Here is a 54,756-nt window from a genome sequence, read left to right as displayed (position 1 = left end):
AACAACGATCCGTTTTCAAGCTTGAAGGTGTTTTTATTTGTCTCAGCCTAGGGGGTCAGTCCCTATGCATTTGCGCTTTTTTCTTCTTTCTTATTTCAATGCATCAGAGACTTCTTTCACTTTCTCCAATTCAGACTCCAGTCCGCCACCGGATAGGTACCAGTAATCCGGCTTTAAGTAGGTGATGTGGTTTTCCTTAGCAGCATTCGTACCATTTACTAATTCGTTGTCCAATACTTTCTCAGCTGAAGATGTACCGCCACCTACAACTGCTCCGCGATCGACTACAAACAGATAATCCGGGTTCTTTTCAGAAATATATTCAAAACCAATGCTCTGACCATGCGTAGAGGATTCGATTGTTTCATCAACAGCAGGCACACCATAAACATCATGGATTACACCAAAGCGAGAAGCTTTGCCGTAGGCACTTACACTGCCGTCATTCACGAGTGTGATCAATGCTTTTCCATCCATGCCCTCTGCTTTTGTCTTCAGATCAGCAATAGCATCATCAATTTCACCTAGCGCTGTTTCTGCTTCTTTTTCTTTACCTACGATTTGTGCAATCGTTTCTGTGTTCTTCTTGAATGAGTTCATATAATCTGTCGTATCAACACCGATATAAATAGTCGGTGCAAGTTCACTAAGCTGTTCATAATAGTCGCTTTGACGACCTGAGATGAAAATAACATCCGGCTGCATTTCAGCAATTTTCTCTAAATCCGGCTCTTTCAAACCACCGACGTTTTCATAATCGTCACTGCTGTATTTGGAAAGATAATCAGGAAGATTTTCTTGTGCAACACCTGCAACCTCGACACCTAGTTTGTCCAATGTGTCTAATGCGCCCATATCAAACGTAACGATCTTCTCTGGATTTTTGGATACTTCTGTTTTACCAAGCTCATGCTCAATTGTAAGCTTCTCTTCCTCTTTATCTGCACCGCTTGCACTATCGGAATTGCTTCCGCATGCTGCTAGCAGTAGAACGAATAATAGACCTGTCATCAGTAATGTTAATTTCTTCATTTTATCTTATCTCCTTTTTCTTTGTGATGTATGTTCTGCTGGCCAAGAAAGGCAGTTAGCTTCATAACGGCATCACCCCTTTAACCTGTATGGGTTTTAGAAATAGACACATATTCGATTACAGCTGATATTGTGAACATCGATATCCAAATCATAGATGGATTTGAGGACATCAGATTGAATGATATCTTCGGTAGGACCTTCTGCTACAATCTTGCCATCCTTCATTGCCACGATCCGGTCTGAATAAACAGAAGCGAAATTGATATCGTGGATGACAAGCAATATCGTCTTGCCAAAATCCTCTACCAGCTTCCGAAGCAGCTTCATCATTTGAACGGCATGCTTCATATCGAGATTATTCAGCGGTTCGTCAAGCAAGATATAATCTGTATCCTGTGCCAACACCATCGCGATGAATGCCCGCTGCTTCTGACCGCCGCTCAGTTCGTTCAAATATTTATTTTCCATTTCCTCCAGATTCACATACGTAATAGCTTCACTGACCTTCTGTTCATCTTCTGCAGTGAGACGCCCGCTCGAATACGGAAAACGCCCAAAGCTCACTAACTCACGAACTGTCAGTCTCATCTGGACGACATTGGACTGACGCAAGATAGCAATTGTCTTCGCCAAATCCTTACTCTTTTGTTTATGTACGTCTTTTCCGTCAAGGTAGACAATACCATCATCCTGTTTTAACAAGCGGCTCACCATGGAAAGCAAGGTACTCTTCCCTGCACCGTTTGGGCCGATGAAACTAGTGATCGCACCGCGTTTCACCTCGATGGAAACATCCTGAATGACTTTCTTGGATCCGAAATACTTGGAAAGCTTTTCTGCAACGATCATATCTTCTTACTCTCCCTTACTAATAAATAAATGAAGTAAATTCCACCGACAAAATTGATGATGACACTGATTGGCGTTGAGAAGGAGAAGATCCTTTCCACAACAAGCTGACCGCCTAGCAATGCGATGACACTGAGCAGACTTGCAGCTATCAGCAGGTACGTATGCCGGAATGTCTGCAGGAATTCCCGCGCCAGATTGGCTGTCAGCAATCCGAGGAACGTGATAGGTCCGACTAAGGCGGTTGACACGGCAACGAGTACTGCAATCACCAAGAACATCCGTTTGACGATTTTTTCATATGGCACTCCGAGATTCACTGCATGATCGCGACCGATGGACATGACATCAAAATAGTGACGATAACGGAATATGTAAATACAAAGCACAGTGATGATTACTGCTGAAATAAGCAGTAGATCCGTGTTAACATCTGTGAAGCTTGCAAACATGCTATCCTGAATCAAAAGAAATTCATTCGGGTCGATTATCATCTGCATGAAAGAAGACAAGCTGCTGAAAAATGTACCCAGCACCAAGCCTACGAGCAGCAACAGAAACAGATTACTTTGTCCTCTGCGGAACAGCAGCTGATAAAGCCCGAAAGCGAAACCGACCATCAGCAGAATAGTAAGGAAGAAATACGCATCACTTTGCATGATTACAAATGTTCCTGAACCGAATAGGAAGACGACGATGGTTTGAATGAACATATAGACACTATCCAGTCCCATAATGCTCGGCGTCAGGATTCTATTATGCGTAATAGTTTGGAACACAACAGTCGAAACACCAATCGAAACAGAACATAAGATCATAGCTAGGATTTTTTCCAGCCGAGTGCGCAGCAGGTACTCCATCGCTTGGAAGTTCATATGAATGAAAAGGTAAAGACTGGCCAAAGACAAGGCGACAACGAGCAGTAATATAATCTTCCGTTTAAGCATAGGCGTTTCTCCTTAACAGCATATAAAGGAAGATACCTGTGCCGATGACACCCACCATCAAACCGACAGATATTTCATAAGGATAAATGATCAAGCGTCCTGCTATATCACATACAAGCAGGAATACTGCACCAAGCACACCTGTATGCCAGATACTGTTCTTTAAATTGTCGCCGCGATACATGCTGACGATATTTGGTACAATTAAACCAAGAAACGGAATCATTCCGACAGTTAAAATAACAACTGCAGTAATGATTGCGACAACAATCAATCCTACATTCACGACATACTTGTAAGGAAGACCGAGATTCGTAGCAAAGTCTTCTCCCATGCCAGCGACTGTGAACATATTGGCAAACAGAAAAGCAATGATTAGGAGCGGTATACTTATGTAAAGAAGCTCATAGCGTCCTTCCATGATCAAAGAGAAGTCTCCCTGAAGCCAAGAGGACATATTTTGAACCAGGTCAAACTTGAGTGCAAAAAATGTTGCAATCGAACTGACTACATTTCCCAGCATAATTCCGACTAGCGGTATAAAAATTGTATCCTTCTGCTTCAGTCTCTGGAGAATGCCCATGAAGAGCAAGGTGCCGAATAAAGCAAAAGCAGCTGCGATGCACATCTTTAAGATCGGACTGCCATCTGTGAAGAACAGCAAGGATATTAGAATTCCCAACCTTGCCCAATCCATTGTCCCCGCAGTTGTCGGGGATACGAATTTGTTTTGGGTAAGCTGCTGCATAATAAGTCCGCATATGCTGAGACTTATGCCAGCCATGATAATGCTGAGCATCCGCGGCAGCCGGCTGATCATAACGATATTCCAGGCTTCCTCATCCATCTTCCACAGTGCAGAAAATGACACGTTTTCTACCCCGACAAACAGGGAACAAACAGCTAATAGAACGGTAATAATAATCAAGTAAATCAACTTCATAAGCGTCAAACCTCTTCAGCAGCATCAATGATACTGATATTCATTATCAATTAGATTCTGTTTTTAGTATAGTAAATGGAAAAAGGCTCGTCAATAGGAGATTTGAACTGACAAAGAATTATAACAATTACTAACTTACATAAGGAGTGTATACATGCTGCCGCTTTTAAAGAAAGAAGACATCAGAACTTCAAATCAACAGCTCCCGACCTGGGCTCTTGATGCTTACCAACCTTTTGCTGAAACAGTTGTCAAAAAGGACTTCCCCTGCTACTTTGGGATTGCTGCACAGAAGAAAGGTGACTTGCGTTATGGCTTTGTTCCTCACGACAACTGGGATGGTGCACTTCAGATTATCAATGATTTCACAAAACTGATGCATACTCAGGAAAAAGCTGTACGTCGAGGTTTATTCCTTTTTTTTGAACCGGAAAATACCGAACAAGATTTGGAATACTACAGAGATTACTTCTGGCGCTTCCTTCAGCGGCTGCATGAAGTGGACGACATTCCATGGCCAGCAGAACGCCCTAGGGATCCAGATCATTTCCTCTTTGATTATCATATCGGCGGGGAGGCTTACTTCCTATTCGGTAATGCGCCAGCATATAAGCAGCGAATTACACGTGATTTAGGTCCTTCCCTTGTCATTGGACTGCAGCCACGCAGTATCTTCGACGGGCTGGAAGGAGATAAACCCGCTGGGACAAAATCACGTGATTCCGTCCGTGACCGGGTAGAAAAATGGGATGAACTGCCGAAACATCCGGATATTGGACACTTCGGTGACCATGGGCACCGTGAATGGAAGCAATATTTCATTGGTGATGATGCTAAACCAATTCAGGGAGGATGTCCTTTCCATCACAAGGAAATAAAGCATACATAACTTCTCTTTCGAGGCAGATACTACATTATATCTGTTCTGAAAAGGAGGTCCATGAATGCCGAACCCGGATAATCGCGCAGATAATGCGGAGCGTATCGAGGATACAATCCAGCATACCCTGCAGAATGTTCATCAAACAGAGGATTTTGTCAAAGCGAACAGTGAGCATTTGACAGATGACGAAATGTCATTTCTGAAAGAAAAGAACGAGCGACGTGCTGCAAGTGTAGACAGCCTTCGTCATGAGTTAAAAGAAGAAGCAAATTATCAACAGCAGAAAGACAAATAAAAAGGTCCGCCATAATGGCGGACCTTTTCATTAATGCGTTTGGTTCAACGGAACTGTATCATAACTCTGCATCATAGCTGCCTGATCGGCAGGCTGCAGCTGCGGTACCTGATAATAGTGGTGTTTGTTTTGATACAGGAAGATTTCATAGCTCATCTCAATCAGGTTCGGTACTGTATCTGCAACAACTCGACGAAGAACCGGGTTCGTGATTTCACATGCACTCATTGCACACATGGAAGACATCCCTTTCACTTGTGCCAGCATATAAGCAGATAGACCTTGCTCATTTACTTCACTAACAGAAGTGTTAGGCTTTTTTGGCTGGGACGGTGTAATTCCATAAACAACATCATTACCTTGCTGCATATTGTATTGTTTCGTTGGTTGAGATGGATCCTGACCTGTTTTGAACGCCTCCACCATTGTGTTGTACGTCTGCTTCAGAAAATCGCACTGATTATGCGCAATTGTTTTCAGCTCCTGATCCTGCATATGCTGCTCAAAGATCTGATATTGGTCCATCACACTAATCATACCAGCTAGAATTTCATGTGTATCAAAAACTTCATGACCACCATGGTTCTGCTTGCCATGCAAAGTTGTCGGCTGATTCATCTGTGCAGTCTGCATCTGGTTTTCCAATGTGATAACCCCCTATATGAAATGTCGTGCCTTGTTAGTATGCTATCTGAAACAAGCACTTATGACCGGTTATTTATGCCTTTTGGCTACTCGAGCATCTGCTGCATCGGAACGAGCCTGCGCTTCTAAATCATCAACATCTGCTTCCTCTTGGGAGAATGAGATATCTTTCCCATCCCCATCTAGATCGGTATAACGCATATAATAATCTTCCAATGATTTATCCTTGTCGTTCACGGGCTTTTCCTCCTTAACGGTGCTTCAGATTTTCTTCCGCCATCCTTACGAGTTCACGGACCATATTACCGCCAATGCTGCCACCTGTTTTGCCATTCTCTCTGCTCGTTCTATTACCTAAATCACCAGCCTGCTCAGTCTGGTAAGGCTGGTTGGCATCCTGAATGATTTTATATTTCAGCTGATCAAGACCTTCCCGCGCCTCGGGCACGAGTATTTTATTACGCCTCGTCATCGGTAGTGCCCTAGTGTATGTGCGTCACCTGTCTCGCCTTCATAGTCGGCACGCACATGCTTCTTGTTTGTATCCTGTTCATCCCGCTTGGCTGTGAGCCCTTCCTCCATGCCTGGCTGATACGTATCGTCAATCCAGATACCGCCATCCACTCGATGCTTTTTCATGATGCTTCTCCTCCTTTCTGCATTAGTTTCTGTCTTTGGCGCCATAATATGAAAGGCACTTCTAGCCAAAAAAAAGACCCCTGTACAAGACAGGGATCAGTTAATGATCAAGAAGATTACGATCACAATCGCCAGAGCAATTCGGTAAAAGGCGAAAGGTACAAGTTTATATTTGGAAATAATTTTCAAGAACATCCGGATTGCAATCAGTGCAAAAATAAATGCGCTGATGAATCCGACAATAAAGAACGGAATCACATCAGGAGTGAAAGCATGCAAGTGATTACGCAACGAGACAAGGCTCGCACCTGCCATGATAGGCACTGCCATGATGAAAGTGAAATCTGATGCTACGCGGTGGTTCAAGCCAAGAATGACACCGCCAGAGATTGTTGCTCCGGAACGGGAAAAACCTGGCCATAAAGAGATACACTGGAATAACCCAATCAGAAAAGCCTTCTTATAGGTAAGACCATCCAATGAATCGATTGTTTTTGTCTTTTTTGATGATACTCTATCTGCAAAGATCATGAATATTGCCCCAACAACCAAAGCTACGATAACGTACCATACGGAAAACAGATACTCATCAATAATATCATCGAACAAAAGCCCAAGAACCCCTGCCGGCAGCAAGCCAACAATAACTATTCCAAGGTTGAACTTGTTTTGTTTTCCTGGCATCGATTCTGTTTTTCCCTGCAGTTTGCGAATACCAAGAATCTGCATGAACTTGTCCCAGAAAACGATGACAGAAGCCAAGATGCTGCCAAGCTGAATAACGATGATGAATGTGTTCGCTACTTCGTTGTTAAATAATTCGTGTATCTTCAGCCACATATCATCAACGATGATCAAGTGACCTGTAGATGAAACCGGGGCAAACTCTGTCAACCCTTCGACCAGCCCCATGATCAAGGCCGAAAAGAACTCAATGATACTCATGCCTCTACTCCTCTAGCTACTTTTTTTCTTTTTATTCCGTCTGATGAACCATATGACGAATAGCACGATAAGAATCGCCAGTACTACGATGACAACATCCTGATAATAACCAAGATATGTTTCCACTGTCGTCCAGGACTCACCGAGCCAATAACCTAGCAATACTAATACTGTATTCCAAATGAGTGTTCCTAATGTCGTGAAGATGAGGAACAGCGGAAAATTCATATTAGACATCCCGGCCGGTATGGAAATCAAGCTCCGAATAACAGGTACAAATCGGCAAAGGAATATTGTCCATACACCATACTTATCGAACCAAGCATCTGCTTTATGTATGTCTTCTTTCTTAATTCGTAAAATATGTCCCCAGCGATCCACGATTTTCTCCAGACGTTCAACATCTAAAAGAAGCCCGATACCGTAAAGGATAAGAGCCCCAAGGACTGCACCGATCGTTGCTGCAATAATAACACCGACTATAGTGACACTACCAGAAGTGGTTGTCAGGAAGCCGCCGAACAGCAGGATGATCTCTGATGGGATCGGCGGGAATACGTTTTCGCCTGCCATCAGCAATACGATCGCAAAATAACCGAATTGTTCCATAAACTGCGTTATCCAATTATCCATTTTACAACTCCAAACGTAAATTATTTACCAAATCATTATAGCATCCTGTACCCGAAAAGGTGGATTTTTTTACGTATTATTAACATTCTAACAGACAGCTCCTAAGAGGTTAATAGAAACAGAGACTTAGTTTCCACTAGGCTCAAGTCCTAGGTTCGCATTGTCGCACCTTTCACCCCATCTGTGATATAGTCTATAGGAAGAAAATGATTATTATATATAAGGGGGAATACGATGAAAATCGTGACAATCGAGCCTACCCCGAGTCCATACTCGATGAAAATCGTGGTGGATGACATGCTGCCGATGGGCAGCAGTTTCGATTACAAACGAGAGACATATTCTTCTGGCGACCCTGACTACGTCCAGGCGTTATTTCAAATTGAAGGTGTGAAAGGTATTTACCGTGTGGCAGACTTCCTTGCACTGGAACGAAGCCCAAAATCAGCTTGGGAGACCATACTGCCTGCTGTACGTGGAGCATTCGGAGAGAATAGCCAAGGTGCACCGGCAGAAGTAGGCATCCAAGAACCGCATTATGGCCAAGTGGATGTTCAGGTACAGACGATTTATGGTGTACCGATGCAAATCAAGCTTCTATTTGATGAACAAGAGAAGCGGATTGGACTTCCTGCTTTGTTTACGGAAGCAGCAATGGAAGCCGCCGGGGACGACAATATTGTATTTGCCCGTAAATGGGAAGAACAGTATCCCCGTTATGGTGATCCAGATCAGGTAGGACAGGATATTTATGAAGAATTGCTCGCAAGTTATAGCTCAGAACGGCTGCGGGAACTCGTAGCACGTGCCAGGAATCCTCAAGCCCCAGCGGCGAAGCGACAGCAGCCGACAATGGATGTGTGGAATGAAGATGATTGGCGCGTACGCTATCGCGCATTGGATGCGCTGGAGCCTGGCATTGCGCATCTTCCTTTCTTGGATAAAGCTCTGCAGGACCCGAAAGCCTCCATTCGCCGGCTAGCAACTGCTTATCTAGGCATGATAGAAGATAAAGCTGTCCTACCACTGCTATACCTCGCCTTGCGGGATAAGGTCGTAACAGTTAGACGGACCGCTGGTGACTGTCTATCGGACCTCGGCTTCAAAGAAGCAACACCAGCAATGGAAGCGACACTTGCCGACCCAAGTCGGATTGTCAGATGGCGGGCTGCGATGTTTTTATATGAAATTGGAGATAGCGAAAGCTTGCCGTTGCTTGAAAAAGCAGCAAGACAGGAAACAGAATTTGAAGTGAAGCTGCAGCTTAATATGGCAATTGAACGAATTGCTGGGGGCGAAGCAGCAAAAGGTTCCGTCTGGAAACAAATGACGGAAGCAACAAAACAAAAGGAGGAATAACAAAATGAATGCATACGAAGAATATATGCGCGGCATCGTCCAACCTATGCGGGATGAGCTGACACAGGCAGGGTTCCAGGAGCTAACTGATGCTGAAAAGGTTGAAAACTATGTGGAGCAGGCAAAAGGCAGCACACTGGTAGTTGTCAATTCTGTATGCGGCTGTGCAGCAGGCCTTGCACGTCCAGCAGTCAGAGAATCCTTACAGAACGCTAAAAAACCAGAAAATCTTGTAACTGTATTTGCAGGTCAGGATAAAGAAGCTACAGAAAAGATGCGGGAATACTTTACAGATCAACCGCCATCCTCCCCTTCTGTCGCATTGATGCAGGACGGAAAATTAGTCCATTTCATCCCTCGCGAACAAATTGAAGGCTATGATGTAGAAGAAATCGTGGAAAATCTTACAATTGCTTATAATAACCATCTGTAAAGAGCTGCTATTGCAGCTCTTTTTTGTTCGTCATTCAGTTAATCCTTCTTTGTTACATATCCTTCTCTTACAATTTGCTTGCAATCTTTACAATGTGTTAAGAATCAAAGAAAATGGAGCTTTCTGTCTGGTTATGTAGTACACTATCTTAAAAAAAGTGAAGGAAAAATTCATGAAGCAGACAAACGATTTCGATACACATCATCAGTCACTCCTGTCACACAGGATTAAGCTGAGTTCCATTACACTGCTTGCTTGTTATCCACTATTCCTAATTGCGGATATATCCCTATATAGATCTTTAGATAACCCAGATTATGTACTTCCACTTGCCCTTGTCCATCTGACTGGCATGCTGATGTCTGCTTGTTATCTTCTCTTTTTCAAATCAGTGTATTCCAGTTTTCTCAGTGTCTGTTACATAGGGCTGTATATCGCCCAAGGTGCGTTTTCTTCCTTCAATAGCTTTCAGCAGGAAGGTAATATGTATGCCTATCTCATTATCCTGCTTGCCTGTGCTTCCCTTTTACCGATTCGGCCGATTATTTATGTCCTTTTGGCAGGTATAGCGCATATCATGCTTCTGGGCGGTCTATTCTACTTACATTCCGGTACTGTCTCGCTTATTATGCTTATTAATTTCACAGGTGCATTGGTAGTAAGTGCAATAATCAATCTCAGTTTCTATCACTACTTGAGAAAAGACTATAATAGCCAAATGCAGCTAGAGGAGGAAAAACGCAACTTTAAAAGCCTGTTTTTTGCCAATCCGCAGCCAGTTGTGCTTATTGATTTAGTTACTGAAAATATTATTCTGTACAATAAACAAGCTGGACATTTTTTTGGAATCACCCCACAAACAGTCAGCGGCTTTTCCCTCACCTCCTTCTTTCCTGACAAGAAAGAGCAGGAAGTATTGTTAGGACAGCTAAAAAACGAAGTAAAGATTGAAAATTATATCACCCATAATCTGGTACATCATGCAAACTGGATGATGCTGAATTTTGAGTTGCTCAGTTATAACAAAAAAGATGCGCTTTTAATCAGTGTAACGGACATAACAAGCTTCAAGCGTATCGAAAAAGAACTACAGGAGCATGCCAGCCGGGATGTACTTACGGGTGTATTCAACCGTCGTGCCGGTATCCAATTTATTGAGGATCTTCTCCAGCAAGGCAAACATCCCTTCTGCCTCTGTTTTGTAGATGTGAACAATTTAAAACGTGTAAATGACGAGCACGGGCATAATGAAGGCGACCAGCTTATTCAGCTTATCGCCTCTACAATAACCTTGACCTTGACAGAAGATGAATATCTTTTCCGCCATGGTGGTGATGAATTCATTATCTTGCTTCCTCAGACAGACCGCAGCCAAGCAGAAGGATTCCTCGAGAAACTGCAGGAGAGTCTAACCCGTTTGAATGACTCAAAAATAAAAGCATATCCGATTGCAGCAAGTTTCGGCATCCATGACTATGCACCAGGCTCGATGCTGACAGTCACAGAAATGATAGAAATTGCAGATCAGGAAATGTACAAATCAAAACAAAAGCACAAAGAAGCTCAATTCCAATAATTGGGCTTCTTCGCATATTGAAAACCCTTTCATAATTTGATAGACTTAATTTATCGAAGGAGGAGGGGTGCCAATGTGGAAAACAAACTTGTTAATCAGCGGTAGCATAGTGGGGTGTGCTTTAGTCACATGGGTAGCTTCTTTATAATATTTTTTGTAAACGATATCATTTAAACGGAAGGATAAACTAGCTTTCTAGCTGGTTTATCCTTTTTTATTTATCCTTATAATAACTTTATAATTATTATAAATAAGTATTGATTTTTAATAAAAAGATGTTACTATGTTTATAGATTTACTAACACAATACTTTTTCTGAGGTGATTTTCTTGGCAGATAAAAAACTAACTACTAGCTGGGGTGCTCCAGTTGGAGATAACCAGAATTCACAAACTGCTGGCTCACGTGGACCTACACTGATCCAGGATGTGCATCTTCTTGAAAAACTAGCACACTTTAACCGTGAACGCGTTCCTGAACGTGTTGTACACGCAAAAGGTGCCGGTGCACATGGTTACTTCGAAGTCACCAATGATGTTTCCAAATATACAAAAGCAGACTTCCTTTCTGAAGTTGGTAAAAAAACAGATATGTTCATCCGTTTCTCTACAGTAGCTGGTGAGCTTGGTTCTGCTGACACAGTACGTGACCCTCGCGGTTTCGCTGTTAAATTCTATACCGAAGAAGGAAACTATGATCTAGTCGGTAATAATACACCTGTATTCTTCATCCGTGATGCAATCAAGTTCCCTGACTTCATCCATACACAAAAAAGACATCCGCAAACACATTTGAAAAACCCTGATGCGGTATGGGATTTCTGGTCTCTATCCCCTGAAAGCTTGCACCAGGTTTCTATTCTTATGTCTGACCGCGGTATTCCTGCAACATTGCGTAATATGCACGGTTTCGGTTCCCATACATTCAAATGGGTTAACGAAAAAGGCGAAGGTGTTTGGGTGAAATATCACTTCAAAACACAGCAAGGCGTTAAAAACATGGATCCTGCTGTTGCTGCAAAAATTGCCGGTGAGCATCCGGATTACCATACAGAAGATCTATTCAATGCAATCGAAAACGGCGATTTCCCTGAATGGAAGCTTTATGTTCAAATCATGCCGCTTGAAGATGCAAACACATATCGCTTCGATCCATTCGATGTAACAAAAGTATGGTCACAAAAAGATTACCCGCTAATCGAAGTTGGCCGCATGGTATTGAACCGCAACCCTGAGAACTACTTCGCGGAAGTAGAACAAGCTACGTTCTCTCCTGGAACACTTGTACCAGGTATCGACGTTTCTCCTGATAAGATGCTTCAAGGTCGTCTGTTTGCTTACCATGATGCACATCGTTATCGTGTAGGTGCTAACCACCAAGCACTTCCGATCAACCGTGCGCGCAATGAAGTGAACAATTACCAGCGTGATGGTCAAATGCGTTTCGACAACAATGGCGGAAGCGGCGTTTACTACGAGCCAAACAGCGTTGCTGGAACACCAAAAGAAGATCCAGCAAGCAAAATGGCACCATTCGAAGTATCCGGACTAGCTGATAGCGTTGGTTATGATGAAAACGATCACTACACGCAGCCGGGAGATTTGTACCGTCTTATGACAGACGATGAAAAAACTCGCCTTGTACAGAACTTCGTTGATGCAATGAAGCCTGTTACTCGTAAAGAAATTCTTGAACGCGAAGTAGGTCATATCTACAAAGCAGATAAAGAATGGGGACAGCGTGTCGCTGATGGACTTGGCGTAAGCATCCCGACAGTAACTGCATAATGCAAAAAAAGACATGCCCAGTGCATGTCTTTTTTATATTGAAGATCCAAAAGTATTGTTATTATTTCTGTTCTTCTGGGTAAATGAATTAGAATGCTTTACTCAGAAAGGAAGATGACCTATATCCCCCCCTGTTATTAGCCGCAATTTTTATTTTAGCTGCCGCTCTATCTGTATATGCAGCTACCCATCTTTCCAACCACGCAGATACAATCAGCAGGAAATCCAATATGAATGGATTCCTTACTGGCACGCTTTTACTTGCAATTGCCACTTCCCTGCCCGAACTGCCCGCTACAATCAGTGCTGCGTTAATTGATAATCCTGATATTGCTGTTGGTAATGGATTAGGAAGCATGCTATTTAATTTATTTGTGCTTTTTCTCTTTGACCTACATTTTCGACGTCGAAAACTGTTTCTCCAAGTAAGCAAACAGCACCTCTATTCAGGTACTATCTCATTGATACTAACGATAGTTGCCATTATTGCTTTAGGAATTAATCACAGCTACACCATTCTAAACATCAGTATCCCAAGTCTGCTGATTATAGCTATCTATGGGGTGGGCATGTATCTTACATCCAAACAAGATATGCCAAATGAATCAGATACGAAAACAGGCAAGGAGGAATCGCTATCCCAAGCAAAGCTGCGATTCCTCCTTTTTGCAAGTATCATCCTTGTAGCTGGAAGCGTACTAAGTCTTTCTGGTGATGCTTTAGCTTCTGCTACTGGCATTAGTGCAACATTCATAGGCAGCATTTTAATAGCTGCTGCCACTTCCCTTCCGGATGCTGTCAGTGTCTATGTTGCTCTAAAGCTAGGTAATCCCAACCTCGCTGTTGGTACTATCCTTGGCAGCAATCTGTTCAATATCATAGTTGTAGCAATATCGGATATTGTATACTTCAACGGAAGTGTTTGGCAGGATACTGCCAATAGTATAATGATAATCGCAATCATCGGTCTTATACTGACTGGTATTTCAATGATCATCATTGCGCGAAAGCATACACGTTCCTTAGCTACCTACATCTTGCCAAGTCTGTTAGTTATACTTTGTTATGCAGCAACAATTGGCTATTTGGTTTTCGCCTAATCATGCAGCTGTAACGCAAAAACCCATGGTTCAATTGATCCATGGGTTTTTCTTTTTATGTTTTATTGCTCAGGAGCATCGCCGATGATACGGACTTCTCTGTGAAGACTGACACCGAACTTCTCCTGGACTGTCTCCTGTACATGCTTGATCAAATTGATATAATCCGATGCTGTTCCGTTGGCTACATTCACCATGAATCCGGCATGCTTACCTGATACCTCTACTCCGCCGATTCGTGTCAGCTGCAGCCCTGCATCCATAATCAGCTTACCAGCAAAGTGACCTGGAGGGCGCTGGAAGACACTGCCGCATGATGGGTACTCAAGCGGCTGCTTTGATTCACGAAGGTATGTTAGTTCATCCATTTTCGCTTTAATCGCCGTTTGGTCACCATTTTCCAATACGAATGTTGCTTCTACAGCAATGTAATTATTCTTCTGCAGAATGCTGGTACGGTAACTAAGTTCCAGCTCCTCACTTGTCATCACTTTTCGTTCACCAGTATCGGTAATGACAACTATCTGCTCGAGAACATCCTTCACTTCTCCACCGTACGCGCCAGCATTCATATATAATGCCCCGCCGATTGAACCAGGAATTCCGCAAGCGAATTCTAATCCAGTCAAACTAGCATCCAGTGCAATTCTGGAAACGTCGATAATCGCTGCACCTGACTGAACTGTAATTCTATTACCTTCCACTTTAACTTCATCGAGTTTCGTCAGGATCATGACCACTCCGCGCAGTCCGCCATCCTGAATGATGACATTCGATGCATTACCGAGTATTGTCAGTGGTACCCCATTTTCTTTTGTATAGGCAACAACCTGTTCAATTTCTGTGTAACTTCTTGGGAAAACGAGTACATCCGCTTTTCCGCCTACTTTTGTATACGTATAGTCTGCAAGCGGTGCTTCTACAAGTACATCCGCATCCTCTAAAAATTGCTTTATGTCTCTCTCCAATGTCTTTACATTCATCATATAATCCCTCATTACTGTATTAGCCGCTGTAAATGAGCGTGCCCCAACCTGTATTGTATACCACATTTCACATACGTGACAATGCTCTTATTTACCCGTTAGGCCAGACATCTGTAGTTTATGCAAAAAATAGACAAATGCGCATATATTACAGCATGGAACAATGTCCGGCAATTACTTGATATTGCTCACCGATTAGCTGCCACACTCGTGTATAAATAAAGTCACCACTGATCTTCTCGTCCCCCTCTTGTCCTTCCAGGCGGATACGGGAGATCGTCACTGCTCCATCCTTTGTCGGTTTGATTTGCAGATCTGTACTGGATACCTTTGTGTAACGTACAGCTAGTGTCCGATGTGCTTCCAAATCCATTTCCTTGGTCACATAACTGCCTTCATGATTGATGAAAACAAGATCATCATGTAAAAATGTGTCCAATGCAAATATATCTCTTGTCTGCATTGCTTCCCGAAGCTCTTGCTCCAGAAGTTCAAACTGATTCGGAGTCACGACCTGATCTGTCTGTTCAATCTGTTTTGAACTCACGCTATTATCTGTCTGTTCTAACTGATCAGGTCTCTTGTTTTCTTCTACAGTAGATTCAATCTTCACTATATGAGCGGTTGCAATATGTACGTCCCCAATCACAACAAAAGCTTTATTCATCATACCCTGGTTGTTCGTTATATGCTCTAATAGTTGCTGTTCAGGCGCTTCTGTTCGAATTTGTTCACCTGTTGATAGCGTAATAATTGTTTCATTCATGAGTGCTCACTCCGTTCTATTTTTGTTCCGACAGGAAGTAACTATTATGATTGTATCGCGATATGAGTACGCAAGGAAGCCATATAGCCTATATTCTCTATTACAAAAACATAACCAAAGCTTCGTAAACTGTTTAGAGTAAGCCCTAAAGGGAAGGGATAGACTATATATGTAAATTTGGAGGTGTACAAGATGAGTAATGATACACGCGAATTCCGGACAGGACAAGGTGTACCGCAAACGAGTGTATATATCTGTCAGTCAGGTGAAAGAGTTGAAATAAAAGAAAACGATGTGTTTCCTGTATGTCCGACAAAAGGCGAGGAAACAACGTGGAAACACGAATAAATATAAGGTGGTGCAGAGATTTTTCTCAGCACTATCTTATTTTTTTATGTCTGTACCCCTTCTCAATTCATTAAGCTTATTTACTTTACTTAATGAAAATAGATTCGGATAGATTTTAAAGATTTCACCCTTAAAGAGGAAAAATAATATGTACAGTTCCCTCTGCACAAAATATATAATCAATTTTGTAAGCGATATCATTATTCGGATATAGGGGGAAATATTGATGAAAATTCTACTTGCTTGTTCTTCTGGAATGTCTACAAGTTTATTAGTATCCAAAATGAAAGATGCTGCTCGAGAAAAAGGAATTGAAGCAGAGATTTGGGCTGTGGCACAGGATAAGGCTGAATCCGACATGGAAAAAGCTGATGTACTGTTAATTGGTCCTCAAATGAGGTTTCTCTTCAAAAAGATCTCAAAAGTTGCTGATGAGAAAGGTGTTCCAGTTGATGTGATCGATCCTATTTCTTACGGACGCATCGACGGAGAAGCAGTGCTGGATAAAGCATTGGAATTAATCCAAAAAAAGGTTTGATAAGGGGGAACCATTATGGGAAGTAAATTCACAGAGACATTAGAAAACATATTATTACCTATTGCTGATAAATTAAATAATAACCGTTATCTGGGCGCACTGCGCGATGGCTTTATGGTTGCTTTGCCTTTTATTATTTTCGGATCTCTATTTGTCGTATTAGCGAACATACCTTTCCTGGACAAAATAATCAGTGAAAATGCTTTGGAAGAATATCAAAGTATTTTAGGGCCTGCTTCTGCTTCTACATTAAGTATTATGGGTCTTTTTGTTATCTTCGGCATCGCCTATAAATTGACTCAGCAATATGGGTTAGAAGCTTTGTATGGCGGCTTCGCTGCACTGGCTTCTTTCATCATTTTGACACCGCAAGTCTTGGAAGGTATTTCTGGGGTTATCCCATCTGCAGCTTTAGGTGCCCAAGGCTTATTCTTAGGGATTTTCACAGCATTTGTATCAGTAGAAATTTATAAATTCTTCGTTAAGAGAAATTGGACTATCAAAATGCCTCAAGGTGTACCTGATGCTGTGGCAAAATCTTTCAGCTCATTAATTCCGATTACATTAACATTAACTTTCTTTTTAGCAATCCGTGCTATTTTCAGCTACACTTCATTCGAAACCTTACAGAATTTTATTTATACACTTATTCAGCAGCCATTAACTTCTTTAGGAAGCGGTCTGATTCCAACAATTATCGCTGTTCTATTAATACAAGTATTTTGGTTCTTCGGGCTTCATGGACAGATTATTGTTAATTCCATTATGGATCCAATTTGGATGACTTTATCACTTGAAAATCTAGAAGCATTCAATGCTGGTCTGGAACGTCCTCATATAGTAAACAACCAGTTTGTAGATACATTCATAGTGGGCATGGGCGGAACTGGTATGACAATGGCTGTAATCTTAGGTATCTTCCTATTCACAAGGAGTCGGCAATTAAAAAATCTCGGAAAGCTTGGCGGTCCTGCTGCTGTTTTCAATGTTAACGAACCTTTGATCTTCGGTTTGCCTATTGTTATGAATCCTATGGTAATTATTCCTTGGCTGCTTTCTCCAGTAATTGTTACCATTGTCACTTACTTTGCAATGGCAAGTGGATTGGTTCCCGTATCAACAGGAGTACATGTACCTTGGACAACACCGATATTTATAAGCGGTATGCTGGTTACGAATTCAATTGCCGGTGCAATCCTGCAGTTAGTAAATCTCGTGATTGTTGTACTAATCTGGCTGCCATTCTTAAGAATTCTAGATAAGCAATATTTCAGGACTGAGCAAACAACTACTAAAGATCAAAAACAAGGACGGGATGATAAAATTGTCTAACAAAGTAATCAAAGTACCAGATAACTTCATTATTGGTGCCGCTTCTTCTGCCTGGCAAACGGAAGGTTGGTCCGGTAAAAAGGATTTTCAGGACTCCTATTTAGACCTTTGGTATAAAAACAATAAGAATGTCTGGCATAATGGCTATGGCCCAGCTGTAGCAACAGATTTTTACAACCGTTACAAAGAAGATATTCAAATGATGAAACAAATTGGACTTACACATTATCGAACTTCTATAAACTGGGCCAGATTTTTAGTAGATTATGAAAATGCCGTAGTTGATGAAGAATATGCTGCTTATTATGAAAACGTAATTGATGAATTACTTAACAACGGCATTGAACCGATGATTTGCCTCGAACACTACGAACTGCCAGCTGTTCTGTTTGAAAAATACGGTGGCTGGGGTTCGAAACATGTTGTGGAATTATTTGAAAAGTATGCAGAAAAGGTTTTCAACCGATACGGCAGCCGGGTCAAACATTGGTTTACATTCAATGAACCCATAGTGGTACAGACTCGCGTTCATTTAGATGCCATTCGCTGGCCCTTTGAGCAAAATACAAAAAAATGGATGCAATGGAATTACAACAAATCTTTAGCTACAGCAAAAGTTGTGAAGCTATTTAAACAAATGCAGTTAAAAGAGAAATTCGATGCAAAGATTGGTAATATCATTAATCCCGAAGTAACATATGCAAGATCCTCTGCAGAACATGATCAAAAAGCTGCACGCATCTATGATTTATTCTTTAATCGTGTATTCTTAGATCCTTCTATTAAGGGAGAATTCCCACCAGAATTATTTGAACTAATGGAGAAACATGACATAACATTCGATTATACGGAAGATGAATTAAGACTTATTAAAGAAAACACTGTAGACTACGTTGGTTTAAACCTTTATTTCCCCCACCGCGTGAAAGCAAGAACTGCTGCATGGAACGAGGATACTCCTTTCCATCCGGAATATTATTATGATAAACACGAATTAACAGGGAAAAAAATGAACCCATACCGCGGTTGGGAAATTTATCCTCAAATAATGTATGATATTGCACTTCGAATGAAAGAGGAATATGGCAACATTGAATGGTTCATTGCAGAAAATGGTATGGGTGTTGAAAATGAACATCGCTTTAAAAACGAAGATAATATAATTCAAGATGATTATCGTATTGAGTTTATAAGTGAACATTTACAATGGTTATTAAAAGCCGTTGATGAGGGGTCAAACTGCACAGGTTATATGCTCTGGGCATTTACAGATAATGTTTCACCAATGAATGCATTTAAAAATCGGTATGGTCTAGTAGAAATCAATTTAAATGAAAACCGTAACCGTAGTCTAAAAAAATCAGGTTATTGGTATAAAGAACTGATCAAATCAAGACAGCTTGAAGTTATAGAAGAAGAATATAAATAAGAGACAGACAGACTCCATGCAAAGAAGGAAAATAATATGAAGAACTTTTTGGCAATTGATATAGGTGGAACATTTGTTAAATACGGAGTAGTTTCAGAAAATGCCGTAATCACTCATTTAAATAAAGTTAAAACACCTGAGACCCTTCAATCACTACTAGATCTTATCGAGCATTTAAGTCAATCTTTAAGTAATATTTCGGGCATCGCTGTTAGTTGTCCTGGCGCTGTTTCTGATGATGGAATTATTTACGGATCCAGCGCTGTTCCTTACATCCACGGCCCCAATATGAAACAGCTAATTGGAGAAAAAACAGGCTTGCATGTATATCTCGAGAATGATGCAAATTGTGCAGGGTATGCTGAGATTTGGGATGGCAACGGCAAGGGAAAGAATGATGTTTTAGTTATGGTTATAGGAACTGGGATTGGCGGGGCTATTTTTAAGAATGGCAGTTTACATAAAGGAGCCAATTTACATGGTGGTGAATTTGGTTATATGCTGCTTACCAACAGTATCTCGAATAGTGATGATGTCTGGAGCAGACTAGCATCTACAAAAGCTTTAGTAAAAAAAGTTGCTAGCTTAAAACAGGTAGATTCACATGTTTTAACTGGAGAACAGGTATTTGAATTAGCCGAATCGGGCGATGTTGAGGTAGCCAAAATTGTGGAGGATTTCTACCACCTTTTAGCAGTCGGAATATACAACTTGCAATACATCTATGATCCTGAAGTGATTTTAATAGGCGGCGGGATCAGCCAAAGAGAAGATTTAATTGAAAAAATCACTCAAAAGCTCGACCTTATCATCGAGAAAATCGACTTAGCTAAAATCAAACCAAGTATTGCAAGATGTAAATTTGCTCAAGATGCAAACTTGTTAGGCGCTGTATATGGCTATCTAAAGTCTAATGAAATAAAAATGCAACGTAGATAAGTTTTATATTGGAGGTTATTAAATTGGAAACGATGGAAGAAATATCATTTCAAATCATTCTTTATGCAGGAAACGGCAAAGCAAATGCAATGGAAGCAATACAGGAAGCAAAGCAAGGAAATTTTGAACGTGCAGATGAATTGATCAAAGAAGCTGGTGAAGAATTAAGTAAAGCACACAGTGTTCAAACAAAACTGTTACAAGAAGAAGCAAACGGTAATGGAAACATTATTAGTGTATTATTGATTCATTCTCAAGACCATCTAATGACAGCAATGACCGTTCGAGACCTGGCAGTAGAGTTTATTGAACTTTATCGTTTTAAATAGCAGCTCAATTGATGGAGGTTTTATAAATGGAATTATCCTATAAATTCCCCGAAGGCTTTTGGTGGGGCAGCGCTACTTCTGCTACACAAATTGAAGGTGCTGCAAATAAAGACGGAAAAGGTAAAAACATCTGGGATCATTGGTATGAATTAGAATCAAACCGCTTTTTTAATAATGTCGGTCCTGAATCCACATCGGATTTTTACCATCATTATAAAGAAGACATCCGTTTGATGAAGCAAATTGGCCATAATTCATTCCGTATTTCCATCTCGTGGTCACGATTAATTCCATCAGGCCGCGGAGAAGTTAACCAAAGAGCCGTTAGCTTCTACAATGCTGTAATTAACAACTTGATAGATAATGGTATAGAGCCATTTGTTAATCTCTATCATTTCGATATGCCGCTTGATTTGCAAAATGAAGGCGGCTGGGAAAGCCGAGAAGTTGTTGAAGCTTATAAAGGCTATGCGAAAATATGCTTTGAATTATTCGGTGATCGAGTGAAAAAGTGGTTCACTTTTAATGAACCTATTGTTCCAGTCGAAGCAGGTTATCTCTATAATATACATTATCCAAATATAGTTGATTTCAAAAGAGCAACACAAGTGGCTTACAACACTGTTGTTGCCAGTGCAAAAGCAGTTGAAGTCTATCATTCCCTTCAATTTGAAGATGGTAAAATAGGTATCATTCTTAATTTAACACCTTCCTATCCAAGAAGTGACCATCCTGCGGATTTGAAAGCCGCTGGAATTGCAGATTTATTCTTTAATCGCTGTTTCCTGGATCCGGCAGTACTTGGAAAATATCCACAAGAATTAATTGAGATTATCAAGGAATATAGCGAGCTTCCGCTTATACTTGATGGAGATTTAGATTTAATAAAAAATAATACAGTGGATATTCTTGGCGTGAATTATTATCAACCTCGTCGTGTAAAAGCAAAAGAATATGCTGTTAATCTCGAAAGCCCACTTATGCCAGAATGGTTTTTTGATAGATACGAAATGCCTGGCAGAAAAATGAATAAATACCGCGGTTGGGAGATTTACGAAAAAGGGATATTCGATATTTTGATTAACTTAAAAGATAACTATGGAAACATTGAATCCTTTATTTCCGAAAATGGCATGGGTGTTGAAGACGAGGAAAGATTTATGCAAAATGAGCAAATTCAAGATGATTATCGAATTGAATTTATTCGTGAACATCTAAAATGGCTGCATAAATCTATTGAAGCAGGCTGTAATGTTAAGGGATACCATCTATGGACTTTCATGGACAATTGGTCTTGGATGAATGCTTACAAAAATCGTTATGGTTTTATTTCTGTAAATATTGAAACAAAGGAACGCTCTCTAAAGAAAAGCGCTCAATGGTTTACCGAAGTTTCGCGCAATAATGGATTTTAACCAAGACAAAAGCGTACCATTGTTGTGATAAAATACTATCAAGCGGTTCTGGTTCAGTATGAGCCAGAACTTTTCCAGCATAAAATAGAAAGCGCTTTCTTAAAAATATAGGAGTGGTGATTGCAAATGTTAACAAAAAGAGGCAAATCTATACTTAAACATTTAATGTCTCTTGAAACACCAATAAGCGGAAAGTATTTGGCCAATCATAATCAAGTCAGTGTCCGAACCATACGGGAAGATGTAAAAATAGTAAACGCTTTAATCACTGATCACGGTGCCATCATTGAATCTATAATGGGTAAAGGTTATCAGCTTAATATTATTCATGAGAAGCAATTTTATAAGTATATTCGTTCCATAACTGGAGATTTAGAACTTCAATATGTACCAAGTCAGCCAGAAGACCGTGTATCCTTTATGATAAAGCATCTACTCATGAGCGAACATTATGTGAAACTTGATGAGATTGCGGATTTATTATTTGTTAGTAAATCCACTGTTCAAAATGATTTAAAAATCGTTAAGGAGTCCCTCTCTAAATATAATATTCAACTCACCTCTCGACCAAATCATGGTTTAAAATTAAAAGGAAACGAATTGAAAATGCGCTTTTGTATGTCTGAGTATTTATTCAACAGAAAAGCAGAAGGCAATCATTATTTTCTGAGTGAGCAATTTATGGCCGAGGAGGACCTCAATACAGTTAAGAGAATCCTTTTAGAAAAAATCAATATGCACAATATTCCTTTATCTGATATAGCCTTTAATAATCTGTTGGTTCATATTTCGATTGCCATTAATAGAATTAAATTTAATAACTACGTTAAAATATTTAAAAGCGATCTAGATGACATATTGGACAAACAGGAATATATTGTCGCAGGCGAGATAGTAAAAGACGTTGAGTATACGTTTGATGTTCAATTCCCTAAGGAGGAGATTGCCTATATTGCTATTCACTTGCTGGGAACGAAGATCGTTGCCGATTCTAATGGAAATAAGGCAGTTAAAGGACTTATAGAAGAAGAGATAGGTCAACTAGTAGACTATGCACTTCAAAAAGTAGAACAAGAATTGAACCTGGGAATCAATGAAGATGATGAATTAAGAATGGCTTTAGCATTACACTTAAAACCGGCCATTAACCGTTTTAAATATGGAATGAATATTAGAAATCCAATGTTGGACGATATAAAAAAGAATTACCTATTATCTTACGAAGCTGCTGTAATAGCAGGTAAAGCAATTGAGGTAGCCATAGATTCTAAGATAGACGAGAATGAATTGGGATATATTGCCTTACATATAGGAGCTGCCATAGAAAAAAACAAGTTAAAAAAAGGTCCAAGTCGGTGTTTAGTTGTCTGCGCTTCGGGGTTAGGAACAGCAAAACTTATATTTTATAAACTCAATAGCTACTTTGGTCAATCTCTTGATGTTGTTGGTACAACTGAATATTACAAGCTTAATCAATATGACTTAACTGATATTGATTTTATTATCAGTTCTATTCCCATCCAGCAAAAATTAGCTATTCCGGTAATTGAGGTTAACGCAGTTTTAGGAGAGGAAGACCTACAAAAAATAAAGAGACACTTCCTCACAAAAAAGGAAAAACATCAAATCTATTTTCCTAAAGATCTTGTATTTTTAAGAGAAAATTTCACATCTAAAGAAGAAGTTCTTGAATTTCTAAACAGTAAATTAGTGAAAGATGGGTTAGTTGATCACACTTTTCTCGAAGCAGTTTATGAGAGAGAAAAGATCGCTCCAACTGCATATGAAAATCTAGTAGCTATACCTCACCCTATCTCACCTCAATCCAATGAAACTATTTTAGCTGTTTGTACATTGGAAAAAGCTATCATGTGGAACGATAAACCCATACAATTTATAGGACTACTTTGTGTTAAAAAGAAAAGTATGGAGGACTTGCAGTCTTTATATGATATCCTATTAAAAATAATTGAAAACAGATCCATTGTGCAAAATCTGATCAAAGCAAAAACATATAATGAATTCATTAAATTGTTGTAAGGCAATGTTATCTTATCGCATTGCCTTTCCTACAAGTATAATCTTATCGAAAATTTCTATATAGTAACCGATAACTGGAACTCTCTTAATACCACCTCCCCCTCCGACAATTCCGAATAATAGACATTTTTAACCCTACACAGCTTCTTCAATATCATCTGTACCCTAAACAAAAGTGAACTTATACCACCAAATAATTCTAATTCAAAATAGAAATAACTTTTCCATATAGGTTAAAATACCTCCTCCTTTTAATGGAATAAATAAGATTTCAAATAATCCATTTTTATGATGCAGTGCAGTGTTTAAGCAGTTTCAATTCATTTCGTTAATCGGAAAGCTGCTTTTATCAGCTTATCTTCCATTTACCTCTTCCATATGATCATCTCGATGTACCTGTCTTTGAAAGCTTTTAGATCTGCGAAACAACATCGTCTACAGCATAAAAACGTATGAATAAGTCCATTCCTACATACTTTTCTATGTGAGGAGGAGAAATTATGACAATTGGGGTTGTATTGCCCGTTTATAATCAGGATCCCGCGTATATACATGAATGCTTAGGAGCAATGGAAAAACAAGTGTACCGTGATTACAAATTGATCATCGTCATAGATGGTGCAAATGAAGAAACAGCAGAAGCAGTATATAATGCTTCCAGCATCTTAACTATACCTTATCGCATCATCTATCGAAAAAAGAATATGGGTATTGCCTATTCCTTGAATGAAGGTTTTTCCTATTTAAAAGACTGTCCTTACTTAACGTGGATTTCTATTGACAATCGGCAGGATCCGCTTTTTCTGCTAACATTTTATAATCATATACAGCAAGCTCCGGAAGATACTGTCCTTCTCTACTCTTATTATTGGCTCATCGATGAAAAAGGGCAGCGCTTTGCAGATGAAACACAATGGCTGCAAACGATGGAAACACTGATGAACAGGAATAAAGAAGAAATATTATCCATCTGTTTCGTCGGAGCTTCCTTCCTCTTCCGTCAGTCCGCATTTAAAAAAGCGGGCGGCTATGATACCAGTTATGGCGTAGTGTCTGATTATGAATTCTGGATTCGTCTGATGGAACAAGGTAATATCCAATTAATACGTCATACCTTGATGGAATATCGCGTAAACAGCGCCTTATCCCTTACAACGATCACTGGTGCACAGGGGCTTTATTTACAGAGCATGAAGGCTAGCTTGGACCATCGCAAGAAACGAAAGGATATTCCTGATGTGACAGTTTTAATTACCACTCACAATCATGGAGCTTATATTGGCAAATGCCTTGATAGTGTACTAAAGCAAACACATTCCAATATCCACGTAGTAGCAATCGACATAGGTTCCACAGATGATACACTGCAGCAAATAACAAATCGAAACGATCCTCGAGTCATACCGCTCCACATAGCAAGCGGCGTAAAAGCAGAAGCATTGAATGCAGGGCTGGAATATGTATTAGGCAAATATGTACTGGAATTGGATGGAGATGCTTGGCTGGATGAGCGTGCAGTAGAGACTATGCTGTTTGACTTTGAACGGCTGGATAAATCATATGGCCTAGTGTATGCAAACAAGAGGATATGGTACGATAACCCGTCATCGGGTCTGCAAAAAGGCCCGGAAATCAAAGGAATCCATTATACAAATAAGTACCATGCTTTGACAGGGGGCGCATCACACAGTCCGCGTATGTTTCGAAAATCGATCCTTGAGAAGCTAGATGGTTGGCCAGCAGAATTGAACGGCGAAGCATTGCTAGCATCTGACTATATGATGTTTCTTCGAATAGCAGATGCTTATAAAATGAATTGGATTGATGTTGTTCTCTACCATGAAAGAAAATATGAAGAGGAAAATATAACAGCAGATCAAAAATTATATAATACGCAGCTTAGAGCTGTCGTACAGCATCAGCTGCAAGTGTGGGGGAATGAAATGTTTCCGGAGTTTAAAATGGACGGAGATGCCATTGTACAAATCAGCTTAGTTTAAGAAAGGAGCAGTTCATGAAGATAGCTTTTGTACTGGGTACAAGACCAGAGGGTATTAAACTAGCTCCTATCCTCAACAAATTAAAAGATAATCCTGATTTTGCCACGCTGGTTATCAATACCGGGCAGCACGCAGATCTGTTAGATGACGTACTCCAAACATTCGCTATCGAACCAGATTATAATCTAAAGCTGATGAAACCCAATCAATCCGCAGAACTAGTAGTTCATGAAGCTATACCTGTCATTTCTGCAATCTTGAGAAAAGAAAAGCCTGATCTTGTTTTTGTGGTCGGTGACACCGCCACAACATTCACTGGTGCATTCATTGCATTTCACGAGCGTATTCCTGTCGTACACGTGGAAGCAGGATTGCGAACAGACAATCCTTACTCTCCTTTTCCAGAGGAAATGTACCGACAGCTGGTCACCCGACTAGCAACTTTCCATTTAGCACCTACAGAACAAAACAAAGAAAATCTAATCAAGGAATGTATAGATGTACGTCATATTTTTGTAGTCGGTAATCCTGTAATTGATGCTCTCTTCTACATACACCATAACGTACCTCCTGCCGTCACAGAAATTTCCCAATACGTAAAATCCAATAAAAGACTCATCCTCCTGACTACACATAGAAGGGAAAATTTCCATCACTTAACGCAAATTCATGATGCCATTCTGGAAATAACAGATCATCATAAAGAGGTAGAAGTTATCTTCCCGGTACATCCGAACCCGAATGTACGTAACCAAATCAGTAAATCAATGCGGGAACATGATCGTATCCATATCATTGACCCCTTAGATTATGCTTCCTTTACTTATCTTCTCAAACACGCCTATTTAGTAGTCACAGATTCAGGAGGCATCCAGGAAGAAGCACCAGCTTTTAATGTTCCTGTAATTATAGTAAGGGATTCGACGGAAAGGACAGAAGGTGTAGAAGCAGGAACACTTATCTTGGCAGGGACAGATAAGCAAATCATTAAAGGAACCATCGAGAATTTGCTTACAGATACATCATTTCACCAGCATACAGCTGAAGCAGTCAATCCATACGGCGACGGGCAGACAAGTGAACGTATCGTAGAATGGCTGAAACAGTATCTATCCAGACATCAATCTTAATTTTCACATTGCATAATAAAAAGCCTGGAACGTTACGTTCCAGGCTTTACTCCATTCCTAATGTAAGGATGGAGACGGTAAAAGAAAAATCCACTTGATCCCATTAAAGTGTGACAATAATCGGTCCATTTTTAGTAAGGATAATCGTATGTTCCACTTGAGCTACAAAGCTTTTTTCTGTAGCATAGGTCCAGCCGTCATTTTTTTGGAATACTTCTTCTTCTAAGGTTGAGATAAATGGTTCGAATGCGATAACCATCCCATCCTTTAATAATTCATCATCAAATGTATCCTTATAATTATAAATATGGTCAGGAGCTTCGTGAATTGTGCGTCCAATACCATGTCCTGTAAGGTTTGTGATAACAGTTAAATCATTCTGTCTTGCTGTTTGGAATACTGCTCTTCCGATTCCGCTTTTTTTGGAACCAGGTTTTGCTTTCTTAAGGCCTGCTTCAAATGCTTGTTTAGCAACGTCACATATTTTCGTTAAAATTTCTTCTCCTTCGCCCACCACAAACGAGATTCCTGTATCTGCGAAATAACCGTTCTTAGATCCAGAAACATCTACATTTACTAGATCCCCTTCAGAAATAACCCGACTCCCTGGAATACCATGCGCCACTTCATCATTGACACTAATACAAGTATGGCCAGGAAAATCATATTCACTTTTCGGCGCTGAAACCGCTCCTTCTTTCGCAAACATCTCACCGGCAATATCATCAAGTTCTTTCGTCGTTATGCCAGGAACTGTTCTTTGTACCAATTCGTCTCTAATGGAGCCGACAATTTTGCCAATTTCCTTCAAGCCATTAAAGTCTTCTTCTGTTTTTGCAATCATTTTTTCTACCTCACTTTGATCATCAATTAACTATATAAGTGTTATTTTCTCGAAAAAAACAAGTAATGTATATTAATGTTGTTTAAGAGATGAAACAGTCTATCAGGACAGGGATCTAAACACTTATAGTAATGCTTTAAAAAAGCCCGGAACGATTAAACGTTCCGGTGTATCTTTAACCATAGTAATTAAACCAATACGTTGCCAAACAACAATACAATCAAATCTTTTTTAAATGACATTCACACTTATTATAAAGCATATTGTTGCCAATAGTGAAGATATAAAGCATATAGTTGCATAGAGTATTTAGGTCGATTCATATCGTTATAGCTCTGATGATAAGTACAGTAAAGTTGGTAACTAGACAAAATGTTGATAAATAAATTATCGTGCAGCTAATTCTTCTCAAATAGAGTATTAACAAATCAAACACCAAAAAAGCCCCATTCGATTAAGTATGGGGTTTTCTTGTAGGAGAGGTAATTTTATCATATGATCTGTTTACAAATACTTTAAGGCAGGTATTGGAACCTAGGCGATATAATTATCTATCTTAAATAGCCATCTATATCACGGGTCGGTTTAGGAGTACAAAACACAAAAAAGGAGCTTGATTATCCAAGCTCCTTTTCCTATGATTTTAAATGCAATTTATTCAATCCTTTAATTTAAGTACATCATTCCACATTTTATTCAAAGATCGCGCCCGATTGCTTTAAATAGGCATATTGAATAAGAAATCACCAATCTAATTTCAGCAGTTCTGCAACAATCTCATCACTACCAGGAAGAAACATAAACACTGAAATAACTATAAATAGAACTCCAAAAACAAATAATAATATAACGACTTTAACAGCCGCAGGCACACCCTTTTTTGTAAGACCGACAATAATAAAAACAATACCTATCAAAAGCAATAGTAAGTACCAAAACTCCATCAAACTACCCCTTTCTATAGGTTATGCTTATTAAGCAATTTGGACCAATTGTTGAATATCAGTTTAATCATTGCTCTTTCACTCAACTGTCGTTAGTTAAACAATCTCATTCAGTTCTTATATTTTAACATAAAATTTCCATTTACCTTCAAATAAACAGTACAATTTTTCTTCAAGTGAATTATCATAGATATACTAATTACAGGTGTTCGGATGAGAAGCAGCTTGCGAACATTGGCATAACATCTAAATGGTAAAACACCAATTTAACCATTGTGTAAATCTCTACTGTAAGTGGTATGGATTACCTCAAAAAAAGTTTGAGATTAAAGGGAAACAGAGTAGGTACAAGTTAGCTAGTTCTGGTGGTTTATATATATTATGGTGGCGTTGAATAAAGAACTTTAATTATGCTTACGACCTTATAGCTTCCAAGGAAATAAGCTACTTAAAATCTCCGACTTTCATCCACTCTTTTGGTTTAGTTTGTATGAAGTGCTTCTCTATGAAGGTATACTTTTTCTTGTTAAAACCCACACTTGCCAAACAAAAATAAAGCAAAAGCTTGCCAATTAGGCAAGCTTTTGCTTTAAGTAACACAAAGCCTTTTTTCCATCCAATATGTAAGGATGGAGACGGTGGGAGTCGAACCCACGTCCAAAGATAACGGCACTCAGGCATCTACGTGTGTATTCGTTATATTATAGTTCGCACACGCTTCGGCCTAACGACAGGCTTTCAGCGAGGCTAGCTTGATTGTCTTCTTCCGATTATCCGCAAGCCGAGAATAATGGCGTAGCCCACTTAAGTTTGAGACCCTCAAATCTGCCACATGGGCGATAGCAGCAAGGATCCTCCAGTGCTACTTACGCAGCTGCTAGAGAGTAGTTGTTGTTAGTTTTGCCAGTTATATTTAGGCGTAACGTTTTACGAGCCGTAACCTCGACACGCAGCCTGAGCTCGAACTATCCCTGTCGAATCCGTAACGTCCCCATGATATGGGGGCTACAGGAAGTAACCCGTTCTAAATCAGGATAATCAAATCCCAGACAACTTCCATTATATCATCTTTATTAGAAAATGCAAGTTTAGTAATCGCGGTCGCGCATAGCACGATCTACATCGCGTTTCATCTGCTTTTGCTTGAGGTCTTCACGCTTATCATATTTCTTCTTCCCTTTACCGACACCTAATAATATCTTCGCGAAGCCGTCTTTGATATACATCTTTATCGGTACTAAGGAATAACCTTGCTGCTGGGTCTGACCTATCAATTTATCGATTTGTTTGCGATGCAATAGCAGCTTCCTTGTCCTTGTCGGATCGTGATTAAATCGGTTCCCTTGTTCATAAGGAGATATATGCATATTTATGATGCGCACCTCGCCGCGGTCAATCCTTGCAAAACTATCCTTCAAATTCACCCGGCCGGCACGAATCGATTTGATCTCGGTACCTTGCAGCACGATTCCTGCCTCCATCGTTTCCTCGATCGCATATTCGAAATTAGCCTTCTTATTCTGTGCGAGTACTCTACCTTGTCCCTTAGCCATAGACTTCTTCCTCCTAACTACGAGCTTTATTTTATCAGAAACTGTATGATAATCCTAACGATTCATATACTGAATTGGGTATAGATAGGTGAACCCGATCGATTGGAGTGTACATAGATGACAACCATCAGACAATTGACAATAAATGATTACCAGGCAGTGCTTGAAATGCAGACAGGCATCGAGGATGACTATGTCCTCCGAATCTTCCCGCAGCTGATCGAGAATCCAGCCCAAACCTTATTCGGCTTGGAAACAGAAGAAGGTATTGCTGCAGTAGCCGGGGTGGTTCGTTTGCCGAACGGAAATGGGATACTCGGCCGATTGCGGAGTGATATACGTTTTCACTCCAAAGGAAATGCTACTGCTTTGCTGCAGCATATTATTGCGTCTTGTGAACAAGATCCAATGATGAATTGGCTCGGTGCTATTACCCTCAAGTCTAATCTCCCTGCGCAGCGGGTGCTTGATAAACTCAAGATACAGCCTGAGAGCTCCTTTATCAGTCTGTTGATGGAAGCCCCTGAACAGTTTATTGTCCCTTCTGCTGCACCTTGGGAATTGATTGAAGGAACAGATACAAAGCGAGCTGTAATTAAACAAGCAGCTGTTGAAGCAAAAGCGGTTTTCTATCCATATGAGGCGTATTTCCCGATTCCTTATGCTTCAGCCATATTAGAGGATAACTATTTAGAAAATCTGGCTGTATTCCGTGATCCTGATTCCAGCCGCATCATGGCGATTCAAGAAGACTATAAAGGTCAGGATATAGCTCAAATCCAATATTTCTGGCCAGATGTATTTCAACAAGACGGATTATGGACTACAGTGTTCAACTATCTCAAGCAATCGGACAAGCAATTAGTACCGCAGCTGGACGTGTCCCCCGAAACTGCCTTCAGCATACCTGGAGTCTTTCGCGACAGCTTTACGGAAAATAATGATCCTTGGCTCATTTATGGAAAATATATCAGATAACAAACGCCCCGACAATAAAAGTCGGGGCGTTATTTTTATGGTCTTTTTCTTGTGTTGCGTTTCTTGCTTTTCTTTCCTCTTGCCGGCGGCTTCTTTTTACCTTTGTTCTTCGGAGGACGATGATCACCTGGTTTGTTCTTCTTTTCGGCTTTAATAATTGTAGGACGGTCACGATTCTCCCGTGGCTTACGCGGCTTCATGCCGACCACTTCGAAGTCGATGATACGCTCTTCAATATTCACCTTTACAACGCGAATTGTGATTTCATCTCCGATACGGAATTGATTGCCTGTCCGCTCTCCGATCATCGCATAACGCTTGTCATCGAAGTGGTAGAAATCATCTGTCAGATAACTGACATGAACAAGACCCTCAATTGTATTCGGCAGCTCGACGAATAATCCGAAGCCTGTGACAGAGCTGATGACACCATCAAATTCCTCACCGACTTTATCTTGCATAAATTCAGCTTTTTTCAGATCATCCGTTTCCCGCTCTGCATCGACAGCAGCACGTTCTCGTTCCGAGGACTGTCTCGCAATCTCAGGCATCCGTTCTTTCCAGTGATCTTGTGTCTTTTTATCCAGCTGATTGTTGACAATATACGTGCGGATCAACCGGTGCACGATCAAATCCGGATAACGTCGGATCGGCGAAGTGAAATGTGTATAGAATTTCGTCGCCAGACCAAAGTGACCCAAACCTTGCGGATCATATTTCGCCTGCTGCATCGAACGCAGCATAAGTCGGTTGATAATCATTTCTTCCTGCGTGCCTCTTACACGTTCTACGATCTTCTGCAAAGTCTGAGGATGAATATCCGAGGATGATCCTCTGACTGTATAACCTAAACTCGTAATGAACTCGAAGAAATTCTGCAGTTTATCTGGATCTGGATCAGTATGGATCCTGTGAATGGCTGGAACATCCATCCAATGAAAATGCTCTGCAACTGTTTCATTGGCAGCAAGCATGAATTCCTCAATCAGCTTCTCTGCAACAGAGCGCTCCCTCAGGATAACATCAATGGCCTTTCCTTCTTCATCAACTGCAACTCGTGCTTCTGGAAAATCGAAGTCGATTGCTCCCCTGTCCATACGCTTCTTACGCAGTACAGCGGCGAGATCCTCCATTTGCTGGAACATCGGGACAAGATCCGAATAGCGGTCTTTAAGCTCCTGATCATCCTCAAGTAATATTCGGTTCACTTCACCATATGTCATCCGTTCATTCGTTTTGATGACACTTTGGTAAATCTCATGTTCCACCACTTCTCCTTGTGGTGTAATCTGCATATCACATGTCAAGGTAAGTCGGTCCACTTGAGGATTCAAGGAACAGATACCATTGGAAAGACGATGAGGGATCATCGGTATTACACGGTCTACAAGATAGACACTAGTTGCTCGTTCCAAAGCTTCTTCATCAATTGGAGAGCCCTCATCCACATAATAAGAGACGTCCGCAATGGAAACAACAAGACGATAGTTCCCATTTTCAAGACGGCTGACAGAAACCGCATCATCCAAATCCTTTGCGTCTGCTCCATCTATGGTAACGGTCATCATATCTCTGATATCCCGGCGGTTTTCTATCTCTGCAGGATCAATCGTATCTGGTGTATTCGCTGCCTGTTCCAGTACTTCCGGCGGGAATTCAGTGGAAATGCCATGCTTATAAATAATGGATAGTATATCAATACCCGGGTCGTTCTTATGACCAAGTATTCGGATTACTTCTCCTTCTGCACTCATGCGTCCTTCCGGATACTTTGTGATTCTGGCGATGACTTTGTGTCCATCAGTCGCTCCGCCTGCAGCACCGCGCGGTATAAAGATATCATTCGGGATACGTTTGTCATCGGCAATAAGGAAGCCGAAACGGCCATTATCTTCATATGTACCGACAACCTCCGCTATTGCTCGCTCTAGTATTCGAACAACCTGTCCTTCACGACGCTGTCCGCCCTCGGCCTGATTTTCGATGCGTACCAGCACTATATCATTATTCATGGCAGACTGAAGATCGGAATAGTGGATATAAACATCAGCCACTCCCTCTTCCTCTGGTATGAGGAAAGCAAAACCTTTTGCATGCATCTGGATCTTTCCTCGTACGAGGTTCAGTTTCTCAGGCAAACCGAAGCGATTGCTTCTTGTCCGTACGAGCTGTCCTTCTGCTTCTAGTTCATTCAGCCCTTTGACAAGGACAGTGAACTCACTTGATTCATCGAGCGTCAATTGCTCCTCTATTTCTTCTACTGTTAACGGCTTAGCCGCATTTTCTTTGAAATAAGCCAATATTTTCTGTTTGATTTCTTCCATTATTGCTTCACCTTCTTTTCGGCTCTTTTTTCATCTAGTATGAACTATTCCCAATCAAGCGATTCGAGAAACTGATACACATCTTCATGCAGCTGTTCCTTTTCTTTCCCCATCGTAATAACGTGAGAAGAGTTTTCGTACCACTTGATTTCCTTAAAATCCGACTCTGCGTGCTCATAAATGAAATTGGCACTGTCTGTGTTGATCATTTGGTCTTCGGTTGCTTGCACAGCGAAGAGCGGTGCATAGATTTCATCTACATGCTTGCTCACATCGGTGATAAATGCTCCCAGACGCTGGAACATATCCGCAGTGGCTGGTGCCTCCATTAATTCAGCTAATTCCTGTTCTATCGCTTGGTTATCTTTACCTTGCAGTTGTTTATGTTGTCTTGCATATAGCTTAAATCCTTTGTTTAACTGGGTTTCGTTATCAAAGAACATCGGCGAACACATCGTTACAACGCCTTTTACCGGATACGAATAGGCTAGCTTTAAACTAAGCACTCCACCTAGGGATAAGCCGACAACAGCGATTTTTTCATAGCCTTTATTCTTCAAATACTGATAAGCAGTCTGGACGTCCTCCCACCACTCATCCGAATTGGAAGCGACGATATCATCAGGTGTTTTCCCATGCCCGCGATAAATTGGCGCGTGAGCAGTGTACCCTTTACCAGCAAGAAAACGGCCCATCATCCGTACATCAGCTGAATGACCAGTAAAGCCGTGCAGCAGCAGAACAGCTCGATCTCCTTTCCCCTCAAATGTGAACGGCTCTGGCTGTTTCATTGTGACCATATGTATCTCCCCTATTATTTCTATATTATATAGTAGGTTTCCGCACTAGTTTTCCCTTCATCGGGAATAAATAATCCCCCACCACAGAAGTTGTGACGAGGGATTAAATTGGCTATTCGATTATTGCAAGACGTACGCCAAAAGGAACGTCAAAATGAAAAGAATTACTCCTGTAACAATAGTTCCACGATGGAGGAACAAGTCCAGTCCACGGGCTTTCTGTTTTCCGAACAATTGCTCTGCCCCGCCAGATATCGCTCCGGACAAACCTGCACTCTTACCAGATTGTAAAATGACTAACGTGATAAGCGCGATGGCATCGATAATTAATAGAACTACTAAAGTTGTCTGCATCCCAGCACCTCCTATAACAGCAAATACCTATGTCAACTGTAGCATATGTGTCAGATAATTGGCAAGATGTTCTTGTCCAATCGACGATATGCGACAAAACTATGAACTATTTTTGCGGAAAATGAATTTATGTGGAGATTTTTGAATTTTTTTGGTTGCAAGCTGAAACCGTTTCCTTTATAGTGGACTTAAGTTCAGGAGGAGGTTATGGAAATGCTTACACCTGAGCGGCAGGAAATGCTCTTACAGATGCTGCAAGAACAGCGCGTTGTAACGATTCCAGAGTTCGTGAAAGCAACAGACGCCTCCATCTCGACAATACGCCGAGATCTGATTGAACTGGAGAAGCAGAAGCTGCTGCAACGGGTTCATGGCGGAGCAACGATTGTTTCTTCATTAAGTTACGAAATGAGCTATACGGAAAAGGAAACACAAAACCAAACTGGAAAGCAGAACATAGCCGCTTATGCTGCAAGTCTTGTAGGTGAAGAAGAATGCATCTTCTTGGATGCAGGTACGACGACATATCAAATGATTCCTTTCTTATCTGGCAGAAATGTAACCGTCGTCACAAATGGTTTGACACATTTAGAAGCACTGTATGAAAAGGACATCACTGTGTATGTAACCGGCGGATTAGTAAAGGATAAAACGAGGACTTTGATCGGTAGAGGTGCAATGACGGCACTCTCACAGTATCGTTTTGATAAATGTTTTCTCGGGACCAATGGCGTTCATTCAGAAAACGGCTATACAACACCTGATCCGGAGGAAGCTGCCATTAAGCGTCAGGCTTTGCTTCGATCAGATGAGACTTTCGTTTTAGCTGACCGCAGCAAGCTGGACAAGACAACCTTCGCCCATATAGCGGATCTGACAGAAGCGACACTTATCGTCGACACTGTCAGTTCAAAACAGCAGACTGCTTACAAGAAATTTACATCAATAAAGGTTGTGGACTCATGAATTACACATGTACGCTGAACCCATCCATTGACTACATCATGCATGTGGACAGTTTCAAGGCAGAAGATTTGAACCGTGCCACAGAGACAGCATATTTTGCTGGTGGAAAAGGTATTAACGTTTCCCGCTTGTTGAAACGATTGGATGTGGAAACAACAGCATTAGGATATATCGGTGGCTTCACTGGTGCCTTCATTAGGGAAACGCTTGAAAATGCTGGCATCGAACATCAGTTCATCGAAATAAATGAACCGACACGTGTCAATGTAAAACTGAAGTCGGGTGGAGAAACAGAGATTAACGGACCTGGACCATCTATCACGACAGAACAGCTTGCTTTGCTTTTTGAACAGATTAAAAGCCTCGGGAAACAGGATGCTCTGGTTGCAGCAGGCAATGCTCCGGGTTCCGTTCCGGCCGACATCTATGCAAGGATGGCTGATATCTGTGAAGAGAATGGAACTAGATTCATCGCTGATACATCAAGTGCTGCCCTTCGTGATTTAATCGGCAAGCGTATGTTCCTTGTAAAGCCAAACCATCATGAATTGGGTGAACTTTTCGATACAACGATCTCTTCCATTGAAGACATTGTCAGCTACGCACGAAAGCTGCACGAAACAGGCATCGAAAACGTTATCGTATCAATGGGTGGTGAAGGTGCCATCTTTGTGAACAAGGATCATGCTTGGAAAGCCCAAACACCTAAGGGAACAGTAAAGAATTCCGTCGGTGCAGGCGATAGTATGGTGGCAGGATTCCTGGCCGCATATGAAAAATCAGGTGATTACAAACAAGCTTTCACCTACGCAGTAGCAGCTGGAAGTGCTACTGCATTCAGTGACGACCTCGGCGAGAGACAATATATAGAAGAATTAGTCAGCCAGGTCAAACTCACATCTATCTAAGAGGGGTGTTAATCATGCGCATTACAGAACTACTTACAAAAGATACAGTTATTTTGCAGCTTCAATCCCAATCAAAAGCAGATGTGATTGAAGAGCTTGTTTCTAAATTGGACCAAGCTGACAAATTGAATGATAAAGCAGGATTTAAAGATGCTATTCTTGCACGAGAAGCACAATCTACAACAGGAATCGGCGAAGGGATTGCTATTCCGCATGGTAAATCCGCTGCCGTTAAAACACCGGCCATCGCTTTCGGCCGTTCTAAGGAAGGTTTGGATTATGAAGCGTTGGATGGACAGCCATCCCACCTATTCTTCATGATTGCTGCTTCCGAAGGTGCCAATCAGACGCATTTGGAAACATTGTCCCGACTTTCTTCTTTCTTAATGGACAGCACGTTCCGTGCTAACATTGAAAGTGCGGAAACAGAAGAACAAATCATGTCTATCATCGATGCGAAGGAAAAAGAAGAGCTAGGTGAAGAAGTAGAACAAGAAAATCCAGCTGTAGAATTGGCACAGGATGCACCAGGCACCCAAGGTAAAGTACTTGCCATTACTGCTTGCCCTACTGGTATCGCACATACTTTCATGGCTGCCGATAAGCTGAAGCAGACAGCAGCAGAGATGAATGTGCCGATTAAAGTTCAGACGAATGGAGCTGGCGGAGTTAAAAACCGTCTGACAGATGAAGATATTAAAGATGCTACTGCTATTATCGTTGCAGCTGATGTCAATGTCGATCTTAGCCCATTCGACGGCAAACACGTTTTGCAAGTACCGGTTGGACGTGCTTTGAAAATACCGAAAGAATTGATCGAAAAAGCACTTTCTCAAGATGCACCCGTGCATCATAACAGTGGTGGCGGCTCAGAAGCAGCTGCAGAAGGCGGACAGAAGAAAGAACAGCGCTCCGGATTCTACAAGCACATCATGAATGGTGTTTCCAACATGTTGCCTTTCGTTGTCGGTGGCGGTATCCTGATCGCACTAAGCATTCTTTTCGGTGAGTTGTTCCCAGACAGCCGTTTTGCAGAGATGCTTAATGAAATCGGAAGCAGCCAGGCGTTCTTCCTGATCGTTCCAGTACTTGCCGGTTTCATTTCCAGCAGTATTGCTGACAAACCTGGTTTCGCACCTGGTGCTATCGGCGGTTTGATTGCTGTCACATATGGTCACGGTGACGCGACAAGTTCCGGATTCCTTGGCGGTCTGATCGCCGGTTTCCTTGCAGGTTATGTAACACTTGGGATTAAGAAAGCACTAGCTGGACTTCCTCCTGTACTGGAAGGATTAAAAACGATTCTATTCTTCCCGGTATTGAGTATTTTCATCACAGGTATGATCATGCTATTGATCAATCCGTCTTTAACACAAGTATATGTAGCACTTTCTGACTTCCTAGAAGGTCTTGGAGGTACAAATTTAGTTCTGGTAGGAATCGTACTTGGTGCTATGATGGCAATCGACATGGGCGGTCCGATCAACAAAGCAGCGTATACCTTTGGTATTGCAATGCTTGATGCAGGAAACTTGGAATTCATGGCTGCTGTTATGGCCGGTGGTATGGTACCGCCGCTAGGACTAGCGCTGGCAACTTCCCTATTCCGTAACAAATTTACGAAACAGGAAAGAGAAACTGGTAAGACAGCATACGTACTGGGAGCATTCTTCATCTCAGAAGGTGTTATTCCTTTCGCGGCTGCCGACCCGCTTCGCGTCATTCCAGCAACAGCAATCGGTGCTGCAGTAGCAGGAGGTCTATCAGCCTTCTTCGCAATTGGTCTGAATGCACCGCATGGCGGAATCATTTCAGCAAGTTTGGTAGAAGGAAACCCATTGCTTTACTTCCTTTCCATCATTATTGGTGCATTTGTCACAGCTATTATTGTAGGACTATTGAAAAAAGACCTAAGAAAAGTATAAAATAAGATAGAATGAAAGCATTCACAAAAATAAGGATGAAAGCATTCACATAACAAACTACTTTGGAGGTATTTATCATGGCAGAAAGAACAATGACAATTACAGATGAGACTGGCGTACACGCTCGTCCGGCAACAATTTTAGTAAATAAAGCAGGTGGGTTCAAATCTGACATCCAGCTTGCATACAACGGTAAAAGCGTTAACCTTAAATCTATCATGGGTGTTATGAGCCTAGGTATTCCACAAGGTGCTGAGATCACGATCTCCGCTGAAGGCGACGATGCAGAAGAAGCAGTCAACACAATTGCGGAAACAATCAAAAGCGAAGGCCTAGGAGAATAATTCCGATGAGCATGATAAACGGAATTGCAGCTTCAAATGGTATTGCGATTGCAAAAGCATACCATTTAGCTGTACCAGACCTCTCTTTCGATAAGACAACTGTTGCGAATGCGGAAGAAGAGATTAGCCGTTTGGATGCTGCCCTCGAGATCAGCAAAAAAGAGTTGGAGAAAATCCGCGAGAATGCTCGTGTGTCACTTGGCGACGAGCATGCCGAGATTTTCTCGGCTCATTTGCTTGTCTTAGCAGATCCAGAACTGATCAACCCTGTTAAAGACAATATCCGCAATAACAACATCAATGCAGAAGCTGCTCTTGATGAGACAGCTACAATGTTCATCGACATGTTCCGCAGCATGGATAATGAATATATGAAAGAACGCGCAGCTGACATTCAGGATGTTACGAAACGCGTTATGGCACATCTTTTACAGGTATCCTTCCCGGACCCTGCACTTATAGATGAAGAAGTTATCATTATCGCAGAGGACCTGACTCCTTCTGATACAGCACAACTTAACAAACAGTTTGTGAAAGGGTTTACAACCGATATTGGCGGACGTACTTCCCACTCTGCTATCATGGCTCGTTCCCTTGAGATTCCTGCTGTTGTTGGTACGAAGTCGATTACATCATCTGCTGCAAACGACGTTATGATCATTGTTGACGGTATGGAAGGTACTGTTATCATCGATCCGACAGAAGATGAACTAGCAACATACAAAGCAAAACAAGAAGCTTTCGAACAGCAAAAGGCAGAATGGGCGAAGCTGAAGAACGAACCTACCATTACAACAGATGGCGTTCATGTAGAGCTTGTTGCTAATATCGGTACACCAGAAGACGTTACCGGCGTTCAAAACAATGGTGGTGAAGGTGTTGGCCTTTACCGTACAGAATTCCTTTACATGGGTAAGAGTGAGCTTCCTAGTGAAGACGAACAGTTCGAATCTTATAAAGCTGTTCTTGAAAACATGGGAGACAAGCCTGTCGTAGTTCGTACATTGGACATCGGCGGCGATAAAGAGCTCAGCTACTTACAGCTTCCGAAAGAAATGAACCCGTTCTTAGGCTACCGTGCTATCCGCCTTTGCCTAGAGCGTGACGATATCTTCCGTGTTCAGCTTCGCGCCCTATTGCGCGCGAGCGTGTACGGCAACCTGAAAATCATGTTCCCGATGATCGCTACACTGGAAGAGTTCCGCCAAGCAAAAGCAATCCTTCTTGAAGAGAAAGACAAGCTTGTAGCAGATGGTGTGTCAGTCTCTGATTCTATCGAGATCGGTATCATGGTTGAAATCCCTTCTACTGCTGTTGCTGCGAAGCAATTTGCGAAGGAAGTTGATTTCTTCAGCGTTGGAACAAACGACTTGATCCAGTACACAATGGCAGCTGACCGCATGAATGAACGCGTAAGCTACTTGTACCAGCCATACCACCCAGCTATCCTGAACCTAGTGCATAATGTTATTGAAGCAGCACATGCAGAAGGCAAATGGGCTGGCATGTGTGGTGAGATGGCAGGCGATGCAATTGCAATCCCGCTTCTTCTCGGCCTTGGCCTTGATGAATTCAGTATGAGCGCAACAAGCATCCTGCCAGCAAGAACTCAAATCACGAAGCTTTCCAAAGCAGATATGCAGGAGCTAAGTCAACAAGCATTGACTCTAAGCACTGCCGATGAAGTGGAACAGCTTGTCCGTCAAAAGACAGGTCAATAAGAAACAGCTCTCCATTATGGAGAGCTGTTTTTTTGGGGTCTATTCACTAGTTTTTTTATCCAATATTTGGCGAAGTTCCTCCATATCTTCTTCCGATAAAGTTTCTTCTTCCATAAACTGTACCAGCATGGATTTCATCGTTCCTCCATAGATTCGATCGATAAAGGATCTAGTCTCTGCACGCTGACACTCTTCCTCGGCATAAAGCGGATAAAATGTATATATTCTTTGTTCTTTATTCACGCCCACCACCTTCTTCTTTGTCAGTCGGTCAAGCAGTGTTCTGATCGTTTTAGGTTTCCAATCAGCTTTACCCTGAAGCGAACTAACAACTTCATTTGCTGTACGGGGGGAATTATCCCAAAGCACTTTCATTATTTCCCACTCTGATTCTGATATATTTGGCACGTTCTTGGACATAGCCATCCCTCTCTCTTATTGATATATACCTTTTTCCTTCAATATCCTCAGCGTGATGTCAGCAGCCTTGCTTCCGGTCGCATCCCCATCTCTAATATTCGTTGCAAAGAAATAGGTATCCATTTTTGTTTCCACAAAACCAATGAACCAGCCATTAGCTGCCTTTCCGTTAACAATACCTGTTCCTGTCTTGCCATAGAGGACGGCTCCATCCTTTTCTTCCAGCTTTATAGATGCTTTGACTGCCTCAATATTCTTTGGATTTGCATTAAATTTATTTTCATATAAATCTTGCAGTAATTCCACCTGTTCAAAGGGAGATATTTTTAACGTGGATTCCAGCCAAAAGTCCTCCATCTTACCAGATACATCCTCATTGCCGTAATGGTATTCTGATAACATCCTTTTGATGGTCTTCTTCCCGACCTGCCTATCGACATTCTGAAAGTACCACGTTACGGAATACTGCATTGCAGATTGTAAGTCCTGGCTTTCATTCCAACTCTCATATTCGTAATTGCTTCCGTCCCATTCCATATCTGTGGATACTGGTTTCATTACTCCCGCTTCTAATGCTGTTAAGGCACTGTATATCTTATAAGTGGAATTGGGAGAAACCCTTTTAATGCTTTGCTTCTTGTTATGGATATAATACTTGTCTTGTTTCATGCTGTATAAAACAAAACTGCTGTTATCGCCTTTAAGGTATGTACTGACATTCGATTCTGCTATATTTTTCCTGCCTATTGTATACTGCTCATCCGTTACGACAGCTGCATAAGCAGGCACTTGAAAAGCAACGATAAGGCCCAGAACAGTAAATATAGCTAGGCTCTTTACATGAAGCCTCTTGGCAGTAAGACGCCCTGACATGATATGTATCAGCCGTTTCTTAAGATGCTGCTTTGTACTTCTAATGGAAGTAGTATGTTGGTCGACCATCGACCATCTCGATTTCTCAGCAAAGTGCAATAATGTCCGTCCATAATCAGTTTTCTCCTTTTCATCGGTCAAATATCGCAAAACAGCAGCATCACAGGCAATCTCCCGATCTAATCGCATTTCCTTCAGCGCGTACCGTACAAAGGGATTAAACCAGTGAATGATTCCCCCTAGCAAGAAGAGATAATTCCAGTGCACATGTCTGCTTTTATAATGATGTAGTTCATGAAGCAGGATATACTTCATTTCCTTGGACGAACTGCCGCTTTCTGTTGGAAGAACCACACAGGCACGAAACAAGCCAAAAATGAATGGGGCTGACACATCAGCTGACTGCTTTAGCTTAATTTGTCTCCGTATTTTCAGCTCCATTTTACATTTTTGAAACAACTCGATTACCTTTTCATCTTTGATAACCTCTGCCTTTTTTACTAGGTGTATTACTCTCATCTGCGTGAATAGAACTGCCAATACACTAACAGCCACTCCTGCTATCCAGAGACCGTTGGTTAGCTGGTCCAAATTTGAAACATCTATTCTTGTGACGGAATTTCCGAAATCATTAATCCATCCAGTTTCGGTTGTATCTGATGAAGCAACCCTACCCACATCGCTCTTATCAGTGTTTGTGAACGACGTAGGCTGTTTTATACTGATTCGCTCCAGTGGCAGGAATGGAAGGATTAAGGTGCCTAGCAGAAAAAACCACAAATAATACCGCCAAGCTGGAGCCAGCTGCGAATTCAAGAACCTTCGAATAAATAATATGAACCCAACTGTTACGGAAGCTAACGTCATTGCCAGCAGCAATTGAACAAATGTCATTCTTGCTCTCCCTTCCCCTATCTTCATAATTTGTATTGTACAGTTGACAGGCTTGGATTACAAGTGTAATAATGACTACAGTTGTAATCCACATTGGAAAGGAAGAAGAAAATTGAAACAGTTTACCTACATATTCTTTGCATTTTGTTTTCTCTATATTGCGACGGGGTGTTCGGGTGATAGCGGCGAAACCAAATCAACGGATGCCATCGTATCAAATGACAAGGCATCGTTTAGCAGCTTAGAAGAGACATACGATGCCCGCCTAGGTATCTTTGCAATTGATACTGGCTCCGGAAGGACAGTAGCATATCGAGAAAACGAACGCTTTGGTTTTGCTTCCACTCATAAGGCATTATCTGTTGGCGTTTTATTGCAGCAAAAGTCAATGGAAGACCTTAATAAAAGAATCATGTTTACGGGTGATGATCTTGTAAACTACAATCCTATTACTGAAAAACATGTGGATTCTGGTATGACTTTGAAAGAGTTGAGTGAGGCATCTATCAGTTACAGTGATAATACTGCTGCCAATTTAATATTTGAAGAAATCGGTGGTCCAGATGGGTTTGAAGACGGATTACGTAAGATTGGAGATCAAGTGACAAATTCCGAGAGGATTGAACCGGACCTAAATAATACACAACCAGGTGATACACGGGATACCAGTACTCCAAAAGCAATGGCAGAAAGCCTCCGAGAGTTTGCGCTGGAAGATCACCTATCTGCAGATAAGCGCCAGCTTCTCATAGATTGGCTCAAAGGAAACACTACTGGTGATGAACTTATACGGGCAGGTGTTCCGAAGGACTGGGAAGTCGGCGACAAAACCGGCGCTGGATCTTACGGCACAAGAAATGATATTGCAATCCTTTGGCCTCCTGAGGAAGAACCTATTGTACTGGCCATTATGTCCGATCATGATGAAGCAGACGCGAATGCAAATGACGATTTGATTGCAGAAGCGGCTGAAACTGCAGTTTTGATGCTTTCGGCAAATAAATAAAAAGAAAACAGAGCCAGCTGTATTGCTTATTGGCTCTGTCTCCTTATTTTAAAGATATTTGGTTATTACTTCTTTCGTAGTTTCCTTAGCCTTTCTAATTACATCTTCCGCTTTCATCTCATAATATTCCGGTCGAAATAGCTCTACCGTCACCGGTCCGTCAAAGCCCTTTTCCTTCAGCACAGTTAGAATTCCTTCCAAATCTATCGCTCCATGTCCAGGCCATACCCGATCCTCGTCTACAAGGCTTCCAGTCGGAAAGTCTTCTGTATCATCCATATGAAGAATGAAGACCTTTGATATATCTGCCTGTTTTAGTGCCTCTATACTGGAATTCATTGCATGGAAATGGAAGCAATCCAATACTAAACCTACGTTTGGGTTATCAACCGTCTGAACAATATCGTAAGCTTGTTCGAATGTATTGATTGTGCATTCAGGATGCCCCACAAATTCCACAGCGAGCTTGATACCATATGGTTCTGCAAGCTCTGCCAGTTCATGCAGTACTGCTACACTGCTTTCTTTAATGTCTTTCTTCGGTATCTTTTCTTTGGTCACTAAAGGTACGGCAACGATATAAGGTACTTGCAATTCTTTAGCGTATTCCAGCATTTGCTTGAATTCGTTTATCAGCTGCTGATAATCTTCCTCGCTTCGATTATTGAAGTATACGAGTGCATTCAGTGCAAACGGCTTTATATGATGCTCTTGGAAATAGGAGGAAAGCTGTTCGAGGGAATATTGCTTCAAATACTCTGGCAGCTTATCCATTGTGCGAATTTCAATATAATCATAGCCATGCTTTTCACATAATTCCAGATCTGTTGCCAGATTTGAATTTTCCAATGTTGTAGCTTGATTAAACCCTAGTTTCATTATGATCCTCCTGTTCATTACAAGAACGGCTTGTATTTTTTATCTTACAGTAGCTGAACCTTTCTTTCTGTACTATAGAAGGCAGGCATACTTTCCAATTCAATCGGTTCTCTCTGACCGGATTCTTGTGCCTTCAAACATGCATCGGATGTAACGGCAGCCACATACCCTTCCCAAGCAGAAGGACCCTGCAGCGCCTCTTGTTTGGCTACCTGGTTGATAAATACCTGTATCTCTTTGTCATAAGCATCTTGAAAACGCACTTTCCAATCTTGTAAAACGTCGGTACTTTGTTTTCCGTTATGTCGTATTTTAAGACTCTCGGTTTCCGGCAGACTTACAATTCCTTCTTCTCCAACTATCTCACATTGAATGTCATAACCATATTTAATATTAACGGATACTTCCGCTTGGATAAGTACACCAGATTCCGTTTCAAGTAAGATAACTTGCGGATCACGTAAATGCGGGAGAGCATGCTTATTCTTTCGTGGGTAGAGGACTTGAACAGAGACATAGTTGTCCGCTAACAACCAGTGCAGAATATTTATTTCGTGGATCAAGGTATCTGTAATTGCCATATCCGTTGTATAGGCCGCATCTACTGCCGGAGCACGATGTGCGCATTTGACCATGAGCGGTTCCCCTATCACTTTGGAATCAATAGCTTGTTTCAGCTGTTCATAGCCTTGGTCGAACTGCCTCATAAAGCCAACTTGCACGATACGCTTACCATATTCCATTTCATCCTGCATGATTGTTTTGCAGCCCTTTGCGGTAACGGAAAGAGGCTTTTCACAGAAGACATATTTCCCTGCTTCTATTGCTTTACGCACTGTTGCTTCATGTGCTGGCCCGATGCTTGTAACAAATATCGCATCTACTTCCTCTGCATCTATCAATGCCTGATCATTTGGATAAAAATTCGCTTTAATTCCCAGTTCATGAAGAGCCTCTTCTGCTGCAGCAGGATTAACATCCGTAACAGCCGTAATCTTCGCTCCTGATAATCTTTGTTCTACTCTATTCATATGCTCTTTTCCAATAGCGCCTGTTCCAATTACTCCGATTCTTACTGACATCTTGTTCTCCTCCTAAATGGCATGTTCCCCTCCGAAAAGGAGGTCAGAGAGAGCATATTTACCAGCATGCTCTGTTCTGTTTATCGATTATAGCTTCTAATTCTAAGAAAAGAATTTCTCCCTCTTGCTATACCCGTTTTCGCCTTTTAGGACACTAGACACCCAAGATCAAAACGGACAAAGAAAAAGCGGGACATTCGATAACTCTATCGAATGTCCCGCTTTACTATTTATATCTTAAGGATTTGTTGACCACAGACCGGCAGACTTTATAAATGTGCGGCTGTTTAATTTCAGCTGTGCTACGACAAACTCTGCAATGTCCTCAGACTGCATAACTTTTTCTGGATTACCATCTGTCAGCTTGTTCTCAAATGCCAAATCGGTTGCTACTGTACTTGGCGTCAAGGCTGTTACCCGAATGTTGTGCTTGCGCACTTCCATTGCAAGTGATTCAGTCAATCCTAGCACGCCGAACTTCGATGCACTGTAAGCACTTGTAGCAGGAGCACCTTTTTGACCAGCTGTAGATGAGATGTTAATGATATCTCCTGATTTTTGCTCGATCAAGTCCGGTAGTACCGCGCGTGTGACGTTGTACACACCCATCAGGTTTACATCAATGATATTTTTCCATTCTTCCGGATCAAGGTCCATAAATCCGCCAAACTTAGCGATACCGGCATTATTGATTAAGATATCAATGCCGCCAAGTTCATCTTTTACTTTATAGACTGCTGCTGTCACATCTTCCAGACTGGATACATCCGCTGCAGCATAAGCTGTTTTAACTTCACCTAGATTTGCTGTTACTGCTTTAATATGTTCTTCTGAACGGCCAATTAAGCCGACATGAGCACCTTCTGCTGCAAGTGCCTCTGCAATTGCTTTCCCAATGCCGCGTCCGCCGCCTGTGATGATAGCTCGCTTCCCTTGTAGTGATTGTGCCATTATGTATTTCCTCCTTCAAATCATTCGCTTTATATTATCAGCCGGATGCAGGCTCAACAAGATTTTTGCTCACCGATGTTTTCAAAAAAGAACAAGGAGCTTCATTTTCTGAAACTCCTTTTGCCCAAAACAAAAAAAGAGATGAGCATTAAGCTCATCCCTTTTATACTGCTTATTTATTCAAGTTGTAGAAAGATGCAAGTCCGCCGTAGATGCCGGATGCTTTCAACTCATCTTCGATACGAAGAAGTTGGTTGTATTTCGCAACACGGTCAGTACGGGATGGTGCACCAGTTTTGATTTGGCCAGCGTTAGTCGCTACAGCGATGTCAGCGATTGTTGCATCTTCAGATTCACCAGAACGGTGAGAGATAACAGCTGTATAACCAGCACGTTTCGCCATTTCGATAGCATCGAATGTTTCTGTAAGCGTACCGATTTGGTTCACTTTAACAAGGATGGAGTTACCAACACCTTGCTCGATACCTTGTTTCAAACGTTTTGTGTTTGTAACGAATAGGTCATCACCAACAAGCTGAACTTTGTCACCGATGCGGTCAGTCAATAGCTTGTGACCATCCCAGTCGTTTTCGTCCAAGCCATCTTCGATAGAGATGATTGGGTATTTGTTTGTCATTTCTTCATACCAAGCAACCATTTCTTCAGAAGAGCGAACTACGCCTTCACCTTTAAGGTTGTACTTGCCATCTTCGTAGAACTCAGAAGATGCAACGTCCATTGCTAGCTGTACTTCTTCACCTGGTTTGTAACCAGCAGCTTTGATTGCTTCTACGATTGTTTCAAGAGCTTCTTCGTTAGAAGAAAGGTTTGGTGCGAAACCACCTTCATCACCTACACCAGTGTTCAAGCCTTTAGACTGAAGAACCTTCTTCAAGCTGTGGAAGATTTCTGCACCCATGCGAAGTGCTTCTTTGAATGTAGGAGCTCCTACAGGCATGATCATGAATTCTTGGATATCAACGTTGTTATCCGCATGCTCTCCACCGTTAAGGATGTTCATCATTGGTGTTGGAAGTGTCTTGGAGTTGAATCCTCCAAGATACGTGTAAAGTGGTACTCCAAGGTGATCAGCTGCTGCGTGTGCTGCTGCCATGGATACACCAAGAATAGCGTTAGCGCCGAGTTTACCTTTGTTTTCAGTACCATCAAGTTCGATCAATAGCTGGTCGATGATCACTTGACGTGTAACATCGATACCGATCAATTCTTGAGCGATTTTTTCATTTACGTTAGCAACTGCTGTTTGAACACCTTTGCCAAGGTAACGATCTTTATCGCCATCACGAAGCTCAACTGCTTCGTATTCACCAGTGGACGCACCACTTGGAACGATTGCAGAACCGAAAGCTCCGGATTCTGTTAGTACTTCTACTTCAATTGTAGGGTTACCGCGGGAGTCAAGGACTTCGCGTGCATATACGTCAGTAATGTATGGCATTATTTTTTCTCTCCTCTTATTTTTGGATTAGGCTAGTGCCTGTCATTTCTTCTGGTTTCTCAACATTCAATAGATCCAGTAATGTCGGAGACAAATCAGCAAGGATACCGCCGCTACGAAGTTCTACGCCTTCTTTTGTCACGATTACAGGAACCGGATTTGTCGTATGGGCAGTCATTGGCTTATCTTCAAGCGTAACTACTTCATCCGAGTTACCATGGTCAGCCGTAATGATAGCATGACCGCCTTTTTCAATAATCTTGTCGACGATTTTACCGAGGCATTCGTCAACTGCTTCAATTGCCTTCACAGTCGGTTCCAGCATACCTGAATGTCCAACCATGTCCGGGTTAGCGAAGTTCAAGATGATCGCTTGGTGTTTGTCCTGATCCAAGTCATCAAGTAACGCGTCCGTCACTTCATATGCACTCATTTCAGGTTTCAAATCATATGTCGCCACTTTCGGGCTGTTAATTAGGATCCGATCCTCACCAGGGAACTCTTCTTCGCGACCGCCGCTCATAAAGAACGTCACATGCGGGTATTTCTCTGTTTCTGCAATACGCAGCTGTTTGATGTTGTTCTGAGAAAGCACTTCACCGATCGTGTTATCCAAGTTGACTGGCTTATACGCAACGTCGCCGTCTACCGTTTCACTAAAGTTCGTCATGCAGACGAATTCATTAATCGTTGGCGGGTGTTCACCACGATCAAAGTCACGGAAGTCTTTGTTTGCGAATGTCCGAGAAATCTGGATAGCTCGGTCCGGACGGAAGTTATAGAAGATGATAGCATCATCATCCTGTATTTTCGCTACCGGTTCACCATTTTCCTCTGTGATGACAGATGGAAGGACGAATTCATCATAGATTTCATTTTTATAGGAATCTTCGATAACGTCATAAGGGCTCTTATAGGCAGGACCTTCTCCGTAAACCATCGCATCATACGCTTTTTTCACACGATCCCAACGTTTGTCGCGGTCCATGGAATAATAGCGTCCTGTAACTGTTGCAATCTTTCCAATACCAAGTTCCTTGATTTTCGCTTCTGTCTGGTCAATGAATTCTTTCGCGCTTCGCTGACCAACGTCCCGACCGTCAAGGAAACCATGGATGTAAACTTTCTCTAATCCATGCTTCTTAGCAAGCTCCAAAAGAGCAAATAAGTGCTCAATGTGACTGTGTACGCCGCCATTGGACAAAAGACCGAAGAGGTGCAGACTCTTATCGTTCTTTTTCGCATGGTCGACTGCTTTAAGAAGCACTTCATTATCATAGAAGTCGCCATCTTTGATGGATTTATTCACGCGAGTCAGGCTTTGATACACGATGCGTCCTGCACCGATATTCAAGTGACCTACCTCAGAATTCCCCATCTGGCCTTCTGGCAAGCCCACAGCCTCTCCGCTAGCAGTAAGCTCGTTATGCGGATACTTGTTCCAGTAACGGTCGAAGTTCGGCTTTTTAGCATGCTTGACTGCGTTACCCTTTTCTTCACCGCGGATTCCGAATCCGTCGAGAATGATGAGGGCAGCTAATTTGTCCTGACTCATTTTGCACCAGCCTCCACAAGCGCTAGGAAGGAATCAGCTTCCAGGCTTGCACCACCGACTAAAGCGCCGTCGATATCAGATTCAGAAAGTAGTTCATCCACGTTTGCTGGCTTCACGCTTCCCCCGTATTGGATGCGTACAGCGTCAGCTGCTTCAGCGGATACTTTCTCTTTTACAACATTACGGATGAAGGTGCAGACTTCATTCGCTTGCTGTGCTGTTGCTGTTTTACCAGTACCTATAGCCCATACTGGCTCATAAGCAAGAATTACTGTTGAAACTTGTTCAGCAGACAGACCTTCCAAAGCCTTTTCGACTTGGCCGCCAACTACTTCGTTTGTTTTGTCAGCTTCACGCTCTTCAAGCGTTTCACCGATGCAGACAATTGGAGTAATACCATGCTGCAATGCTGCATGTGTCTTTTTGTTAACAGACTCGTCTGTTTCGTTGTAGTATTCACGACGCTCGGAGTGTCCGATTACCGCATATTCCACACCAATGCTTTTCAGCGCTATTGGGCTGATTTCACCAGTGAAAGCACCGCTTTCTTCATAATGCATTGTTTGAGCAGCGATCTTAAGGTCCGTACCCTCTGTAAGCTTCACTAGCTCAGTCAAATACAATGCTGGTGCACAAACTATTGCTTCTGCTTTGTCACTGGATGGAATCTTCGCTTTCGTCGCTTCGATGAATTCTTTTGCTTCAGAAATTGTTTTGTTCATTTTCCAGTTGCCTGCGATGACGTTTTTACGCATAATTCTCCATCCCTTCAGTCTTTTTATTTGTCGTTCAATGCAGCTACACCAGGCAGCTCCTTGCCTTCCATAAATTCAAGGCTGGCACCGCCGCCAGTGGAGATATGATCCATTTTTTCAGCAAGGCCGAATTTCTCTACTGCTGCAGCAGAGTCTCCGCCGCCGATGATAGAGAATCCTTCTCCTTCTGCCAGTGCTTCCCCAACTGCTTTTGTTCCGCCAGCAAATGCGTTCAATTCGAACACACCCATTGGTCCGTTCCAGATGATCAATTTGGAATCTTTAACGATCTGCTTATATGTCTCACGAGTTTTAGGTCCGATGTCCAATGCTTCCCAGTCAGCAGGAATTTCTTCTATGCTCACTTCGCGCTTGTTGGCATCCTCGGAGAAATCATCAGCTACAACAACATCCTCAGGCATTACCATATTGACACCTTTGTCTTTTGCTTTTTGCATGAATTCTTTTGCCAAATCGATCTTATCTTCTTCAAGCAAGGATTTTCCGATCTCATAGCCGCGTGCTTTAATGAATGTATAAGCCAAACCGCCGCCGATGATTAGATTATCAACTTTATCAAGCAAGTTATCGATTACACCGATCTTATCTTTTACTTTTGCACCGCCAATGATGGCTGTGAATGGTCGTTCCGGATTAGATAGTGCTTTACCAAGTACTTCTAGTTCACGCTCCAAAAGTAAACCCGCAACCGCTGGAAGATGTTTCGCTACACCTTCTGTAGATGCATGTGCACGGTGTGCAGCACCGAATGCATCATTTACATACACATCAGCTATGGAAGCAAAAGCTTTTGCTAATTCTGGATCGTTTTTCTCTTCACCAGCTTCAAAGCGTACATTTTCGATAAGAAGTACGTCTCCATCAGCAAGACTTTCCACTGCTTGGTTCACTTCTTCCCCTTGTACTTGATCGACTTTCACGACTTCCTTATCAAGCAAATCGCTAAGACGCTGAGCAACAGGGTCCAAACGCAAATCTTCTTTTACTTCGCCTTTCGGGCGGCCAAGGTGGCTGGCAAGAATCACTTTTGCTCCTTGTTCGACAAGATGCTTGATTGTCGGAAGGGCAGCCTTGATCCGTGTATCATCAGTTACAGTGCCATTTTCCATTGGTACGTTGAAATCCACACGGCAGAAAACTTTCTTACCTGCTACATCAATATCGCGGATTGATTTCTTGTTCATATCTACGCCTCCTCGAATACTTGTTACCTATGTATCTGTTCCTTCTATATCATTCGCATGGCAGGGTTTGTTCCTTGACTAACTAACTATCGGCTTTAGTTAATCCCAGAACTTCCGTATAAGTAAAAAACTTCTTACTTATCCTTCTGCCGTTTGTTAGAAAAGAACAGGCATAGGTCAAAAGGGAGGGAGGTGCTCCTCCCTCCCTTTCTACCATTGCTTATTTAGAAATTAGATGCCTTTGCTTTTCAAGAATACAGCCAAGTCTACGCAACGAGTGGAGTAACCCATTTCGTTATCGTACCAAGAAACAACTTTTACCATGTTATCTTCCAAAACCATAGTAGAAAGTGCATCTACTGTAGAAGAGTTTCTGTTTCCGATGTAATCGGAAGAAACAAGTGGCTCTTCGCTGTAACCAAGAACGTGGCTAAGTTCGCCTTCAGCAGCTTCTTTCAAAGCAGCGTTAACTTGCTCAGCAGTTACGTTTTGGTCGAATTCAGCAACCAAGTCAATAAGGGAAGCATCTTTAACCGGTACACGCATAGCCATACCATTCAATTTACCTTTAAGTTCAGGCAATACTAGAGAAACTGCTTTAGCAGCACCTGTAGTTGTAGGAATGATGTTTTCTGCTGCTGCACGTGCACGACGGTAGTCTTTGTGCGGCAAGTCAAGAATTTGCTGGTCATTTGTATACGCGTGAACAGTTGTTACTAGACCGCGTTTGATTCCGAATGTATCATGAAGTACTTTTGCAACCGGAGCCAAGCAGTTAGTAGTACAAGAAGCGTTTGAAAGTACAGTATGCTCAGATGGATCATAGCTGTTTTCGTTAACGCCCATTACGACAGTAAGGTCTTCGCCTTTAGCTGGTGCAGAGATGATAACTTTTTTCGCTCCTGCTTCAACGTGTTTCTTCGCATCTTCACCATTTGTGAAAATACCAGTAGATTCAACTACTACTTCTACACCAAGATCTCCCCAGCCAAGGTTAGCAGGATCGCGCTCAGAAAGAACTTTGATCTCTTTACCGTCAACAACTAGGTTTTTGCCGTTTACGGATACTTCTGCATCAAGGACACCGTGTACAGAATCATACTTTAACAAATGGGCAAGCATATTCGCATCTGTAAGGTCGTTGATTGCAACTACCTCTGCTTCGCTGTTAGCTAGCGCTTGACGGAATACGTTACGTCCAATACGTCCAAAACCGTTAATACCAATTTTTACTGTCATGAAAATTTCCTCCTTGTAATAACTGAATGATTAAAGGGTTTAATATCCCTTTATTAACTGGTTCGCTGCCGCCTCATCCGTCACCAGGAGATTGTTTCTTCCCAGTTTGAAGTATGAGGCGATTGCACGGGCTTTCGAGGCACCGCCTGCAATAGCTATTACATGTTCTGCTTTATCTAAGTCCTCTAACTGCAATCCAACCGTCCGTACACGGTGGACTACATTCCCCTCAGCATCGAAGTAATAACCAAATGCCTCACTTACTGCAACACCGCTCTTAATCTGCTCGACAAGCGGCGCAGGCGTCCGTCTCCGCTCCGCCATTGTCATGGCGTCACCGATACCGTGGATAACCACGTTCGAACGGTTGATGATGGACAGAACTTCCTTAACGGAAGGCTCTTCGATAATTGTCTGATAAGATTCTTCCCCGATAGGATCAGGAACATACAACAGCCGGTACTGACTCCTGGCTCGCTTCGCCATAGCAGCACAAATCGTATTCGCTTCGTTTTCCACCTGCTCACCAATACCGCCGCGGGCAGGTACGAACATGACATTTTCAGCTGTATGAATCGGCGGCATCGCTGCTGCCAGCGCGGCCATGGTGGTGCCTCCTGTCACTGCAACCGTATAGTTCGGATGCAGCATACCTTCCAGAAGCTGTGCACACCGTTTTCCCATCTCTTGTTTTACCCAATCTTGGGTATCACTATTACCGGGGACTACAATACAATTATCTATTCCTAGTGTTTCCCGGACACGCTGTTCCAAAACACTTATTTCAGAGGCTTCGAGCATAAAAGCTTCTAATTGCTCGTGAACTTCCAATCCTTCATCGGTAATCTGTACCCCTTTTGTGGTGATATAGATCATTCCTTGGTTCTGAAGGAAGTCAATTTCACCTCTGACGACCCGTTCTGCAAGATTCATGTTTTCAGCAAGTGTGCGACGTCCCAGCGGTCCCATTGTTTTGACAAACTGCAGGATTCCGTATCTTCGCTGCATAATTGCCAGAACATCCGGGAAAAGCTTCTTTTGTAGATCTATTACCGATCGCATAACATACCCCTTCTTCATAAAGCTTAATGGGTCAAAAAAGTCCCAGTATGTCATTTATTGTCCCACTTGCTATAAAAAAAATTCCTCTTGCAAATTCATCATAACAGTACGGCTTCATATATTCAACTTAAAACAACCGAAAAAACAATTAATTCACATATTTATTTAACTTAACAATTTCATAACAAAAAGGCACCAACACGTGTGTCGATGCCTTTCTTCTATTATATTAAGTTAATGCAGTTTCTGGAACCGCTGCCTGTTCTTTCTTTTCCCAAGGACGGGAACGCCATCTCCGGTAAGCGAAGAAGCCGCGGAACCATTCATCTACGCCCATCGCAATCCAGACTCCGAGTAAACCGAGACCGAAGGATACGCCAAGTGTGTAGCTAAG

Annotated in this window: 54 protein-coding genes and 1 other RNA gene (1 of these 55 cut by a window edge); 24 read left to right on the top strand and 31 right to left on the bottom strand. The window is 41.8% G+C overall.

Translation table 11 applies throughout. From position 1 onward, the window contains the following. Positions 1 to 90 precede the first annotated feature (90 nt). The 4 genes from AE2B122_RS08460 to AE2B122_RS08445 form a co-directional block, all read right to left on the bottom strand. The gene (locus AE2B122_RS08460) at positions 91 to 1,032 is read right to left on the bottom strand and encodes a siderophore ABC transporter substrate-binding protein (RefSeq protein WP_175073737.1); all 942 of its coding nucleotides are present in this window, start codon (positions 1,030 to 1,032) and stop codon (positions 91 to 93) included. Positions 1,033 to 1,128: 96 nt separating this feature from the next. Continuing rightward, positions 1,129 to 1,884: an ABC transporter ATP-binding protein gene (locus AE2B122_RS08455; RefSeq protein ID WP_095268544.1), complete on the bottom strand. Its 756-nt coding sequence runs from the start codon at positions 1,882 to 1,884 to the stop codon at positions 1,129 to 1,131. Beyond that, entirely contained in the window at positions 1,881 to 2,831 is a 951-nt protein-coding gene (locus AE2B122_RS08450) for an iron chelate uptake ABC transporter family permease subunit (RefSeq protein ID WP_175073736.1), read from the bottom strand. Before AE2B122_RS08450 ends, AE2B122_RS08455 begins: the two co-directional genes overlap by 4 nt. Continuing rightward, on the bottom strand, positions 2,824 to 3,774 hold the full coding sequence (locus tag AE2B122_RS08445; RefSeq protein ID WP_175073735.1) for an ABC transporter permease: 951 nt from the start codon (positions 3,772 to 3,774) through the stop codon (positions 2,824 to 2,826). The genes AE2B122_RS08450 and AE2B122_RS08445 overlap by 8 nt, the downstream gene beginning before the upstream one ends. Positions 3,775 to 3,928: 154 nt before the next feature. Here AE2B122_RS08445 and AE2B122_RS08440 point away from each other — a divergent pair, with 154 nt between their 5' ends. Then, positions 3,929 to 4,663: a YqcI/YcgG family protein gene (locus AE2B122_RS08440; RefSeq protein WP_175073734.1), complete on the top strand. Its 735-nt coding sequence runs from the start codon at positions 3,929 to 3,931 to the stop codon at positions 4,661 to 4,663. A 55-nt stretch (positions 4,664 to 4,718) separates the two neighbouring features. After that, on the top strand, positions 4,719 to 4,952 hold the full coding sequence (gene tlp, locus AE2B122_RS08435) for a small acid-soluble spore protein Tlp (RefSeq protein WP_095218382.1): 234 nt from the start codon (positions 4,719 to 4,721) through the stop codon (positions 4,950 to 4,952). Between the two features lie 30 nt (positions 4,953 to 4,982). On the opposite strand, the gene AE2B122_RS08430 is transcribed toward tlp, so the two are convergent. The 6 genes from AE2B122_RS08430 to AE2B122_RS08405 form a co-directional block, all read right to left on the bottom strand. Beyond that, positions 4,983 to 5,597 carry a spore coat protein gene (locus AE2B122_RS08430; protein ID WP_371809506.1) on the bottom strand — a complete coding sequence of 205 codons (615 nt, stop codon included), beginning with the start codon at positions 5,595 to 5,597 and terminating at the stop codon, positions 4,983 to 4,985. 69 nt (positions 5,598 to 5,666) lie between these two features. Next, entirely contained in the window at positions 5,667 to 5,798 is a 132-nt protein-coding gene (locus AE2B122_RS08425; RefSeq protein WP_084160843.1) for a YfhD family protein, read from the bottom strand. 49 nt (positions 5,799 to 5,847) lie between these two features. Then, a complete protein-coding gene (locus AE2B122_RS08420) occupies positions 5,848 to 6,069 on the bottom strand; it encodes an alpha/beta-type small acid-soluble spore protein (protein ID WP_095218383.1) in 222 nt (73 codons plus the stop codon). Beyond that, the gene (locus AE2B122_RS08415; protein ID WP_175073733.1) at positions 6,066 to 6,236 is read right to left on the bottom strand and encodes a hypothetical protein; all 171 of its coding nucleotides are present in this window, start codon (positions 6,234 to 6,236) and stop codon (positions 6,066 to 6,068) included. The genes AE2B122_RS08420 and AE2B122_RS08415 overlap by 4 nt, the downstream gene beginning before the upstream one ends. Positions 6,237 to 6,332: 96 nt before the next feature. Next, positions 6,333 to 7,181: an undecaprenyl-diphosphate phosphatase gene (locus AE2B122_RS08410; RefSeq protein WP_175073732.1), complete on the bottom strand. Its 849-nt coding sequence runs from the start codon at positions 7,179 to 7,181 to the stop codon at positions 6,333 to 6,335. 12 nt (positions 7,182 to 7,193) lie between these two features. After that, positions 7,194 to 7,814: a DedA family protein gene (locus AE2B122_RS08405; protein ID WP_095268539.1), complete on the bottom strand. Its 621-nt coding sequence runs from the start codon at positions 7,812 to 7,814 to the stop codon at positions 7,194 to 7,196. 234 nt (positions 7,815 to 8,048) lie between these two features. On the opposite strand from AE2B122_RS08405, the gene AE2B122_RS08400 reads away from it, so the two are divergent. The 5 genes from AE2B122_RS08400 (at position 8,049) to AE2B122_RS08380 (ending at position 14,069) form a co-directional block, all read left to right on the top strand. Further along, on the top strand, positions 8,049 to 9,173 hold the full coding sequence (locus tag AE2B122_RS08400) for a conserved virulence factor C family protein (protein ID WP_175073731.1): 1,125 nt from the start codon (positions 8,049 to 8,051) through the stop codon (positions 9,171 to 9,173). 4 nt (positions 9,174 to 9,177) lie between these two features. Beyond that, positions 9,178 to 9,606, top strand: a complete 429-nt coding sequence (locus AE2B122_RS08395) for a BrxA/BrxB family bacilliredoxin (RefSeq protein WP_175073730.1) — start codon at positions 9,178 to 9,180, stop codon at positions 9,604 to 9,606. A 172-nt stretch (positions 9,607 to 9,778) separates the two neighbouring features. After that, a complete protein-coding gene (locus AE2B122_RS08390; RefSeq protein WP_175073729.1) occupies positions 9,779 to 11,182 on the top strand; it encodes a sensor domain-containing diguanylate cyclase in 1,404 nt (467 codons plus the stop codon). Between the two features lie 329 nt (positions 11,183 to 11,511). Beyond that, on the top strand, positions 11,512 to 12,969 hold the full coding sequence (katA, locus tag AE2B122_RS08385; RefSeq protein WP_095218389.1) for a catalase KatA: 1,458 nt from the start codon (positions 11,512 to 11,514) through the stop codon (positions 12,967 to 12,969). A 131-nt stretch (positions 12,970 to 13,100) separates the two neighbouring features. Beyond that, positions 13,101 to 14,069: a sodium:calcium antiporter gene (locus tag AE2B122_RS08380; RefSeq protein ID WP_371809508.1), complete on the top strand. Its 969-nt coding sequence runs from the start codon at positions 13,101 to 13,103 to the stop codon at positions 14,067 to 14,069. A 62-nt stretch (positions 14,070 to 14,131) separates the two neighbouring features. On the opposite strand, the gene murB is transcribed toward AE2B122_RS08380, so the two are convergent. Further along, positions 14,132 to 15,052 (bottom strand): UDP-N-acetylmuramate dehydrogenase, encoded by a 921-nt coding sequence (gene murB / locus AE2B122_RS08375; RefSeq protein WP_175073761.1) that lies wholly within the window; start codon positions 15,050 to 15,052, stop codon positions 14,132 to 14,134. Positions 15,053 to 15,203: 151 nt separating this feature from the next. Beyond that, positions 15,204 to 15,821 (bottom strand): nuclear transport factor 2 family protein, encoded by a 618-nt coding sequence (locus AE2B122_RS08370; protein WP_175073727.1) that lies wholly within the window; start codon positions 15,819 to 15,821, stop codon positions 15,204 to 15,206. Positions 15,822 to 16,013: 192 nt separating this feature from the next. On the opposite strand from AE2B122_RS08370, the gene AE2B122_RS08365 reads away from it, so the two are divergent. The 10 genes from AE2B122_RS08365 to wecB all read left to right on the top strand — a co-directional run bounded on the left by AE2B122_RS08365 (position 16,014) and on the right by wecB (position 27,321). Next, positions 16,014 to 16,169, top strand: a complete 156-nt coding sequence (locus tag AE2B122_RS08365) for a hypothetical protein (RefSeq protein WP_175073726.1) — start codon at positions 16,014 to 16,016, stop codon at positions 16,167 to 16,169. 223 nt (positions 16,170 to 16,392) lie between these two features. Continuing rightward, positions 16,393 to 16,707, top strand: a complete 315-nt coding sequence (locus AE2B122_RS08360; RefSeq protein WP_095218392.1) for a PTS sugar transporter subunit IIB — start codon at positions 16,393 to 16,395, stop codon at positions 16,705 to 16,707. Between the two features lie 15 nt (positions 16,708 to 16,722). Further along, on the top strand, positions 16,723 to 18,039 hold the full coding sequence (gene celB, locus AE2B122_RS08355) for a PTS cellobiose transporter subunit IIC (protein WP_095218393.1): 1,317 nt from the start codon (positions 16,723 to 16,725) through the stop codon (positions 18,037 to 18,039). Next, entirely contained in the window at positions 18,032 to 19,468 is a 1,437-nt protein-coding gene (locus tag AE2B122_RS08350) for a glycoside hydrolase family 1 protein (protein WP_254593457.1), read from the top strand. Before celB ends, AE2B122_RS08350 begins: the two co-directional genes overlap by 8 nt. 36 nt (positions 19,469 to 19,504) lie before the next feature. Continuing rightward, entirely contained in the window at positions 19,505 to 20,407 is a 903-nt protein-coding gene (locus AE2B122_RS08345; RefSeq protein ID WP_175073724.1) for an ROK family protein, read from the top strand. Between the two features lie 32 nt (positions 20,408 to 20,439). Continuing rightward, positions 20,440 to 20,736, top strand: a complete 297-nt coding sequence (locus AE2B122_RS08340) for a PTS lactose/cellobiose transporter subunit IIA (RefSeq protein ID WP_170937615.1) — start codon at positions 20,440 to 20,442, stop codon at positions 20,734 to 20,736. Positions 20,737 to 20,762: 26 nt separating this feature from the next. Beyond that, positions 20,763 to 22,151: a glycoside hydrolase family 1 protein gene (locus tag AE2B122_RS08335; protein ID WP_175073723.1), complete on the top strand. Its 1,389-nt coding sequence runs from the start codon at positions 20,763 to 20,765 to the stop codon at positions 22,149 to 22,151. Positions 22,152 to 22,277: 126 nt separating this feature from the next. Next, positions 22,278 to 24,191 carry a BglG family transcription antiterminator gene (locus AE2B122_RS08330; RefSeq protein WP_175073722.1) on the top strand — a complete coding sequence of 638 codons (1,914 nt, stop codon included), beginning with the start codon at positions 22,278 to 22,280 and terminating at the stop codon, positions 24,189 to 24,191. Positions 24,192 to 24,691: 500 nt separating this feature from the next. After that, a complete protein-coding gene (locus AE2B122_RS08325) occupies positions 24,692 to 26,191 on the top strand; it encodes a glycosyltransferase (RefSeq protein WP_175073721.1) in 1,500 nt (499 codons plus the stop codon). A 14-nt stretch (positions 26,192 to 26,205) separates the two neighbouring features. Continuing rightward, positions 26,206 to 27,321, top strand: a complete 1,116-nt coding sequence (gene wecB / locus AE2B122_RS08320; protein ID WP_175073720.1) for a non-hydrolyzing UDP-N-acetylglucosamine 2-epimerase — start codon at positions 26,206 to 26,208, stop codon at positions 27,319 to 27,321. A gap of 103 nt (positions 27,322 to 27,424) precedes the next feature. Here wecB and map read toward each other — a convergent pair whose 3' ends face one another. From map to smpB, 4 genes are all read right to left on the bottom strand, one after another. Next, the gene (gene map / locus AE2B122_RS08315; RefSeq protein ID WP_095218401.1) at positions 27,425 to 28,165 is read right to left on the bottom strand and encodes a type I methionyl aminopeptidase; all 741 of its coding nucleotides are present in this window, start codon (positions 28,163 to 28,165) and stop codon (positions 27,425 to 27,427) included. A gap of 743 nt (positions 28,166 to 28,908) precedes the next feature. Continuing rightward, positions 28,909 to 29,109, bottom strand: coding sequence for a hypothetical protein (locus AE2B122_RS08310; RefSeq protein WP_175073719.1), 201 nt, complete (start codon positions 29,107 to 29,109; stop codon positions 28,909 to 28,911). A gap of 627 nt (positions 29,110 to 29,736) precedes the next feature. Further along, positions 29,737 to 30,102: a transfer-messenger RNA gene (ssrA, locus tag AE2B122_RS08305) on the bottom strand. A 95-nt stretch (positions 30,103 to 30,197) separates the two neighbouring features. Further along, a complete protein-coding gene (smpB, locus tag AE2B122_RS08300) occupies positions 30,198 to 30,662 on the bottom strand; it encodes an SsrA-binding protein SmpB (protein WP_038564783.1) in 465 nt (154 codons plus the stop codon). A gap of 117 nt (positions 30,663 to 30,779) precedes the next feature. Between smpB and AE2B122_RS08295 the strand changes: the two genes are divergently transcribed. Next, on the top strand, positions 30,780 to 31,640 hold the full coding sequence (locus AE2B122_RS08295; RefSeq protein WP_175073718.1) for a hypothetical protein: 861 nt from the start codon (positions 30,780 to 30,782) through the stop codon (positions 31,638 to 31,640). A 35-nt stretch (positions 31,641 to 31,675) separates the two neighbouring features. On the opposite strand, the gene rnr is transcribed toward AE2B122_RS08295, so the two are convergent. The 3 genes from rnr to secG form a co-directional block, all read right to left on the bottom strand. After that, the gene (rnr, locus tag AE2B122_RS08290) at positions 31,676 to 33,964 is read right to left on the bottom strand and encodes a ribonuclease R (RefSeq protein WP_095218403.1); all 2,289 of its coding nucleotides are present in this window, start codon (positions 33,962 to 33,964) and stop codon (positions 31,676 to 31,678) included. Positions 33,965 to 34,008: 44 nt separating this feature from the next. After that, on the bottom strand, positions 34,009 to 34,764 hold the full coding sequence (locus tag AE2B122_RS08285; RefSeq protein ID WP_175073717.1) for a carboxylesterase: 756 nt from the start codon (positions 34,762 to 34,764) through the stop codon (positions 34,009 to 34,011). 120 nt (positions 34,765 to 34,884) lie between these two features. Further along, positions 34,885 to 35,118 carry a preprotein translocase subunit SecG gene (gene secG, locus AE2B122_RS08280; protein WP_095218405.1) on the bottom strand — a complete coding sequence of 78 codons (234 nt, stop codon included), beginning with the start codon at positions 35,116 to 35,118 and terminating at the stop codon, positions 34,885 to 34,887. Between the two features lie 213 nt (positions 35,119 to 35,331). Between secG and AE2B122_RS08275 the strand changes: the two genes are divergently transcribed. The 5 genes from AE2B122_RS08275 (at position 35,332) to ptsP (ending at position 40,982) form a co-directional block, all read left to right on the top strand. Continuing rightward, positions 35,332 to 36,084 carry a DeoR/GlpR family DNA-binding transcription regulator gene (locus AE2B122_RS08275; RefSeq protein WP_095268612.1) on the top strand — a complete coding sequence of 251 codons (753 nt, stop codon included), beginning with the start codon at positions 35,332 to 35,334 and terminating at the stop codon, positions 36,082 to 36,084. Then, entirely contained in the window at positions 36,081 to 36,992 is a 912-nt protein-coding gene (gene pfkB, locus AE2B122_RS08270; protein WP_095268524.1) for a 1-phosphofructokinase, read from the top strand. Before AE2B122_RS08275 ends, pfkB begins: the two co-directional genes overlap by 4 nt. A gap of 14 nt (positions 36,993 to 37,006) precedes the next feature. Next, complete coding sequence (locus AE2B122_RS08265; RefSeq protein WP_175073716.1) at positions 37,007 to 38,917, top strand: fructose-specific PTS transporter subunit EIIC; 1,911 nt, start codon at positions 37,007 to 37,009, stop codon at positions 38,915 to 38,917. A 77-nt stretch (positions 38,918 to 38,994) separates the two neighbouring features. Next, positions 38,995 to 39,261 carry a phosphocarrier protein HPr gene (locus tag AE2B122_RS08260; RefSeq protein ID WP_095218408.1) on the top strand — a complete coding sequence of 89 codons (267 nt, stop codon included), beginning with the start codon at positions 38,995 to 38,997 and terminating at the stop codon, positions 39,259 to 39,261. Positions 39,262 to 39,266: 5 nt separating this feature from the next. Further along, the gene (gene ptsP / locus AE2B122_RS08255; RefSeq protein ID WP_175073715.1) at positions 39,267 to 40,982 is read left to right on the top strand and encodes a phosphoenolpyruvate--protein phosphotransferase; all 1,716 of its coding nucleotides are present in this window, start codon (positions 39,267 to 39,269) and stop codon (positions 40,980 to 40,982) included. 39 nt (positions 40,983 to 41,021) lie between these two features. On the opposite strand, the gene blaI is transcribed toward ptsP, so the two are convergent. Then, positions 41,022 to 41,402 (bottom strand): penicillinase repressor BlaI, encoded by a 381-nt coding sequence (gene blaI / locus AE2B122_RS08250; RefSeq protein ID WP_095218410.1) that lies wholly within the window; start codon positions 41,400 to 41,402, stop codon positions 41,022 to 41,024. 15 nt (positions 41,403 to 41,417) lie between these two features. After that, complete coding sequence (locus AE2B122_RS08245) at positions 41,418 to 43,169, bottom strand: BlaR1 family beta-lactam sensor/signal transducer (RefSeq protein ID WP_175073714.1); 1,752 nt, start codon at positions 43,167 to 43,169, stop codon at positions 41,418 to 41,420. Between the two features lie 112 nt (positions 43,170 to 43,281). Between AE2B122_RS08245 and bla the strand changes: the two genes are divergently transcribed. Next, complete coding sequence (gene bla / locus AE2B122_RS08240; RefSeq protein WP_095218412.1) at positions 43,282 to 44,175, top strand: class A beta-lactamase; 894 nt, start codon at positions 43,282 to 43,284, stop codon at positions 44,173 to 44,175. A 48-nt stretch (positions 44,176 to 44,223) separates the two neighbouring features. Here the strand turns inward: bla and AE2B122_RS08235 are convergent, their stop codons facing one another. The 10 genes from AE2B122_RS08235 to AE2B122_RS08190 all read right to left on the bottom strand — a co-directional run. Continuing rightward, positions 44,224 to 45,054 carry a sugar phosphate isomerase/epimerase gene (locus AE2B122_RS08235; protein WP_095218413.1) on the bottom strand — a complete coding sequence of 277 codons (831 nt, stop codon included), beginning with the start codon at positions 45,052 to 45,054 and terminating at the stop codon, positions 44,224 to 44,226. A 44-nt stretch (positions 45,055 to 45,098) separates the two neighbouring features. Beyond that, positions 45,099 to 46,136 carry a Gfo/Idh/MocA family protein gene (locus AE2B122_RS08230; RefSeq protein ID WP_175073713.1) on the bottom strand — a complete coding sequence of 346 codons (1,038 nt, stop codon included), beginning with the start codon at positions 46,134 to 46,136 and terminating at the stop codon, positions 45,099 to 45,101. A 237-nt stretch (positions 46,137 to 46,373) separates the two neighbouring features. Continuing rightward, complete coding sequence (locus AE2B122_RS08225) at positions 46,374 to 47,087, bottom strand: 3-ketoacyl-ACP reductase (RefSeq protein ID WP_095218415.1); 714 nt, start codon at positions 47,085 to 47,087, stop codon at positions 46,374 to 46,376. Between the two features lie 172 nt (positions 47,088 to 47,259). Continuing rightward, entirely contained in the window at positions 47,260 to 48,546 is a 1,287-nt protein-coding gene (eno, locus tag AE2B122_RS08220) for a phosphopyruvate hydratase (protein ID WP_095218416.1), read from the bottom strand. Between the two features lie 16 nt (positions 48,547 to 48,562). Then, a complete protein-coding gene (gpmI, locus tag AE2B122_RS08215) occupies positions 48,563 to 50,101 on the bottom strand; it encodes a 2,3-bisphosphoglycerate-independent phosphoglycerate mutase (protein WP_175073712.1) in 1,539 nt (512 codons plus the stop codon). Continuing rightward, a complete protein-coding gene (gene tpiA / locus AE2B122_RS08210) occupies positions 50,098 to 50,856 on the bottom strand; it encodes a triose-phosphate isomerase (protein ID WP_175073711.1) in 759 nt (252 codons plus the stop codon). Before tpiA ends, gpmI begins: the two co-directional genes overlap by 4 nt. 23 nt (positions 50,857 to 50,879) lie before the next feature. Beyond that, complete coding sequence (gene pgk / locus AE2B122_RS08205; protein WP_095268514.1) at positions 50,880 to 52,061, bottom strand: phosphoglycerate kinase; 1,182 nt, start codon at positions 52,059 to 52,061, stop codon at positions 50,880 to 50,882. Between the two features lie 231 nt (positions 52,062 to 52,292). Continuing rightward, positions 52,293 to 53,300 carry a type I glyceraldehyde-3-phosphate dehydrogenase gene (gene gap / locus AE2B122_RS08200; protein WP_095218419.1) on the bottom strand — a complete coding sequence of 336 codons (1,008 nt, stop codon included), beginning with the start codon at positions 53,298 to 53,300 and terminating at the stop codon, positions 52,293 to 52,295. 39 nt (positions 53,301 to 53,339) lie between these two features. Beyond that, complete coding sequence (locus tag AE2B122_RS08195; protein ID WP_095218420.1) at positions 53,340 to 54,362, bottom strand: sugar-binding transcriptional regulator; 1,023 nt, start codon at positions 54,360 to 54,362, stop codon at positions 53,340 to 53,342. A gap of 229 nt (positions 54,363 to 54,591) precedes the next feature. Further along, positions 54,592 to 54,756: the 3' portion of an MATE family efflux transporter gene (locus tag AE2B122_RS08190; protein WP_095218421.1), read on the bottom strand. It continues 1,200 nt past the right edge of the window; the window shows 165 of its 1,365 coding nt (coding positions 1,201-1,365); its start codon lies beyond the right edge, outside the window; its stop codon occupies positions 54,592 to 54,594.

This window comes from Terribacillus sp. AE2B 122 (genome assembly GCF_902497585.1).
Lineage (GTDB): Bacteria > Bacillota > Bacilli > Bacillales > Amphibacillaceae > Terribacillus > Terribacillus saccharophilus_A.
This window is presented reverse-complemented; position numbering and strand designations above follow the sequence as displayed.

Coding starts and splice junctions, on each gene's coding strand:
- AE2B122_RS08460 (WP_175073737.1), bottom strand. CDS start 1,032: ATGAAGAAATTAACATTACTGATGACAGGTCTATTATTCGTTCTACTG.
- AE2B122_RS08455 (WP_095268544.1), bottom strand. CDS start 1,884: ATGATCGTTGCAGAAAAGCTTTCCAAGTATTTCGGATCCAAGAAAGTC.
- AE2B122_RS08450 (WP_175073736.1), bottom strand. CDS start 2,831: ATGCTTAAACGGAAGATTATATTACTGCTCGTTGTCGCCTTGTCTTTG.
- AE2B122_RS08445 (WP_175073735.1), bottom strand. CDS start 3,774: ATGAAGTTGATTTACTTGATTATTATTACCGTTCTATTAGCTGTTTGT.
- AE2B122_RS08440 (WP_175073734.1), top strand. CDS start 3,929: ATGCTGCCGCTTTTAAAGAAAGAAGACATCAGAACTTCAAATCAACAG.
- tlp (WP_095218382.1), top strand. CDS start 4,719: ATGCCGAACCCGGATAATCGCGCAGATAATGCGGAGCGTATCGAGGAT.
- AE2B122_RS08425 (WP_084160843.1), bottom strand. CDS start 5,798: ATGCGTTATACCGATCTAGATGGGGATGGGAAAGATATCTCATTCTCC.
- AE2B122_RS08420 (WP_095218383.1), bottom strand. CDS start 6,069: ATGACGAGGCGTAATAAAATACTCGTGCCCGAGGCGCGGGAAGGTCTT.
- AE2B122_RS08415 (WP_175073733.1), bottom strand. CDS start 6,236: ATGAAAAAGCATCGAGTGGATGGCGGTATCTGGATTGACGATACGTAT.
- AE2B122_RS08410 (WP_175073732.1), bottom strand. CDS start 7,181: ATGAGTATCATTGAGTTCTTTTCGGCCTTGATCATGGGGCTGGTCGAA.
- AE2B122_RS08405 (WP_095268539.1), bottom strand. CDS start 7,814: ATGGATAATTGGATAACGCAGTTTATGGAACAATTCGGTTATTTTGCG.
- AE2B122_RS08400 (WP_175073731.1), top strand. CDS start 8,049: ATGAAAATCGTGACAATCGAGCCTACCCCGAGTCCATACTCGATGAAA.
- AE2B122_RS08395 (WP_175073730.1), top strand. CDS start 9,178: ATGAATGCATACGAAGAATATATGCGCGGCATCGTCCAACCTATGCGG.
- AE2B122_RS08390 (WP_175073729.1), top strand. CDS start 9,779: ATGAAGCAGACAAACGATTTCGATACACATCATCAGTCACTCCTGTCA.
- murB (WP_175073761.1), bottom strand. CDS start 15,052: ATGAATGTAAAGACATTGGAGAGAGACATAAAGCAATTTTTAGAGGAT.
- AE2B122_RS08370 (WP_175073727.1), bottom strand. CDS start 15,821: ATGAATGAAACAATTATTACGCTATCAACAGGTGAACAAATTCGAACA.
- AE2B122_RS08365 (WP_175073726.1), top strand. CDS start 16,014: ATGAGTAATGATACACGCGAATTCCGGACAGGACAAGGTGTACCGCAA.
- celB (WP_095218393.1), top strand. CDS start 16,723: ATGGGAAGTAAATTCACAGAGACATTAGAAAACATATTATTACCTATT.
- AE2B122_RS08345 (WP_175073724.1), top strand. CDS start 19,505: ATGAAGAACTTTTTGGCAATTGATATAGGTGGAACATTTGTTAAATAC.
- AE2B122_RS08340 (WP_170937615.1), top strand. CDS start 20,440: ATGGAAGAAATATCATTTCAAATCATTCTTTATGCAGGAAACGGCAAA.
- AE2B122_RS08335 (WP_175073723.1), top strand. CDS start 20,763: ATGGAATTATCCTATAAATTCCCCGAAGGCTTTTGGTGGGGCAGCGCT.
- AE2B122_RS08330 (WP_175073722.1), top strand. CDS start 22,278: ATGTTAACAAAAAGAGGCAAATCTATACTTAAACATTTAATGTCTCTT.
- AE2B122_RS08325 (WP_175073721.1), top strand. CDS start 24,692: ATGACAATTGGGGTTGTATTGCCCGTTTATAATCAGGATCCCGCGTAT.
- wecB (WP_175073720.1), top strand. CDS start 26,206: ATGAAGATAGCTTTTGTACTGGGTACAAGACCAGAGGGTATTAAACTA.
- map (WP_095218401.1), bottom strand. CDS start 28,165: ATGATTGCAAAAACAGAAGAAGACTTTAATGGCTTGAAGGAAATTGGC.
- AE2B122_RS08310 (WP_175073719.1), bottom strand. CDS start 29,109: ATGGAGTTTTGGTACTTACTATTGCTTTTGATAGGTATTGTTTTTATT.
- smpB (WP_038564783.1), bottom strand. CDS start 30,662: ATGGCTAAGGGACAAGGTAGAGTACTCGCACAGAATAAGAAGGCTAAT.
- AE2B122_RS08295 (WP_175073718.1), top strand. CDS start 30,780: ATGACAACCATCAGACAATTGACAATAAATGATTACCAGGCAGTGCTT.
- rnr (WP_095218403.1), bottom strand. CDS start 33,964: ATGGAAGAAATCAAACAGAAAATATTGGCTTATTTCAAAGAAAATGCG.
- AE2B122_RS08285 (WP_175073717.1), bottom strand. CDS start 34,764: ATGGTCACAATGAAACAGCCAGAGCCGTTCACATTTGAGGGGAAAGGA.
- secG (WP_095218405.1), bottom strand. CDS start 35,118: ATGCAGACAACTTTAGTAGTTCTATTAATTATCGATGCCATCGCGCTT.
- AE2B122_RS08275 (WP_095268612.1), top strand. CDS start 35,332: ATGCTTACACCTGAGCGGCAGGAAATGCTCTTACAGATGCTGCAAGAA.
- pfkB (WP_095268524.1), top strand. CDS start 36,081: ATGAATTACACATGTACGCTGAACCCATCCATTGACTACATCATGCAT.
- AE2B122_RS08265 (WP_175073716.1), top strand. CDS start 37,007: ATGCGCATTACAGAACTACTTACAAAAGATACAGTTATTTTGCAGCTT.
- AE2B122_RS08260 (WP_095218408.1), top strand. CDS start 38,995: ATGGCAGAAAGAACAATGACAATTACAGATGAGACTGGCGTACACGCT.
- ptsP (WP_175073715.1), top strand. CDS start 39,267: ATGAGCATGATAAACGGAATTGCAGCTTCAAATGGTATTGCGATTGCA.
- blaI (WP_095218410.1), bottom strand. CDS start 41,402: ATGTCCAAGAACGTGCCAAATATATCAGAATCAGAGTGGGAAATAATG.
- AE2B122_RS08245 (WP_175073714.1), bottom strand. CDS start 43,169: ATGACATTTGTTCAATTGCTGCTGGCAATGACGTTAGCTTCCGTAACA.
- AE2B122_RS08235 (WP_095218413.1), bottom strand. CDS start 45,054: ATGAAACTAGGGTTTAATCAAGCTACAACATTGGAAAATTCAAATCTG.
- AE2B122_RS08230 (WP_175073713.1), bottom strand. CDS start 46,136: ATGTCAGTAAGAATCGGAGTAATTGGAACAGGCGCTATTGGAAAAGAG.
- AE2B122_RS08225 (WP_095218415.1), bottom strand. CDS start 47,087: ATGGCACAATCACTACAAGGGAAGCGAGCTATCATCACAGGCGGCGGA.
- eno (WP_095218416.1), bottom strand. CDS start 48,546: ATGCCATACATTACTGACGTATATGCACGCGAAGTCCTTGACTCCCGC.
- gpmI (WP_175073712.1), bottom strand. CDS start 50,101: ATGAGTCAGGACAAATTAGCTGCCCTCATCATTCTCGACGGATTCGGA.
- tpiA (WP_175073711.1), bottom strand. CDS start 50,856: ATGCGTAAAAACGTCATCGCAGGCAACTGGAAAATGAACAAAACAATT.
- pgk (WP_095268514.1), bottom strand. CDS start 52,061: ATGAACAAGAAATCAATCCGCGATATTGATGTAGCAGGTAAGAAAGTT.
- gap (WP_095218419.1), bottom strand. CDS start 53,300: ATGACAGTAAAAATTGGTATTAACGGTTTTGGACGTATTGGACGTAAC.
- AE2B122_RS08195 (WP_095218420.1), bottom strand. CDS start 54,362: ATGCGATCGGTAATAGATCTACAAAAGAAGCTTTTCCCGGATGTTCTG.